This is a genomic window from Weizmannia sp. CD-2023, assembly GCF_036225245.1.
Classification (GTDB): domain Bacteria; phylum Bacillota; class Bacilli; order Bacillales; family Bacillaceae_C; genus Weizmannia; species Weizmannia faecalis.
Genome location: NZ_JARTJQ010000018.1, coordinates 1 through 54,499, shown reverse-complemented (window position 1 = coordinate 54,499; position 54,499 = coordinate 1). Strand labels below are relative to the sequence as shown.

Here is a 54,499-nt window from a genome sequence, read left to right as displayed (position 1 = left end):
TCATCCGGGCGGCCAAAGAAAGCGGGGCGGAAGCGGTCCATCCGGGTTACGGGCTTTTGTCCGAGAATGCGCCTTTTGCCCGGAAATGCATTGAGGCGGGGATCATTTTTATCGGGCCTTCTCCTGCAATCATTGCTGCGATGGGCAGCAAAATTGAAGCGCGCCGCACGATGAAAGCAGCAGGCGTGCCGGTGATTGAAGGCGTGGATGATCCGCTTGAAGATGAAGAAGCGGCGGTCCGGGCGGCTGAAAAAATCGGTTATCCCGCAATGCTGAAGGCTTCGGCAGGCGGCGGCGGAATCGGGATGCAGGTGGTCCAAAGCGAAAAAGAGCTGCGCAAAGCGTTTGCCGGCAACAAAAAACGGGCGGAAATGTTTTTCGGGGACGGCGCGATGTTCATTGAAAAATATATTGAAGAACCGCATCATGTAGAAATCCAGATTCTGGCAGACCAATATGGAAACGTTGTGCCGCTTATGGAGAGGGAATGTTCGATCCAGCGCCGCCACCAGAAAGTTGTCGAAGAAGCGCCATCGCCTTTTATCAGCGAAGCGACCCGGCAAAAGATGCTGGATGCGGCAGTGAAAGCAGCAACATCTATCGGCTATATAAATGCCGGCACGATAGAAATGATCGTGGACCGGGACCAGCATTTCTATTTTCTTGAGATGAATACAAGATTGCAAGTGGAACATCCGGTGACGGAAGAAATTACCGGGCTGGACATTGTGGAAGAGCAGTTGAAAGTCGCTTCAGGCGAACGCCTCACGATCACGAGGGAGACGCTCAAGCGAAACGGCCACGCGATTGAAGTGCGGATTTATGCCGAAGATCCGAAGACATTTCTGCCATCGCCGGGTAAAATTACGGCTTTCCGACTGCCGGAAGGTGAAGGCATCCGCAATGAGACGGCCGTGGAAGCAGGTTCTGAAGTGACTCCTTTTTACGACCCGATGATTGCAAAACTGATTGCCTGGGGCAGCTCGCGCGAAGAAGCTTGCAAAAGGATCAGGGATGCACTTTTAAACTATCAAGTGGAAGGGATTAAAACGAATATTTCAATGCTGATTGACACCGTCAGCCACGAACAATTTTTAAAAGGATATACTACCACGCATTTTGTCAATGACTTTTTAAAACAAGCGGAGTCCCGCAAGTAGGCGGATTCGAAAAGGGGGAGAATCCGAAAGAAAGTAGGGCCTGCCACCGGTTAAAGGAGGCAGGAAGACGATCCCGCCGTCATCTATTTTTAATAGGGACACAAAGATTTAAACCAAGCAGAGCTCTGGGAGTAAGATGACCAGATGGAGGAAGGGATCCGTCGGGTTCAAAGGTGAAAGGCGGGGAGCACCCGGGAGAACATACAAAAAGAACCCAACCATGTTCCAATTGTCAGTGACTTTTTAAACAGGAGGAAAAGCAGATGGAAATTACAGCAAGTATGGCAGGAAGTGTTTGGAAAGTGCTCGTAAAGGAAGGCGACCAGGTGAAGGAAGGCGACGATGTGGTCGTCCTTGAATCCATGAAAATGGAAATTCCGATTGCCGCCGAGGAAGACGGCACAGTCGTAAAAGTTCATGCTCGGGAAGGCGAGTTTGTCAACGAATCCGATGTGCTGGTGGAACTGGAGTAGCGCAATTTGAAGGAGGCGGGGATGTGAAGCTGCCTGAAAAAGTGACCGTGAAAGAAGTCGGACCGCGCGACGGGCTGCAAAATGAAAAGGCGGTCGTGGCGACAGAAGAAAAAATTGCATGGATCAACGCATTGTCAGATACGGGTCTGACGTACATCGAAGCAGGATCATTCGTCCGGCCGGAATGGATACCGCAGCTTGCCGATACCGGAGCGGTGCTGGAAAAAATCAGACGGAAGCCGGGCGTGACCTATGCCGCGCTTGTCCCGAACGTGAGGGGGCTTGAGCGGGCCTTAAATGCAGGTGTGGATGAAGTGAGCGTCTTCATGTCGGCAAGCGAAGGACATAACCTCCGCAACATTAATAAAACGATTGCGGAAACCTATCCGGTCTTGGAAAAAGTGGTGAAGGAAGCGAAAAACGCCGGGAAATCGGTAAGGGGATATATTTCGACGGTGATTGCCTGCCCGTATGACGGACCGGTTTCCCCAAAGCAAGTAAAAGAAGTGGCCGGCCGCTTGTTTGCGATGGGCGTGGATGAAATTTCTCTCGGGGATACGATCGGTGCCGGCGTGCCGACGGATGTTGAGCGGTTGCTCGGCGAACTGCTGAAGGATTTTCATGCAAGGCAACTGGCGATGCATTTCCACGATACAAGAGGGACGGCACTTGCGAATGTTGTCAAGTCGCTCGAAATGGGGATTACTGTTTTTGACAGCGCAGCAGGTGGCCTGGGCGGCTGCCCGTATGCGAAAGGGGCAGCCGGTAATGTCGCCACGGAAGATTTGCTGTACCTATTCGCGCAGATGGGCATTGAGACCGGCGTTGATCTTGGCCGCATCATCCAGGCCGCACAGCAGATTGAAAAAACGATCGGAAGGCCGCTTGCAAGCCACCAGATGGAAATTTACAGGATGGCAGGAGGAGCATAACGGGAACGTTTTGCCGGAAAAAGCAAAAGGCACTGGCGTGGTGATCCAGAACAGCCCGGAACCGCAAAACAGATTGCAAAGCCGATCGGAAGGGCGCTTGCAGGCAAACAGGCAGGAGGGGAAAAAGAACATGACAGGAACAGTTTTATTGGAAAAACAAGATGGCATCACCGTGATGACGTTGAACCGGCCGGAAGCTGCAAATGCATTATCCAAAGAAATGCTTTCGGATATGCATGAAGCTTTATCGGAAGTAAAAAAAGACCAGAGCACGCGCGTTGTGATCCTGACCGGCGCCGGGGAAAAAGTGTTTTGCGCCGGAGCGGATTTAAAAGAGCGGAAAGGCATGAACGAGGAAGAGGTGCTGCAGGCCGTACGGAAGATCGGTGCGGTTGTAAATGAAACGGCCGCGCTGCCCCAACCGGTAATTGCGGCGCTAAACGGGTCGGCATTCGGCGGTGGGCTGGAGCTGGCGCTGGCATGTGATCTTCGCATTGGCGCCCGCGAAGCAAAATATGGGCTTACCGAAACGTCGCTCGCGATCATCCCGGGAGCGGGCGGCACACAGCGGTTGCCAAGACTGATCGGGATTGGCAAAGCGAAAGAACTGATCTACACGGCGCGACGGCTGACTGCTGAAGAAGCAGCGGCAATCGGCCTGCTCGAATACGCTGTGCCGCGTGCAGCAGTAATCGAAAAAGCGTTTGAACTGGCGGGGGAAATGAAAAAAAACGGCCCCATTGCACTCAGGCAGGCAAAAACGGCCATCGACCACGGGACAGAAACCGGCCTTTTAGCAGGGCTGAAAATCGAAGAACTCGCCTACAACGCGCTCATTCCGACCGAAGACAGGCTCGAGGGCTTGCGGGCATTCGCGGAAAAGCGCGCCCCGGTATATAGAGGGAGGTAATGCAATGGACTACGAAAGCAAAAAAGCAGAGATTTTAAAGGGCGGAAAGGAAAAATACCACCAAAAAAACCGAGAACAGGGCAAATGGTTTGTCCGCGAACGCCTGCAAATGCTGCTGGATGACGGGCTCAAGGCCGAAGACGGGCTGTTTGCCAATGCCCTTGCGGGGGACCTGCCGGCAGACGGAGTTGTCACCGGGCTCGGAAAAATTGGCGGCCGCACCGTTTGCGTTATGGCCAACGATTCGACCGTAAAAGCCGGTTCATGGGGCTGGCGGACGGTCGAAAAAATCATCCGCATCCAGGAGACAGCCGCGAAACTCAACTGCCCCATTTTGTATCTCGTCGATTCCGCCGGGGCGCGGATTACCGATCAGATCGAGATGTTTCCGGGCAGAAGAGGGGCAGGGCGGATTTTTTACAACGAGGTGCATTTGTCCGGGAAAGTGCCGCAAATTTGCCTCTTGTTCGGGCCGTCTGCTGCCGGCGGAGCGTATATTCCCGCATTTTGCGATATTGTCGTAATGGTCGAGGGCAATGCGTCCATGTACTTAGGCTCGCCGCGGATGGCCGAGATGGTGATCGGTGAAAAAGTGACGCTCGAGCAGATGGGCGGCGCAAAAATGCACTGCACCGTTTCAGGTTGCGGCGATGTGCTTGTGAAAACGGAAGAAGAAGCGATCCGTTATGTGCAAAAATACTTAACCTATTTTCCGGACAATTTTTCCGAAAAGCCGGCAAGAACAGAAGCAAAAGCGCCGGCTGCGTTTGAAAAAACGATTGAGGAACTGATCCCGAAAAATGAAAATGCCCCGTTTGACATGTACCAGCTGATCGAGCGGATTGTGGATGAAGATTCAATCTGCGAGATTAAAAAGAAGTTTGCGCCCGAACTGATTACATGCCTCGCACGGATTGGCGGCCGGCCTGTCGGAATGATAGCAAATCAGCCGCGGGTGAAAGGCGGCGTGCTTTTCCACGACAGCGCCGATAAAGCGGCAAAATTTATCCATCTTTGTGATGCGTTCCATATTCCGCTTTTGTTTCTCGCGGATGTGCCCGGTTTCATGATCGGGACGCAGGTGGAGCGGGCCGGCATTATCCGCCACGGGGCCAAAATGATTTTTGCGATGAGCGAAGCAACCGTTCCGAAACTGTCCGTCATTGTCCGGAAAGCGTACGGTGCCGGCTTATACGCAATGGCGGGCCCGGCGTTTGAACCGGACTGCTGCATTGCGCTTCCGTCTGCATCGATTGCGGTCATGGGCCCGGAAGCCGCGGTCAATGCCGTATACGCCAATAAAATCGCCGCACTCCCGGAAGAAGAACGGCCGGCATTTTTCGCGGAAAAACGGGCGGAGTACGTGAAAGACATTGACATTTACCGGCTTGCTTCCGAACTGGTTGTGGACGCCGTCGTACCGGGCAACGAACTGCGGGAAGAACTCGAACGCCGGCTTGAAATGTACAGCGGGAAGAAGGAAGACTTTTCAAAACCAAAGCACCCGGTATACCCGGTTTGACCCAAAAAGCAGCTGCAGGCACGCAGCTGCTTTTCGATGTGGCTCCCGGAAAACAAAAATGGCAACGAAAAGAAACCGCATTGTGCGCTTTTCTTCCTTAAAACGGGGTATGAATGTATTATCAAATGCCAACGAGGAGGCGCATCTATGGAATTTCGGAAAGCCCATCTGGATGATCTTCACCATTTAATAGAGCTTAGAAAGCAGCAGCAAGTTGCCCAAGGCATCGAACCGAAGACGGACATTGATGCCGATTTGGAAAAGTTTTTTCAAAAGAAATTAAAAGAAGGCTCCATGGTCCAATGGCTTGCGGAAGTCGGAGGAGAAATCGTTGCCTGTGGGGCCGTCATTTTTTACGAATTTCCGCCGAGTTATGTGAATAAAAGCGGGAAGAAAGCCTATATTACAAATGTTTATACAAAAGAAGAATACCGCGGCCAGGGGATCGCGAAAGAATTGATGGAAAAACTGGTTGATGAGGTGAAAAAGGCTGGCATCTCCAACATCTGGCTTGGCGCTTCGGAAATGGGCAAGCCATTGTATAAAAAATTCGGTTTCCAGGAAGTGGATGAATGGATGGAACTGCATTTATGATGACATGAGAAAATGAGAAAAACCGGTAATCCGATTCCCAATTCTATTTTTCCTTTTCATTTTATTGTGAAGATTATATAATATTTTAAAGGAGTCGGAAAAAATGTCTGATTTTGTTCACGATACAACTTCCAATGTTTATTCAGATGGAAGTCATGAATATTTAAAAAATCAATTCCTAAATATTAAAAATAAATTTCAGTTAAAAGATCAACAATTAGCTACTCTATTTGGGATTTCCGATGAGAAAACTACAAAAATTCTCTCTGGAAAGCCATCTACTTTGATGAAGGAGAGTTAAAAAGAATCCATTATTGTTTACCGTTTTTAAGTACAGGATTCTCTTTTATAGACTCAAAAGAGAGAGTGAGAGCGATAATAGAGGCTAATTTGATAGGAGATTATAATCTTTCCTATGAAACATTAGGTAAGTATGCCAATGTGCCTTGTGATGTGCTTAAAGCTTTTTTTGAAGGAAATGATCATATTGATGTTGATCATTTGATGAATATTTGTGTGAATTTGTTAATGCTATCTTTTGTTTTAAGACCCGAACTTTAATTCATTGTTTACCGATCAAGTTCTATCCTTGGCTTCTTCTGAGGACAATTTGGTTATCCCTGACTTTGATTCGATTTGTCCAAAGGAACGCTTAGAAAATAAGGCCTTACATTTCCGTGCCTTCCAAAGTGTATTTTTTGAACTTCCCCATTTGCCGGTCTATACTTAAAATAGTAAGGAGGAATGTACGATGTATGAAATTGCCATTATTGGAGCTGGTCCGGCCGGGGCAAGTGCCGCCATTTTTACGGCCAAAGCCGGGAAAAGCACAGTGCTTTTTGATGGTGGCACGAGCGCTACCAAGCGGGCTTTGCTGAAAAATCACTACGGCGTAACAGAAATAACCGGACCAGACCTGGTCGAAACCGGTAAAAAACAGGCAGCGCAATTCGGGGCCGAACTGGTCGACGAAAAAGTCGAATCAATTGAAAAAACGGAAAATGGTTTTACCATTAAAACAGAACAAGGGTCGTACGAAAGCAAATACGTTATTCTTGCAACCGGCATGATTGCAAGCCTCGGGGAAGCCCTTGGCGTCAAAACCAAACCGGCAACAGAACCACGCGTAAAAACCGTTTTTGCAGTGGATGCGCAAGGAAAAACGAATGTCCCGAATGTATGGGCATGCGGCACGGTTGCCGGCGTCTCCATGCACACCATTATCACAGCAGGCGACGGCGCTAAAGTGGCTGTCAACCTCATCAGTGAAATCGACGGCAAACGCTGGGTCGACCACGATGTTTTAGGAAAATAAGCCGTTGTAAACGAACCGGGCAAAATTCCGCCCGGTTTTCGTTTGCTTTTTTTCAATGTGGGCTGGAACTGAAAAGAATTCGTCGCAGATCAAGCATTCTGACATGCTTATTGTTTTTCCAAAATCAAACCACCCCCTGCAAAGCCGGGCACTGGGGATGCAGCCGGTACACGCGGGATTCAGGCAATCATCAAACCTTTTTTGCGTAAAGCCGTCTTTCCTATTCCATGGGAGGATTGTTAAAAATGGAATTTATGATTACAATAGATAAAAATATCCAAAAAAATAAACCGAATTTTTAAAAAACGGGGAGTTGAGGTTCATGTATCGAATTTTTCAATATGGATTTGTGATGGCGTTTACAGGACTATGTATGATGTTTTTGGTTCATCTTGTTGATGGTTATTCAACTGTAGAGCTCGGAAACTCGCTGATTAGTCAAATATTATTGATTCCAAGATTTTTTTTGATTTTTGGTATATTATTATTGATTCTCTCTTTCATTATTTGGTTTAGAAATTGGGCGAAATCTAAGGCAAAAAAAATTTCATGAGTTTTAAAGTAGAGTAGGCTTAGTTGGGCCTGCTTTTTTTGCGGCGAGCATCTGTATTCTGAATAAGTGAGGATGTTATTGCGATAAACACGGCTCCCGAAACCAGGAAAACAATCGGGTCAAATTATAATTCCAAAAAACGGTATTAGCCAACAATAGGTATGTTATTTGTAAAATGATTTAGAAAGAATCTGCCAAAATGTACCACTATCTTTTCTGTTGAACTTATAGTAAAATAAACTGTTAGCACATAGAAAGGAGGCAAACGTCATGGCAAAGAAATCGATGATTGTCAAACAAAAACGTGAGCCGAAATTTAAAGTTCAGGCTTACACACGCTGCGAGCGGTGCGGGCGTCCTCATTCGGTATACCGCAAATTCAAACTTTGCCGCATCTGTTTCCGGGAACTTGCGTATAAAGGCGAGATTCCGGGCGTAAAGAAATCCAGCTGGTAAGCCTTCCCCGCTCCCCTTTTTCGGGGCACGGGATACATATCCCCGTTCTTTCCGCATCTTTGTAAATTCTTTAATCCCTCTTCATCATAATTTAACAAATCGGTGGTACTCTAAAATCAGCGGGGATGGCAAGCGTGGCCATCATCGGTACACCGCGTAGGCGGAGCGGGTACCTTGATTTCCAGTACAGCCGGCATGTTTACTTGGAAATCCAAAAGCTTTCCCTTCTAATTTTTTTAAAAGGAATTTCGGCATGCGTGCAGAAATTTTTCTTTTATAGAAAATGAAAAAAGGGGGAGGACATATGAAAATGTCGTCATAGGCAAAACCTTTTATGACGAGGTATGTGTCAAGTTTTTCTCGATTGTGAGATGTTGAAGGCAGCCTTCCAATGCGATTGAGAAAATTTTTATACATATGAGACAGTTGTCAAAACTGAATGGTTAGATTTTATGCCAACGCTCCATTCCAATATGCTACTATTAAACCAAAGCATTTGGAACGGAGCAATGGCAATGGACACGAAACAAGACTTTTTCACCCGTAAAAAAGAGGAGTCCGGAATTGTGCTGAATGCAGTGCAGCAAGAGGCCGTAAAGCAAACGGAAGGTCCGCTTTTGCTTTTGGCTTCCCCCGGCTCCGGAAAAACGACGACAATCATCATGCGGATCGGCTATTTAATTGAAGAAAAAGGGGTGGCGCCTGCACGGATTAAAGCCATTACGTTCAGCCGGGCCGCTGCCGCTGACATGAAAGACCGGTTCCAAAAGCTTTTTCCGAATCTTCCGCCCGTTGATTTTTCAACGATCCACAGCCTTGCTTTTGAACTCGTCCGCGTATTTTTCAGACGGACCAATGTCCCTTTCTTGCTGATTGAAGGCGAGGCGGGACCGTACCAGAAGAAAAAAATTTTGCGGAATGTGTACAAGGCCATTCATGGAGAGAAGATCACGGAAGACCAGCTGGAGGAACTGCAGACGTATATCAGCTACATCAAAAACAAGATGATCCCGCCTAAAAAATGGGGGAAGGTTGCGACGAGTGTGCCGGAAGCTGCCCGGATTTTAAAGGAGTATGAGACGTTTAAAAAGCAGGGCACCGGACAGCTGCTTCTTGATTTTGATGATATGCTGATATATGCGAATGAAATATTAAGGCGTGATCCGGATCTTCTCCGTATGTATCAGGGGCGTTATGACTATGTGCTGACGGATGAGAGCCAGGATACGTCCATGGTACAGCATGCCATTGTTGAAAAGCTTGTGCGGCGGCATCGCAATTTGTGCGTTGTCGCCGATGATGACCAGTCGATATACAGCTGGCGGGGTGCGGAGCCGTCCTACTTGCTGAATTTTAAAAAAGTGTATCCGGATGCGAAAATTTTATTTATGGAACAAAATTACCGGTCATCTCAAGAGGTTGTTACGGCTGCCAACCAGTTTATCAAGCGCAACAAGCACCGCTATGACAAAAACATGTTCACGGAAAACCCGCCTGCCGGGCCGATCCGGTTTGTGCGTCTCCCGGATTATAAATACCAGGCAAAATATTTGGCCCAGAACATTGTCGTTTCCGAAAATTTTTCAGAAATTGCCGTGCCGCAGAACCCGAATGCCATTAAGGACGCATCCGCTTTTGTGGCCGGTAAAAAAATCCAGCACCGTGTGTTTGGTCATGGTGAAATTGTTGATATTGATGGTGACACCCTTGCCATCCGGTTTGAAAAACGGACGATAAAACTGTCTGCCCTCACCTGCATCGAAAAAGGGCTGCTCGAGGAAGCCGATCTGTAATCGTGTGTGGAAAAACGGAAGCGGATATAAAAAATGCCGGGAATTTCCCGGCATTTTTTATATCCCTGACCGCCGCAACAGAGGCAAGAGATAATTCAGCGATCACGTCCTGTGCCTCTTTTCACTGAATTGGAACGCCCCAGGCCATTTGGATGACTGCAACAAAGGTGCCAACCGGCGGGATCCCGTGCAAATCGGAGCAGGAAATTCTTTGCTGTTTGGCAGCATTCCCAATTTTTACTGCTCGCGGATGCTGTTTTCTTGCAGTTTTCTTTTTTTCCTCCAAATCAGCAGCTGTTCTGTCAAAATGCCGACCACAGATCCAAGGATTAAGCCGTTGTTTAAAAAAGTAGCGATCATCATTGGCAAATGTTCGGTCGCATGAGCCGGCAAAAACATCGCCCCGATTCCGACCAGGAAGGAGATGCCTGCTGTTGTGTGGGCAATCTCTTTGTCCGGGCTTTTTTCAAGATCATTTAAGGCAAGGCCAACCAATTGTGTGAAGACCACAAAGGTAACGGCATAACCAACCGGCGCGGGAATCGCAGACATGATATGCACGAGCGGTGGCAGCAGAGCAATGATGGAAACGAAACAAGCACCATACAAAAATGGTTTCAGCACTTTTATACCGGTTTGTGCAACATAGCCTGCCGCTGCTGCAATCGGAACCGCACCGACAGCGGAAAAGATGCCGGCAAGCAGCTGGTTGATGCCGGATATGAACAGACTGCTCCGCACCCGCTCTTGGCGGACTCCCGTCACATTTCCCATGACGCGCACAGACGTAATCATATTCGCAGTTAACAAAAGCCCGATGAATACACCGGTTGTGACGGCACCGGAATCAAAACGCGGTTTTCCAAAATCAAACACAGCGGGAAGAGAGAACCAGCTTTCCCCAAATGTAATAGCCGGTGCTTCACCGAAAAGCACGAACAAAATCCAGCCGCAAATCAAGCCGAGCATGATCGAATATTGCTTGACCCACGGTTTCTTTACATGGCCAAAATAGAATGTAAGCAATACGGTGACAAGGCTCAAAACAGCAACAAGCGGCCGGACTTCCTGATGGGCACCCGTAATGCCGAGCATCCCTTTCATAAAAGAGCCGCTCAACTGCAGCACCAACAACAGCAAATAAATAAATGTCACTACCGGCGTAAACAGTTTATTTAATTGGTCCACAAGTCCGGTAAAAGCGAGCAGGAAGAAAAAGATGCCGGTTACAATCAGTGCGCCTGCCAAATATTGCAGAGATTCAGTGCTTGAACTATACAAGCTGCCGACAAGCCCTGCATAAATGGCAAACACGCTCCACCACAACCCGGCCGGCCCTTCATTGATGGGCATTCTGTGGCCGAAAATTCCTTGCAAAAGGCCGCCGATCCCGAGTACAAAAAGCGTCCGCTGCACAAACAGGGCAGTCTCACCTGCACTGAAATGGAAAGCATCCGCAATGGCAATCGGGGCCGCGATCGACCCGGCGATCATAAATGCCATCCATTGCAGCGACGAAATCAATGTTTTCATAGACACACCGTTCTTTCCGTTCAAAAAATGGAAAATACCAGTAAATATAATTATAGCAAAACAGGTTTTACATTTTAAACATAATACACTTTGCGGACGAGGGAGGGATAGCGGGCATGGCGGATAGCGGCATAAACAGGGGTTGCAAACCGGACGGGGCGCGGGTTAAGCCATGTTTTTTGCCTCTATTTAAATGATATATATGTGGCAGGGGCTAAGCTATGTTTGGATCCGCAAAAAATTTCTGGGCGATCTTCATGCAGAACGCTTTTTGTTTGTCACTAAAAGAGTTGCGGCTGCCTTTACTTAGGCATGCTATCTCGAAAAAAATTATGATGGATAATTTTTGCTGGTGCTACGTGGTAGCGGCATGGCCGGTTATGTTGAGGAAGCGAGGTCAAAAGGTGTTGTTTCTTAACATAGAGCGCGTCTACGTTAAGAAAGCGAGCGAAAATAGCTTTGTTTCTTAACATAGAGGTCGGCTACGTTAAGGAAGCGAGCGAAAATTGCGTTGTTCCTTAACATAGAGTACGTCTACGTGAAGAAAGCGAGAAAAAAAGGTGTTGTTTCTTAACATAGAGGCTGTCTACGTAAAGGAAGCGAGGTAAAAAGACATTGTTCCTTAACATAGTGCACGTCTACATTAAGGAAGCGAGCAAAAAAAGTGTTGTTTCTTAACATAGAGCCCGTCTACGTTAAGAAAGCGAGCAAAAAAGACGTTGTTCCTTAACATAGAGTCCGTCTACGTTAAGGAAGCGAGGTCAAAAGGCGTTGTTCCTTAACATAGAGCCCGTCTACGTAAAGGAAGCGAGCGAAAAAGGTGCTGTTTCTTAACATAGAGCCCGTCTACGTTAAGGAAGCAAGCAAAAAAGACGTTGTTTCTTAACATAGAGTGCGTCTACATTAAGGAAGCGAGGTAAAAAGACATTGTTCCTTAACATAGAGCATGTCTACATTAAGGAAGCGAGAAAAAATTATATTGTTCCTTAACATAGAGGCCGTCTACGTTAAGAAAGTTCGGTAAAAAGATGTTGTTTCTTAACATAGAGGTCGTCTACGTAAAGGAAGCGCGGTAAAAAGACGTTGTTTCTTAACATAGAGCGCCTCTACATTAAGGAAGCGAGCAAAAAAGGCACTGTTCCTTCAAATAGAAGCGTCTATGTTCATTCTTTGCCAAAATTTGTTTGGGTAAAAACAATCCGGGCAATGGATCCCTTGCCCGAAAACATTCCTTATTCTGTGACGCTTACGCTGGCGCTGGCAACTGCCCGTTTGTGTCTTCTGATTGTATAGAAAATGAGGATGGCCCATATTGCCGCAATGGCTGTATAGGTAACGCCGTACCAGCCGCTACCGGCGCCCGCCATTTTTAATAAAGTTTGCACGTTGCTGAACACAATCATGCCGCTGACAATGACAGCCAGCAAATGAGCCGGTAAAATTTTAACCAGATAGGCTGCAATCGGCGCGGCGATCAGGCCGCCAAGCATGAGGGCGATCGTCCAAATCCAGTTAATTTGCATAGCGCCGAGGGATAAGAGGAAACCGATGCTTGATGCCAAGGATACAGCAAATTCACTAGTATCCACCGAGCCGATCACTTTCCGCGGTTCGATGTCATTTCTGGACAGCAAAGCCGGTGTGGCGATAGGGCCCCAGCCGCCGCCCCCCGTTGCATCAAAAAATCCTGCGACAAAGCCAAGTGGGATAAAAAATATGTTTGACCTGGTTTGCTTTTTGACTTTCGACGCCCCGCGCGTATTGAACAGAAACCGGGTAAGAATATAGAGGCCAAGGGCGATCAGAAAAATAGAAATGTACGGTTTTAATGTGCTTGCAGGAAGATGGCTAAGCACGGTTGCCCCGAGAAAGGCGCCGACAGCTCCAGGTACAACCAGTTTCCAAATGATCCCTTTATCGACATTCCCAAATTTCATATGTGAAACTCCGGAAGCCGCCGTTGTAAAAACTTCCGCCAAATGCACAGAAGCTGACGCGACAGCCGGCGCAATCCCGAAAGCTAGCAAAAGTGAGGTTGAAGTCACCCCGTAACCCATTCCAAGAGATCCATCCACCAATTGCGCGGCAAGGCCGACAAGTGCTAAGACAATTAATTTTTGCATGTTCAAGTTCCTCGCTTTCTTCATTCATAAATTTAATTCATCCTGATGTAGAGGAATTATACGCATCAGGGCCTATCCTGGTTCAAACGGCCGGCCTTGCAGAAATAAAAAACTTTCCGCCATTTTTACGGAAAGACAGCGAGTAAAGGATAAGCGCTTATCTTTCAAAATGGTACCCATTTTGCTGGAATTGGCACCTTGCTGCTCGCTGCAGGTTGCCGGACTTCATCGGGCCAGATCCCTCCGTCGCTCTTGATAAGTTATTTGTTGTTTAAAATTTTATCAGAAAATAAATGGAAGTCAATATAATTATTGCAAGTTTTTTTATCGGATTTATCCGAATGGAGGGATAAAGAAAAAAACTCCCTATCAGATCACGCTCTGTCGGGAGTTTTTTTTCTTTACGCTGATTGGTTTTTTTAAAGCAGGTTCAGAACCAGGCGGGGCATCATGGCCGCTTTCATTTGCTTCACAAAACGAAAAAGAGTCCAAACGGGTTGGCGTGCCGCCCATTCTGGCAGTTTGACACGCCGTGCACACCGTGTCTGTCCTCTCACCGCCAAGGGAACCGGTTTTATCAACACCGCTTGTTTGTGCTCGCTTATCGCGCAGTTGTATTTCTGTCCTCTCCCTGCCCAAAAGACCGGTTTTATCAACACAGCCGGCTGGAGCCTATTCCTTTCCTTTGATTCTCAGTGACAGGACGACGAGCACGATTAAAATAGCAAGGCAGACGCTTATTCCAATCGGGTTTCCGCCGCCCAGCAAAAAGGACAGGAAAATGCCTGCCAGTGCAAGCAGCGCAATCCAGACCATGAAAGGATACCCTTTTACACGGAAGGAAGGCAATTTTGCATACGACTTCCGGAGCCGCAGTTCGGCTGCGCAGATGGCGATCCAAACAAGGACGACGGTAAATCCCGGGATGGTCATCAAATAGCTGATGACCTCATTCGGCGTAAGATAGGCCAGAATCACGCCGGCTAAAATAAACAGTGAGGTCAGCAAAATACTAATGAGCGGGACGCCTTTCCGGGAAATTTTTAAAAAGGCGTGCGGCGCTTCTCCGGACTGTGCCATGTTAAACAGTGTGCGTGAAGTGGCATAAATGCCGGAATTGGCGGCAGAAAGAACGGCCGTCAAGAGCACAAAATTCATCACATGGGCGGCAGCGGGGATCCCTGTGCGGCTGAATACCTGTACAAACGGGCTTTCCACGGAAGAAACCTGATTCCACGGGACAATGCCACAAATGACCAGGATTGGCAAAATATAAAAAAGCATGACACGAATAACGGTCTGTTTAATCACACGCGGCAACACTTTCTCGCTGTCTTTTGTTTCCGAAACGGTAACGCCGATCAGTTCCGCCCCGCCGTATGAAAACATAACGATCAGAAAAGCATTGAACGTACCGTGAAGCCCGTTCGGAAAAAAGCCGCCGTGCGCGGTATAGTTGGACAGCGTGGAAGATGTCCCGGGGAATAAACCGAATAAAATCAGCGCACCAAGCAGGATAAAAACGATCAACGTGATAATTTTAATGCCGGCAATCCAAAATTCAAATTCGCCGTAGTACTTCACTTCAATTAAATTGATGCCGACCATGAAAGCAGCACAGAGCAAACTGAGCAGCCACAATGGCGCGTGGGGAATCCAGAATTGCAGGAAGCTCCCGGCTGCAAGCAGTTCCACAACTGTCACAATGACCCAGTTGATCCAGTACAGCCAGCCAATAATGAAAGAAACCCGGCTGCCGAACGCTTTGTGGATCAGATTTTGGACGTTGAGGCCGGGGTGGACGAGCGCCATTTCCCCAAGCGCTGACATGACAATGAATAAAAGTACGCCGCCGATCAGGTAAGAAACGGCAACACTTGGGCCGGCAAGGCTGACGGTATCGGAGCTGCCTTTAAAAATGCCGGTTCCGATCATCCCGGCCAATGCGATGAACTGGACATGCCTTGGTGATAAGCCTTTTTGCAAATGATGTTGGTTTTTTTCCATTTCTATCAATCTCACTTTTCTGTTTTAGATAAACGCTTTTCAGTGCTAAAGCATTTATTCTATTTTAGCAGAAAAAAAGGAATATTGATATACAAAAAAATGGAATCGCCGGATGACAGATCCACCCTCATTTCACACCAAAGCAAAATGCAAAAAACGGCGGGACACCACTCATCGTAGTATCTCGCCGTTCTGTTTAATATGTGTCCCGGGATGGTTGCCGAAGCGCTGAATATCCATATTTGAACATGTCGTTCTATTTAACTTGTGCTCCGCGATGGGCCGAAAGAAGAGGAAAATGCGCGGACGGATCCCCTATTCAGCTTACTTTTTATCAAACCCTTGTCGTTCTACAAATTCCTTCATAAAAACGCGCGACGGTTCTTTAAAAAATTGTGCCATTTGGCCTGTCCAGGTATCGTTCCTTTTTCCGTTTGTGCGTTTTGTATAATATTGCGAAACCGTTTCATTGTATTCCTTCAGATCGCGCAAAAGACGTTCATCATCCGGATATTCATCTTCAAAATAAACATGCTCAGCCGCCATGCGTGGTTTTTTCGCAGACGGATCGGCCGGATAGCCGATTGTCATTGCAAATAGCGGAAGGACATATTGCGGGATTTTCAAAAGTTCGGCCACTTCTGGCAGCCTGTTGCGCAAGCCTCCGACATAACAAATGCCAAGCCCCATCGATTCCGCAGCGAGCGCGGCATTTTGCGCAGCCAGTGCAGTGTCGATGAGCGCGACCATAAATTTTTCCGTTGTCTCAAGTGTATCTTGCGCCTCTACGCCTTCCATTTGTGCCGCAAGTTCATGTTTATGGAGATCGGCACAGAAAATGAGCAGATGGCCGCATGTTCCGACATGTCGGTTCCCGGTCAGTTCTGCTAGCTTTTGCTTCCGCCCGGGATCCTGAATGCCGAGAATCGTATAGGCCTGGACAAAATGAGAAGTGGCGGCTGCCTGCGCGGATTCCACAATCAGGCGGATTTGTTCATCAGATAGCGGCCGGTCTTCATAATGGCGGATCGACCGGTGATTGAGAATCGTTTCAATGATGGTATTCATTCCTTTACACTCCTGTCTTTGGTGAGTCCACTGTATGTTCAAATATAGCACAGAAAAAAACGGCCGGCATGAAAGGTGCTTGTTGTCCAGCATGGCCACAATGATCTGCCAAAAAATATTTTGATTAAGGCTAAATTAACCTATTTTCGCTTTGGTATACCCAAATTGAACTTCGAGTATGTTCATGCGGAGGGCGGAAGAACATTTTACCCTTCTCCATTATTTATATATCCGCCTTTATGATGCCAGGGGGGGCGAAGTCAGTGAAGGCGTTCGATTTCATTTTGCACAAACGTAATTGTCGCATGCTGCTATATCGCGCCGGCCGAACCTCTGAAGTCCCGGAATTTCCGTCCGATGAAAAAAACACTGCAACCCTGATCCGGAGGGCTGCAGTGTTTTTTGCTATTCGAAATTAAGCTGATAGTCTTCCGATTTGATCATCTTTAATTTTTTTGAAAAAACATAAATGAATCCGACATTTAAGATAAACGGCAGCACAAAGAAAGTGCTCAGCATAATGGCAATATTTTTCGCAGTCCAGCCGCCTTCAGCAAGATGCATGAAATTGAGCGGGCCGACTAAGCCCGACAACCCGAATCCTGCACTGTAAGGCGTGCCCTGAATATGAAAGACGCCGGCGAGCGCACCGAGAACGGCAGCAGTGATGAGCATCGGGAAAGCAATTTTCGGTTTCATAAAGAAGTTTCGCATCTGAATTTTCGGCGAGCCAAGTACATGGGCAAGGGCGGTACCGAGCGAGTTGGCTTTATAGCTGGCGATGGCAAGCCCGACCCCGGCGGCACAAATGCCAAGATTTGCCGCCCCTGAACTGACACCTGAAAGCATAATAACGGTTGCTACGCCGACTGTTGAAATCGGCGATAAAATAATCAGGCAAAAAATGACGGCAATAATGGCGCCCATTACGACAGGCTGCATGCTTGTCACATGTGCCACCCCGACGCCGACCAGCCCGGTAGCCGCTTTAATAAATGGCAAAATTGTAAGTCCGATCATGCCCGGTATTAAAATACTCAATGTCGGGACCAGGAGGATGGAATAAGCCTTTAACCTTGTTCCGACCCACTTGACGAATAAAACCGCCAATGCCGCTGTAATCCCTGTATTGATGACAATCCCGATCCCGTTTAAAGCAAATGCACCGGCAGCCGTTTTCTGGATCGCGCCGCTCCCAACCATTGCGGCAATGCCGACACTTGCAATTTGGATCGGTGTCAATTGAAAGGTAATGCCGACCATAACGCCAATCAATACAGGCAGCATGCTCATGATGATAACGGTTGCATCAACAACATGCTGCAAATAAGGCGCATGCGGGATAATCAGTTTCAATATCTCCCCGAGTAAGGCGTTTGGGATCAGAGAAACGACAATGCCTATGCTCATTCCGTTTAACAGTTTGCTAAAGAAATCTTTCATTATTGGAAGCCCCCATTTTGTTTTGACCTCGCTGCTGACGCTGCCGGATAAGCGCCGATGCTTGTCTGTTTGCGTATGATTATATAAAACATTCAGATTATAGTCAACAAAAATTTTTAATACTTTACCGCGTGTGTGCACATATGCATAAAAGTGCTAAAAACCATATAATATGAACTTAAGTTTTTCGTGCCAAAATCAATTACGATCGGGATAGACATTGCTTTTGGCAACACATAAAGAAGTAATAATGTTTAGTTCAGCTTATATATAGGGCTTGCTAAATAAGCAAAATTCCTAAATTTGGCAAGAATGCTGACAGCTTTGGCAAAAATTTAAATGCAAGGGTTTTATAAAAAATCCAGGGAAAAGCTTGCACTTGAAAGCTGAATCAATGTATAGAGAAGGCAGAATCACGCATTTTCAAAAATGGCTTCTTCTAGAGCCTACTGACAATTTGGGTGCAAACTCAGAATTGGATTCGTTCAACAAGCCCTATATAAAAAAGTGATCGAAAACAATCTCAGATATGATTGAAACAATTGACATCCGTGATTGCTGGCATGGCATGAAAAATGATTTTTTTTCACGATGGAAGCGGTATAATAAAAGTGGTGTTTTAGAAGGTGTTATGCCGGGCAAAAAAGAACATAAGGATGCGGAGGGATACGCCATGAAGAAAATTATAAACGACCCTGGAAAAGTCGTCGATGAGATGCTGGATGGATTTGTGTATGCCCATGAAGGAACAGTAAAACGTTTGGAAGAGACAGGCGTCATTTATCGTACTTTCCGGGATGAAGGAAAAGTAGCGCTCATTAGCGGCGGCGGCAGCGGGCATGAACCGAGCCATGCCGGTTTTGTCGGGGAAGGGATGCTGTCTGCGGCGGTTTGCGGTGAAGTGTTTACCTCGCCGACGCCGGACCAGATTTTTGAAGCGATCAAAAAAGCCGACCAGGGAGCCGGTGTGTTTATGATTGTGAAAAATTATACAGGGGATGTTATGAATTTTGACATGGCCCAGGAATTAGCTGAAATGGAAGATATTCAGGTGGATAAGATCGTGGTTGACGATGACATCGCGGTAGAAGATAGCACGTATACAGCAGGAAAGCGCGGTGTTGCCGGTACCGTCCTTGTTCATAAAATTCTGGGCGCGGCAGCAGCAGAAGGGCAGCCGCTTCAGGAAATCAAGGCGTTGGCTGAACGGCTTGTACCCAATGTGAAGACAATCGGCGTCGCGATTTCGCCGGCAACGGTTCCAGAAGTCGGAAAGCCGGGTTTTGTCCTTCAAGAAGATGAAATGGAATACGGTGTCGGCATTCACGGGGAACCGGGTTACCGGCGGGAAAAAATCAAGTCGTCAAAAGCGATCGCGGAAGAACTCGTTACCCGGCTGAAAAATGCGTTCAACTGGAAAGAAGGGGACCGGTTTGCGCTCCTTGTCAATGGGCTTGGGGCTACACCGCTTATGGAACAGTATATTTTTACCAAGGATGTGCATGCCCTGCTTGACCGGGAAGGCCTTACCGTTCCGTTTAGAAAAGTGGGCAATTTGATGACGTCCATTGATATGGCCGGCCTTTCCCTCACGCTTGTAAAACTGGAAGATGAGGCGTGGCTTAAATTTTTAAAACGGCCGGTGTCCGTCCCGGCATGGGTGTAAAGGAGGAGGAAACATGTTAACAGCAGAAACAGCAACAGACTGGCTGCATCGTTTTGCAGAAAAAATCAATAAAAACAAAGCCTATTTGAGCGAACTGGACAGTGCGATCGGAGATGGCGACCACGGTTCGAACATGGCGCGCGGGGTGGCGGCTATGGAAGAAAAACTAGCAGCTGGCGGTTTTGCTACGGTCCAGGACGTCCTGAAAACAGCGGCGATGGCGTTGCTTGGAAAAGTCGGGGGTGCCTCGGGGCCGCTGTATGGCTCGGCGCTGATTGCGATGGCAAAACAGGCAGGGGAAAATGAACAAGATGTTGCGGCAATTGTAAAAGCTGGGCTTGAAGGCATCCAAAAACGCGGCAAAGCGGAAAAAGGCGAGAAAACGATGGTCGATGTCTGGATGCCGGCCTGCGAAGCACTCGCGTCCGGGTCGTTGACAAAAGAGGTCATTCAATCTGCCGTGGAGGCGACAAAAGAGATGAAAGCGACAAAAGGGCGCGCATCTTATCTTGGTGAGCGTTCCATCGGCCATCTTGATCCAGGAGCGGTGTCGAGCAGCTATTTGTTTGAAGCTTTGTTGGAAGGCGGGATTCTGGATGAGTAAAAAACCAGTCGGTATTGTTATTGTTTCTCATATACCTGAAATCGCAGCCGGCCTTGCCACATTGTTAAAGGAAGCGGCCAAAGACGTTTCCATTACGTATGCGGGCGGGACCGATGACGGCGGTGTTGGCACGAGCTTTGACAAAATTAATGCCGCCATAGCCGAAAATAAAGCGGATGATGTATTGGCTTTTTATGACCTCGGCAGCGCCAAAATGAATTTGGAAATGGCAATGGAAATGTCGGATAAGTACATCCGACTGATGGACACCGCCTTTGTCGAAAGTGCCTATACAGCTGCCGCGCTGATCCAGGCAGATGCAGAACTGGAAGAAATTTTAAAACAGCTGGAACCATTAAAGGTAAAATAAAAAATAGCCCGGGCCGGTATGAACGGTCCGGGCATTGCTTTTTTGTGGAAAAACATAGGAACTAGGCGGCTGCCCCAATGGCCATGAAACGTGGGGCAGCCTTCATCAAGTTTTCACGAAAAAACGGATGCCTTAAAAGCCTGTTCTAAAAAATGGCCATCAAGAAAAAAACGAACCTCGCACTGTATGCATGTCAGAGATTCACGAAAAACCGGCCACTTGTCTCCCATTTTAAAGTCTATTTTGCACGCCCACGCTGTATGGATGTCAGAGATTTACGAAAAAACCGGGCGCCACTTTCAATGTCATAATAAAGTGACTTCTTCCTCTACGCTTGCGGCAGCGGCAATGGACTGTTTTAAAATATCCAGGCCTTCCTGCAGCTGGTCGTCTGTAATGACAATGGGCATTAGAATGCGGATGACATTGCCGAAAATCCCGGCATCCAAAAGAAGCAGCCCCCGCTTGTTGGCTTCTTTCACAATCCGCTTTGTCAATGCTTTATCCGGTTCTTTTGTCGTTTTGTCTTTTACGACTTCAAATGCACACATGGCGCCAAGTCCGCGCACATCCCCGATAAAGGTAAACTCCTTCTGCCAGCTGCGGAACGTATCAAGCACATGTCTCCCGATTTTTTCCGCCCGTTCGTTTAATTTTTCAGATTCAATGATGTCCAGTACGGCAAGGGAGGCTGCGCATCCAAGCGGGCTTCCGGCATAGGTCCCGCCAAGTTCACCCGGATTTGCCGCATCCATTATGTCGCTCCGTCCGATTACACCGCTTAACGGGACGCCTGCTGCAAGAGATTTCGAGATGGTAATCAAATCTGGCACAACATCAAAATGCTCAATGGCAAAATAGCGCCCGGTCCGACTGAATCCTGCCTGTATTTCGTCCGATACGAACAAAATGCCGTTTTCCTGGCAGAAGTCATAAACCGCTTTTACAAATTTTTTGCCTGGCACAATGAATCCGCCTTCTCCCTGTACTGGTTCCATGACCACAGCCGCAACCGTTTCAGCGGCAACATCGTTTTGAAAGAAATTCCGGAACTCTTGGATCATATATTCTTCATATTCTTCATCGGTCAAATTGCCGGGTTTCCGGTAAGCATAAGGGTAAGGCGCCTTATAAACTTCAGAAGCGAACGGGCCGAATTCGTATTTATACGGCTTCACTTTGCTTGTCATCGACATCGTCATTAACGTTCTGCCGTGAAAGCCGCGGGTAAAGCTGATAATGGCCGGCCGCTTCGTATATTTTCGGGCAATTTTAACGGCATTTTCGACGGCTTCTGCCCCGCTGTTTAAAAGGATGACCTTTTTCTCCGCATTCCCTGGAGCGAGCGCTGCCAATTTTTCAGCCAGTTCAATATAAGGTTCATACATCATGACGTTAAAGCCGGTATGGATAAAACGTTCAAGCTGTTCTTTGACAGCTGCGACAACTTTCGGGTGGTTATGCCCGACATTCAGCGTGCCGATTGCGCCGGCAAAATCAATATACGTATTGCCGTCCACATCTGTAACAAGCGCGCCTTTTGCTTCTTTTGCAAAAGCCGGAATGCCGTTGCTGACACCGCGGGGAACAGCTTTTTCCCTTCTTTCCAGCAGTTCTTTCGAAAGCGGCCCCGGTAGAGAAGAGTATACATTTGCATTTGTCATTTTAACGCTTCCTTTTTATTAGTTGATGATATAGATGTAACCGATCTGTCATTATGGTGCCTTTTACAAGATTATGATATTACAAATATTGCAAAAAAACAAACGCATTTTAAGGAAAATTTATTGTTTTTTGATTCATCTTTTTGGATAGCGGGTAAACAGCGAATAAAACCGCCATGATCCCTCCTGATATACATAAGGCGGGCAATGCAATTCTTTGACAAAACCCCCATCCTGCCTTTAAGATGGGGGTAACGGATTTGCATTGCAAATTTGAAGGAGAGACAAAAATGGAAGTTGCCATCCCGATAGATTTTGAGCAGATGAAAGAAGTCAAAACAGAGTTGACGCGGTTTATGATGTCGTATAAATTCGCGCTCCATGAAGTGATGACAAAAATTGATATTTTAAAAGAAGAATTTCAGTACGTCCATGACTATAATCCGATTGAGCATGTAAAATCACGCCTAAAGTCACCGGAAAGTATTCTGAATAAAGCGTACCGGAAAGGCTGTGCGTTATCGCTTGATTCAATCCGTGAAAACATCCGCGATATTGCCGGCATTCGGATTACATGTTCGTTTATTTCAGACATATATGAGATCAGCAAAATGATCCAGCAACAAAAAGATGTAAAGTTAATTGAGTGCAAGGATTACATTCAAAATCCGAAACCGAACGGCTACCAAAGCCTCCATATGATCATCAAAATTCCGGTTTTCATGTCGGACAGGTCGGAAGAAGTGTATGTTGAGATTCAGATCCGGACAATCGCCATGGACTTTTGGGCAAGCCTGGAGCATAAAATATACTATAAATACGATGAGGATGTGCCGCAACATTTGAAGGAAGAACTGAAAGAAGCAGCACTGCAGGCAGCACAACTCGATGTAAAAATGGAGAATATCCAAAAAGAAATGAAGGAAGTCAAAAAACGAAACAGTGAAAACAGCGTGCACCAACTGATTGTAGATACTGAAAAGCTTCGAATCCCTGAAGATTTTTTAAAAGCGGCCTTAAATGAAACGGATGGGAAGGGATCCATTTGATCATTAATTTGAACGAAATGCCGGGATTTGTCCGGTTTGAAATGGAGAAATTAGGGGAAATGATCGCCCCGAAACTGAAAAAAGCCAACCAGTATGCATTTTGGTCCAAACCGCTGATCTTTGTAGCAGCGCTCAATTTGTTTTTGTTGCTTCTCGTGATGCCGGCGGAGGACCGCTCGATTCCGCTCCTCCTTTTCTGTGCGGTTGCTGGGGCGTTCGGCATGGCGCTGTCGCAGGAAGCGCGCGTTTTGAGAAAAGAAATTACGAAGCTCAGTTTTTCCTATATGAAAAAACGGATTGAAAAAAGCAGTATTGTCCCGGACCCGGTGAAAAAACGCTATGCGGCACTAATTGAAAAAGAACCGACGAATATTTTTCTCCACTTTATCCACTTTTTGGAAGAAGAGCAAAACAGAAAAAAAGAGCTTTGGTAAAATCCGCACGGCCCGTTGATGGCGTGCGGATTCTTTGAATTTTTATGGACGGATGGGAAAATCCAACACTCCTGCGGCATTTTTACGCTCGTTTGTCTGGATGCGTGCGGATTTTTGCCCGCTCGATAGGCCGGGCGTTTCCATGCAAGTTTTTCTCGCCATGCGGCTTCTTGGTGAGAATAGCCGGAAAACGGGCGAAACCGAAACACTTTGCATGCTGCTAACAATATAGCGGGCTGCCCCTTTTTCATACATTAGCGCTTTCAAATTTTTAAAAGCACCCTAAAAAAGCTATTCTCTTTCCGGTTCGTGCCCGATTGTGATTAAGCGCGTCTCCACGTTGATGTCCAAATTCACATCGTATCCGCAGTTTGACACCTGAACGGATGCATCACGAACAGAGAAAGCAACCACCGTATCCAGTTCGCCATCCAGCACGGCAAAGGCATACTGGTCTTCCTGATTTGTGTACAAATGGTATGATTCGTGAATGACAACGGTCCATCGGTATGGCAGGAATAATGTTTTTGTGCCCATGTCTGTCTCTCCCTGAAAAAATGTAGTTATCTAAACTATATTCGTTCCCTGCCGCCAGAATTCCTGCTTTCGCTGCGGCCCATTTTGCAACATCTGCCTGTGGAAATCGGCGGCAAATTCGATTACAATAGGAATTATGCGAAAAACGCCAGAAAAGAGGGGTAGAATGGAAAAGAAATCCATTTTTGGATTGACGATAGATCAATTGACCGGCTGGATGCTTGAACACGGACAGAAAAAATTCCGCGCCCAACAAGTGTGGGAATGGTTGTACCAAAAAAGAGTGAAAAGCTTTGCAGAGATGACGAATGTCAATAAAGACTGCCTTGCGTTACTCGAAGAACATTTCCATATTCACACGTTAAAACAAGTGGTGAAACAGGAATCAAAGGACGGCACGGTAAAATTTTTGTTCCAGCTGAAGGACGGCAATTTAATTGAAACGGTTTTGATGCGCCAGCATTATGGTTTGTCGGTTTGCGTGACGACCCAGGTTGGCTGCAATATCGGCTGTTCCTTCTGTGCGAGCGGCCTGCTCCGCAAAAACCGCGATCTTGAAAGCGGGGAAATTGTCGAGCAGATTATGTACGTTCAAAAACATTTTGATGAAGCCGGAAAGGGCGAACGGGTCAGCCATGTTGTTGTCATGGGGATCGGAGAACCGTTCGATAACTTTGAGAATGTGGTGAACTTCCTTAAAATTATCAATGCGCCAAAGGGACTGGCGATCGGTGCGCGCCATATCACCGTTTCCACAAGCGGCCTTGCACCGAAAATTTATGCGTTCGCTGATCTTGACCTACAGGTGAATTTGGCCATTTCCCTGCATGCGCCGAATAATGAACTGCGGTCGCGCATCATGAAAATTAACCGCGCGTACCCACTTGAAAAACTGATGCCTGCCATCGATTATTATTTAGAAAAAACAAATCGCAGAATCACGTTCGAATATATTTTGCTGAAAGATGTCAACGACCATAAGGAAGAAGCGCTGCAGCTTGCAAAACTGCTGCAGGACAAGCGTCATCTTGCCTATGTCAATCTCATTCCGTACAACCCTGTTAATGAGCACGGTTATCAAAGAAGCGAAAAAGAATCGATTATGACATTTTACGATACGCTCAAAAAAAATGGCATCAACTGCGTTGTGCGCCAGGAACACGGCACAGACATCGATGCTGCATGCGGCCAGCTCCGCAGTAAACAGATCAAAAAAGCAAACAGAACGGCGTAACAGCGAGCTCGCCCGTATTTTGGATTTTATCCAAAGCGGAGCGGGTTTTTTTACGTTTAAAAAAACGAACAAACAGGGTAGGTATAGGGTACAGCAATTATATGCTGAAAAAGTATTTTAACAATATATGAAGATCACAAGATAGGAAAGGAATGAGCGTAATGAGAGGAAAAGATGATGGAGACGAGGGCAGGCGTGTTTCAGTCCGTACCGAAGAAGCGGGAACAAGAAAAAAATCATTTTCCAAAAAAACTTTTCTACGTCTGATTACAATTATCTCTACGTTTGGCGGTTTACTATACGGCTATGATACTGGCGTTGTCAACGGGGCACTGCCATTCATGTCAAGGGCCGATCAACTTGATTTAACGCCGTTTACACAAGGGCTTGTCACAAGTACTTTGCTTTTAGGGGCAGCATTCGGCGCCGTGTTCGGCGGAAGACTTTCTGACCGGAAAGGGCGCCGGAAAACGATCTTAAGCGTCGCTTTTATTTTCGTCATCGCCACGCTTGGCTGTTCGATGGCGCCGAATGTGGCCACTATGGTTACTTTCCGGATGATTTTGGGCCTTGCCGTTGGCGCGACATCCGTCACAGTCCCGGCCTTTTTGGCAGAATTGTCACCTGCTGAACACCGCGGACGGATCGTTACACAAAATGAACTGATGATTGTCACCGGACAATTATTTGCTTATATTTTTAATGCAATACTGGCCAACACGTTCGGGGAAGCCGGAAACATTTGGAGATACATGTTGGCAATCGCAACATTGCCGGCTGTCGTTTTATGGCTCGGCATGCTAATTGTGCCGGAAAGCCCACGCTGGCTCGCGGCAAAAGGCAAATTTGCGATCGCGCTTGATGTTTTGCGGAAAATACGCAAGGAAAAACGGGCGCAAATGGAGTTGAATGAGATCCGCCAAACGGTCGAAGAAGATGCCAAAATGAAAAAGGCAACTTTGAAAGATTTAAAACTTCCATTTGTCCGCCGCATCATTTTGATCGGTGTCGGCATCGCAATGATCCAGCAGCTGACTGGCGTGAACTCCATTATGTATTACGGGACGGAAATTTTAAAGAAATCCGGGTTTTCGACAGGCGCAGCCCTGATTGGAAATATTGCCAACGGTTTGATTTCCGTTCTTGCAACTTTTGCAGGTATTGCACTTTTGGACAGAGTCGGCAGAAGAAAAATGCTGATCACAGGGCTTGCAGGGACAAGCACCGCGTTGCTTTTGATCGGAATTTTTTCCATCACGTTAAAAAACAGTCCGGCCCTGCCGTTTATCATTTTAAGCCTGACCGTCCTGTTTCTCGCTTCCCAGCAAGGCGGCGTGTCTCCGGTAACATGGCTCATGCAGTCGGAAATTTACCCGATCCATTTAAGAGGACTTGCGATGGGGATTTCGATTTTCTGTCTATTTATGACGAATTTCCTTGTCGGTCTGTTGTTTCCGGTTTTGTTAAACGCAATCGGCTTGTCGGCAACATTCTTCATTTTTACCGGGTTTGGCATCCTCTCCATCCTGTTTGTAAAAAAATTCGTACCAGAAACGAAAGGGCGGTCGCTTGAAGAAATTGAACAAAGTTTCCATGCACGGAAGGAGCGTTACTTTGCACGCAAAAGAAAATCAACCTTTAACCGGAGCAACCAGCCGCAGCACTTACATCATAGCGGCATGGACCGGTAAAAAATTTTTCGAAAAGGGTCCGGCGCGGGCCCTTTTCGCTTGTCCGAACATATAATAGAATAAGAAGTTTTTCCAAAAAGATGTAAAGTTTCCTGACGCCGAACAAGACAGTGTTCGAAAATAGGTGTATAATAGAAGTGAAAAATACAGATTTTACTGACTAAAGGAGGTGTTGCGAGATGTTCAACTGGCTGAAAAGAAAAAATTCGAAAGTGGTTACACTTGTCTCCCCGATAGCCGGCAATATGATTCCGTGCAAAGATACGGGCCAGCCAGGTAAGGGCATTGCCATCCAGCCGCTTGAAGGGAGGGTGCATTCGCCCGCAACAGGAAGAATTACGCATATTTCTCCGGAAGATAACGCCATCAGTATATTGACAGACCAGGGGCTTGAAATTACAATTCGCCTCAATACAGAAGAAGCCGCTATGGAAAGTGAAGAATTTGTGATCATGGTCAAAGAAGGCGATCACATTACCGCCGGAACTCCGCTCATGGAATTTTCCTTTCAATTGACAGATGCCAAAACAGAAAATCTTTACTCCTCTGTCTCCGTTGCCAATATGGATCAAGTCGAAAGCATGGAAGTCCCGCCGGCTCAGACAATCGGCCTCGATGACTGGGTGATGCGGGTAAAAATGAAATCAGGGAACCGGGAATAATCTTTTTTAAAGAAGGTGGCTCCCATTTTTTACCGTTTGTTAAAAGGGACATAGAAATGCCGTAAAGGCTTTTGTTCTTTACGGTATTTTTGTGTGCATTGTAGAAAAATCGTTAAAATTGCTTTCCCGTGGCTGTGGTATGGTGAAAACAGGAGGTCGATCGCCATGCCAAAAAGGGAGTTAAACAACGGGCCGGTCATCCAAAAAGAAAAGGAAACTGTGTCACAAATGATTGCCATTTATTGCCGGAAAAAACACCACCGCAAGACGCTTTGTGAAGAATGCCTCGATTTACAAAACTACTGCTTAAAAAGGCTTTCCTACTGCCGGTTTGGCGAGGAAAAAAGCGCGTGTTCCAACTGCAAGGTCCATTGCTACCGGAAAGACTACCGTGAAAAAATCAGGGCGGTCATGCGTTTTTCCGGCCCGTGGATGCTTTTGTACCATCCCGTTTTTTCCATCCGGCATTTATTAAAAAAATAAGTTTGGGTGATGCATGATTTGTAAATGATTTTACATAAATGGATTTATCCGGCTGAATATATTATGATAAAACCGTATGAAATTCTTTCATCACCAAGGAGCAGAAAAATATGTATAAATTGATTGCCATTGATATGGACGGAACGCTTTTAAACGACCAGCATGAAGTCACTCCGGAAGTCCGGGAAGCTTTACATAAAGCGAAAAAGAGAGGCGTCAAAATCGTACTGTGCACAGGGCGGCCGATCGGGGGCGTCCGCCGTTTTCTTGAAGATTTATTGCTGAACGAAGAGGATGATTATGTCATTGCCTATAACGGTGCGCTTGTGCAAAATACGCATACGAACGGGGTTGTCGCGGAACGGTCGATTGGTTACGGGGATTTGGTGCGTCTGTACGGGCTCAGCCTCGAACTGAAAACGCCGATGCATTTTTTTGATCCGGAACATTTGTATACACCGAACCGGGATCTCAGTCCTTATACAGTTGTGGAATCTTATTTGACACAGATGCCGGTGCATTACCGGACATTGGAAGAGCTGCCGCGGGATATGGTAATTCCAAAAGTGATGTTTATTGACGAGCCGGAGAAACTGAGCCGGACAATTGAAGCGATTCCGGACTGGGTGCAGGAGAAATACACGATGGTCAGAAGCATGCCATTTTATTATGAAATTTTGCATAAAGAGGCGAGCAAAGGCAATGCTGTGAAACTCCTTGCCGGCCATCTCGGTATCCGTCGTGAGGAAGTGGTCTGTATCGGAGATAATGAAAATGACCTGACCATGATTGAATATGCCGGCTGTGGGGTGGCGATGGGCAATGCTGTCCCGAAAGTAAAGGCGATTGCCGATTTCGAAACGCGCACGAACAACGAACACGGCGTCGCATACGCAATTGAGAAGCTGGTGTTGTCGTAAAAAAGAAGGGTGCCCGCCGGCGGAAGGCAGGCACCTTTCTTTAAATTGGATTCGGGCCGGGCTGCTCCAGTGCTTCAGCGAGTTCACCGCAATCCGGGCAACAAATATAGGTGTCATACAAATGATACCCGACATAGCCGTGCGTCATCTCCTGCATATCCCAAATCGTTTCCCATTCCATATCGAAAGTCTTGTTGCAATGCTTACAGTAAAACATCACACGCCCAAAATCTTCATGTTCCCTTTCCTGCTTCTTTTTCTTCAATTGGATCAAACCCCATTCTAAAAAAGTTTTAACTGTTCGGCTTTTGGTTTTTTGTGATGTATCTTACAGACAGGTTGTCCTTCTTAAAAATAATATTCAGTCTTTTCCTATCTTTTTTCTTCTCTGTATTGAGAGTACTTTCATAAGGTAAAAAGTTCAACTCCCCCTGTTTGGGCGACCCTAAACGGTATCTTCCAAATAGGACAAATTTGCAAACTATGATCTGCATCACGCCATTTTTACGCCGTCTTGTTTAAAATAAAGGATATGACAAAGAAAGAGGGAATCCACATGGAAATGCTGCATTGTGCCATGGTCGGCGGCGCGAGTGATGTTGCATTGTGCGCAGGCCTCAACCAGTTGAAAAATGAGCATGGGCACTTGAATGAACGAAAACGCGCATTGTATGAAACGGCAGGGCAGATAATAAACGGTGAACTCGAAAATAAGCGAGAAGCCCTTGACGCACTCCGGAAAGGGACTGAATCCTTTTCCGCGCAGTTGAAACATCATGCCGAACGGGAAGAAAACGTGCTATTTACCATGATGGCCCGTTACATTGGACGCGAAAACGGGCCGATCGCCATGATGGAATACGAGCATGATGAAGCAGAAAAATATATTGAGATTTTCTTAAATGGCACGAAAATAATGGATGAAGACCAGGCCGAAGTGCTCGCTTCCTATATCGTACAAATGTATGAGTTGCTCACAAACCATTTTTTCAAAGAAGAAAATGTCCTGTTTCCAATGGCTGAAAAGCTGCTATCAGCGGCTGAAAAAGACGAGTTGGAAGAAAAAGTCTGTACAACTGGATTACAGTGAAAATGGGCAAAAAGGGCTGCCCCGGAACCGGGAGCAGCCCCTTTTTACTGTCATGCCCATTTTTCCTTATAATACCGCCCGACGGAATCTGCGGTAACGATTGCTGCGTACACAAGGTCAGGCGTGACTTCAAACGGCATGTTATAAATCGTTTCGCCTTCCGCACAGGAAAGTTCAGCCACTTTCCGGAGCTTTTCCTCATTCAGTTCTTTCACGCCCAAATCCCCGAGCGTGACGGGAAGTCCGACACTCAGGCAGAAGGAGACCACCTCTTCAATTTCCGCTTTCGGCGCATCTTCCAAAATCAGCTGGGCGAGGGTACCGAATGCCACTTTTTCGCCGTGGTACATATGATGGGTTTCTTCGAGCACGGTAAGCCCATTATGGATCGCATGTGCCGCAGCAAGGCCGCCGCTTTCAAAACCGATTCCGCTCAGATAAGTATTCGCTTCAATGATTTTTTCCACTGCTTCCGTAACAAGATGTTTTTCCGCTGCCAGTTTTGCTTTTAAACCTTCCGAAATTTGCGTGTCATAACAAAGTTTTGCAAGCGCAATCGCCGCTTCCGTAACATGACCGCCTGCCATCGTCGTTTTATTTGCCCGCTTAGTGGCGCGCGCTTCAAAATACGTCGCAAGCGCATCTCCCATGCCGGAAACGAGCAGGCGGGCAGGGGCAGAGGCAATCACTTTCGTATCCATAATGACAAAAGTCGGGTTCAGCGGCAACATCAAGTATTCTTCAAACTCGCCGTTCTCTTTGTAAATAACAGACAGGGCGCTTGTCGGGGCATCGGTGGAAGCGATGGTCGGCGCGACAATCACCGGAATGTTATTGTAATACCCGACTGCTTTTGCGGTATCCAATGTTTTTCCGCCACCGATCCCGACCATGACATCGGCTTCTTGCGCTTTGCAGGCATCACAAAGCCGTTTGATTTCCGGTTTAGAACACTCGCCACCGAATAATGCCATTTGATACCCCGTTTCTTTGCCGGCATAGCTTTCTTCGACCGTTTTGCCGACAAGGCCGGTGACAAATTCATCCGCAATTATAAATGCTTTTTTGCCAAGCCTTTCCGTATACGCCGAAAGCCTGGACAATTCATCGGGGCCTTGTATAAACTTGCTTGGAGAGGTAATGATTTTCGTCATAGAAATGCCTCCTCTTTTTGTGAAAAATATAACAAGCACAATTCCATCATAACTTATTTTTGCAAATAAGAAAACCCTTTCATCCTATCATCCATACTTTTTCAAAAACGTTCAATTTTCGGGGAATAACAAGTAAAATAGAGCTGTATCGACAAAATGTGACAGAAATATGATGTGTTTTGAAGAAAAATGATATTTTTTGATTGAAAACGGTTGATTATGAATAACTATGTGATAAAATATCATCAGACGGAGGAATGAAGGATGTTAGCAGAAGAACGCTATCAAATCATTTTGCGGCATTTGCAAGAAAAGCATATCGTAAAAGTGCAGGAGCTGGTTAACCTGCTTAATGCTTCAGAATCGACGGTCAGGCGTGATCTTCAGGACCTGGAAGCAATGAATCTGCTCAGGCGCATCCACGGCGGCGCATCGCTTTTGCAACGCAGAAGTGAAGAACCGGATATGGATACGAAAACGCTCAAAAACGTTCAACAGAAAAGAATCATCGCCCAATTGGCGGCAAAAATGATCAATGACAATGACTGCATTTACCTGGACGCCGGAACGACCACGCTTGAAATGATCCCTTATATAGAAGGGAATAATGTAATCGTTGTCACGAACGGGCTCCCGCATGTGGAAGCACTTGTCGAGAAAAAAATCAAGTCTTACCTTCTCGGCGGGATGATGAAACGGACGACAAGGGCGGTGATCGGCAGCGTTGCCATGCAGACGTTAAACAGCTTCCGGTTTGACAAAGCGTTTCTTGGCGCAAACGGCGTTGACCCTGAAATGGGCTTTACCACGCCGGACCCGGAAGAAGCATTGATCAAGCGGCGGGCAAAAGAACTTTCCGAACAGTGTTATGTGCTTGCAGACAGTAGCAAATTTCAGGAAGTAGCTTTTTGCAAAATGTTTGACATTTCGGAGGCTTCTATTATCACGGATGAATTACCGGATTCCTTAAAATCTTCCATTTTAAGTAAAACGAAGGTGGTATGTGAGCAAAGCGGCGCATAAAAAAAGTTTTTCCTCCGCCATGATAAAAGCCCGCAGTTGAAACAAAATAACAAATGGCTGTCTCAGGCATCCGGTTTGGATGTCATGATAAGAGGTATTGTTTTTCTGTACTGGAAAAAGGAGTGAAATAAAATGAAAATAACCGATTTATTGGTCCAGGAGACCATGGTTATGGATATGCAGGCGACGAAAAAAGAAGAAGCGATTGATGAATTGATTGCAAGCCTGTCAAAAAGCGGCCGCATCAATGACCCGGTTCTTTTTAAAGAAATGATTTTAAAACGCGAGCAGGAGTCGAGTACAGGAATCGGCGACGGAATCGCCATGCCGCACGCAAAAACAAAAGCGGTCAATAAAGCAACTGTCGTATTCGGGCGCAGTAAAAAAGGCGTTGATTACGAGGCGCTGGATGGCCAGCCGTCATACTTATTCTTTATGATCGCAGCGCCTGAAGACGCAGCAGATACGCATTTGCAAACATTGGCGGCATTGTCGAGGCTTTTGATTGACCAGGAGTTTGTACAGCAATTAAAACAAGCCGAAACACCGGCTGAAGTGGCAAGGCTGTTCGATGAAAAACAAGCGGAAAAAGAAGGAAAAGAAGCAGCGGAGACCGGTGCCGGCAATGGTTCGGATGACAAATTGATCATTGCTGTTACCGCCTGTCCGACCGGGATCGCCCATACGTATATGGCAGAAGATTCGTTGAAGAAAAAAGCGGAAGAAATGGGCATTCCGATCCGGGTGGAAACAAACGGCTCGGAAGGTGTTAAGCACGAACTGACAAAAGATGAAATCAACCGTGCTGTCGGGGTCATTGTCGCAGCCGATAAGAAAGTTGAAATGGCGCGCTTTAACGGCAAACGCGTGCTGCAAACGCCTGTCAGCGATGCCATCCGCAAGCCGGAAGATTTGATCAACCGGGTACTGGAACAGCATGCGCCTGTTTACCATGCAGACAGCACGGACCGCAGCAATGACGATGAGCCGGCAGAGAAAAAGTCGGTATGGGGAACCATTTACAAAGATTTGATGAACGGGATTTCGCACATGCTGCCATTCGTTGTTGGCGGCGGGATTTTGCTTGCGATTTCGTTCCTGATTGAAAGAACAGCTGGTGAACATAACACGATTTTTAAAATGCTGAGTGCGATTGCAGGCGGCGATACAGGGGCATTCCACTTCTTGATTGCGATTCTTGCCGGGTTTATCGCATCGAGCATTGGTGACCGCCCAGCACTCATGCCTGGTATGGTCGGCGGCTATCTTGCGTCTAGCTCGAATGCCGGTTTCCTCGGTGGTCTCGCAGCTGGTTTCCTTGCTGGGTATATTATCGTCTTTTTGAAAAAAGTATTTGCAGGGCTGCCACAGGCGCTGAATGGATTAAAGCCGATTTTGATTTTCCCGGTTTTAGGCCTCCTGATTACCGGCGGATTGATGTACTATATTTTTGACCCGATTTTCAAATGGATCAACACCGGTCTAATCGGTGGTTTGAATAACCTTGGCACGGGCAATGCTGTCCTGCTTGGTATCGTTCTGGGCGGCATGATGGCCATCGATATGGGCGGCCCGTTCAACAAAGCGGCTTACACGTTTGCGATCGGGGTATTTACTTCGAGCGGCAACACGAACGGCCTGATGATGGCTGCTGTAATGGCCGGTGGGATGGTTCCACCGCTTGCGATTGCGCTTGCCACCACGTTCTTCAGAAATAAATTTACGGATCAGGAAAAAGAAGCAGGCATTACAAACTATGTGCTCGGGCTGTCCTTTATTACAGAAGGGGCGATCCCGTTTGCGGCATCCGATCCGCTCCGTGTCCTTGGTTCAAGCATTGTTGGTTCGGCGATAGCCGGCGGGCTGACGCAATTCTGGCATATTAACATACCGGCTCCGCACGGCGGGATTTTCGTTGTGTTCCTTGCCAACCATGCAATCTTGTTCCTTGTCTCCATTATTATTGGTGCCATTGTTTCCGGCCTGATTCTCGGGATATGGAAACGGCCTGTTACACAGAAAAACGGTTAATGCAGTGAAAGATATTTTGGATATAAAGTTAATTGGAAAGCGAAAAAAGACCGGTATTTCTGACCGGTCTTTTTTAAATTTCTGACATTTTTTAACAGGTCCGGCCAAATCGCTTGTACTGGTGCTGACTTCCGTTGCGAAAACGGGTTCATCCATTGTTTCGTCCATTTTCTGCTTCAGCAGGGTAAAAGATTGAAGCAACGGCCGGTCCGCGTTAACATAAAATCATCAAGATATTGCCATCTTCGCCAAAAAATTTCGGTACAGCTCGTTTTTTTACACGCTTTTTACGGATATTTGGGTATAGTTGTATTAGTGGATTTATTAGACATAAGACAAAGAGAATAAGGGGAAATTATTCCATATGAACATGTTTCTGATTTTATTGATCTTACTTTTACTTGTTGGCATCTCCGACATTTTAAATCATTTTATCCCATTTATTCCGGTGCCGCTTATTCAAATTGCACTCGGGCTTGCGTTCGCAGCCGTGCCGGTCGGGGCGCATGTTCCGCTTCAACCGGAATTGTTTTTCGTGTTATTTATTGCGCCACTGTTGTTTCATGATGGAAGAAATGTATCCCGCGAAGCGATGTGGAGACTGCGAAATCCGATTTTGCTGCTTGCGCTCGGGCTTGTTTTTGTGACGGTGTTTGCGGTCGGGTATATTACCCATCTGATGATTCCCTCACTCCCGCTTGCGGCCGCATTTGCCCTGGCCGCCATTCTATCCCCGACCGATGTTGTAGCGGTCAGCGCCATCTCCGAGCGGGTAAAAATTTCGCGCGTGATCATGAACCTGCTGCAGGGAGAAGGGCTGTTAAATGATGCATCCAGCCTTGTTGCATTTAAATTTGCGATTGCGGCAGCGGTCACCGGGTCGTTTTCGCTTGCTGAAGCCAGTGGCAGTTTTTTGCTCATCTCGATCGGCGGCTTTTTAGGCGGGGCATTGCTGGCATTTTTCATTATCCGCTTCAGGGTGCTGATTCGCCGCCTCGGGATGGAAGATGTCACGGTCCATATGCTCATCCAAATTTTAACTCCGTTTTTCATTTACCTTACTGCGGAACATTTTCATTTATCCGGCATTTTGGCGGTTGTCGCCGGCGGAATGGTCCATGCTGTTGAGCGTGAACGGGAACAGTCGCCGAATTTTTCCTACCAGATCGTTTCGCGCAGCACGTGGACGGTTTTAGCCTATATTTTAAACGGCCTTGTCTTCGTCCTTTTGGGCCAGCAAATGCCGGCTGTACTCGGCGAAATTTGGACAAGCTCGGCTTTTAATAACGGCACGGTGATTTTGTATATCATTGTGGTCACGGCCGCCCTTTTGCTGCTCCGGTTTCTCTGGGTGTACGCCGTGTGGTGGGCCGGATGGAAATCAAAAAAACAGCGCTTTGCAAAGCCTTCCCTAAAGCATACGGCGATTACAACGATATCTGGCGTCCGGGGGGCGGTCACGCTGGCCGGCGCATTCTCTATTCCGTACACCATTGCAAGCGGAGCGCCTTTTCCAGAACGTTCTTTGCTGATTTTTATTGCGGCCGGTGTCATCCTGCTGACGCTTGTGATCGCAAGTGTGTTCCTGCCGCTTTTGGCGAGGCGGGAAGGAAATGAGGCGGACCGTTCAGAACGGAAAGCGGAAAAAAATGCTTCAATCTTTATCGGGGAAGCGGCAATCCAGTCTGTGCGTGAGGAAGTGAATGACGAGAACCGGGAAGCGGCAGCGGCTGTGATTGACAACTATCAAAATATGCTGCATCAATTGAAAGCGGAAGAAAGTGAAATAGATTCACTTGAATTCAAACGGATTGAAACGGAGACCAGGATGAAGGCACTGGAGGCAGAAACAGAATATATTAATGCTTTGATGAAATCAAAACGCATTGACCAAGAGATGGCTTTTTTGTTCCTTGAATATATTCACCGGATGGAAATTGCCGTTACCGATAAAATGAAGTTCAGGTTTTTGAATTTATGGACCCTTTTCCGGAAAGGCGCCCCCAGGTTTCTTTTCCTCTTTTACCCGAATAAGGAAAAACGCCGCAAACAGCGGATTAACCGCTATGCGAAAATCAGACAAATTAAAATTGAAATGGCGGAAGCGGCGATCCGGGCCATTAAATCTGGGATGACAGAGGAAAACAGGGAAATTTCGTTTCTAGTCATTAGCGAATACCGGAAGTTTATCAGAATTTTGAGCAGGCCGAAAAATATGGAGGCATCCCTGAAGTATACCCAGATGGAAAGGGAGCTGCAGGAAAAGGCTTTTCAGGCCGAACGAAACGCTGTACAGGCGCTGTTTGAACGGGGGAAAATTTCAAGGGAGACGGCCCGCAAACTCCGCAGGCAAATCAATATCCGGGAAGTGTATTGGATGGAAGAACATCAACTCCATGCATGATATAATCATCTTAGAAGCCTGTGCCGGAACGATTGCGGCATCCGGGATCCTTTCAGGACTGACCTTTGTACCGCTTTTTCCGCACACGGGCTGGTATAAAATGGCGTAATCTGGCCGCTTCTATTGTTAACCCGGCGTCATTTTGTATAGTGAACATGATCCGGGATTGAAAGCCTCGTTGTATTTTCCGTATTTCAAAAAAAGATGAATCGGGGTGCCTGCAATGTATTTAACCATTCAGGAAACAGCGGAATATCTGTCTTTGCCGGAACCGGTGATTGAAAAATTGATCTTGCAAAGACGCATACGCGCCGTGCATGATGGAGAACAGTATTTGATTAACCGGGATCAGTTTGATATCTATTTGCAACAGCTCGAAAAATACAGGCAACTTGTGGAAGAATGGCTGAATGAACCGCTTCCGGAAGATCCGGACATCAAAGACGAGGACTAAACGGATATTGGAGGATTTGGAATGTTTGACAAGGTAAAAGGAAAGCTGATTGTGTCATGCCAGGCGCTGGAGGATGAACCTTTGCACAGTCCGTTCATCATGTCGAAAATGGCGCTTGCAGCAAAAGAAGGCGGAGCGGCCGGCATTCGGGCAAACAGCGCTGAAGATATCCGGGCCATCAAAGCGGAAACAGGGCTGCCTGTTATCGGCATTGTCAAAAGGGATTATGAAGGTTCGGAAGTGTATATTACTCCAACAAAAAAAGAAATTGACGAACTGCTTGCCGTAAAACCGGATATGATCGCGCTTGACGCGACCGGCCGGAAACGCCCGGGCGGCGAAACGCTTTCCGGTTTAATCGGATATATCCATGAAGCCGGTCTCCCGGTGATGGCCGATATTTCCACAGAGGAAGAAGGATTGCAGGCAGCAAGGCTCGGTGCGGATTGCGTTTCCACGACGCTTTCCGGCTACACCTCCTATTCTCCGAAACAGGGAGAGCCCGATTTTGCGTTGCTCAAGAAGCTTGTGGACGCTTTAACGATTCCCGTTTTTGCAGAAGGGCATATTGATACGCCGGCTGAAGCGAAAAAAGCGCTCGAATTCGGGGCGTTTGCAGTTGTGGTGGGTTCAGCCATTACAAGGCCGCAGCTGATTACAAAAAAATTCGCAGAGGCGATGAGGTCATAAAAAGCTTAATGAAAATGCTGGGTAAGCAGCAGAAGCGGCTTCTATAAGGAATGTAAACCGATACAGGAAGATATGGCTCTCATACGAAAGGTGAAGTGAAAAATGGAAGAATCATCTATATCAAAGCGGAAAGCGGAACATATCCGCGTTGTGCTTGAGGAAAATGTTGCCGGGAAAGACACCACAACCGGCTTTGAAAAATATCGTTTTGAGCATCAGGCGCTGCCTGAACTAGATTTTGAAGAAATCTCGACGGAAACGACTTTTCTCGGTAAGCCGTTGAAAGCCCCGTTTTTGATCAGCTCCATGACCGGTGGCACTGCTCAGGCCCGCACCATTAACCGGAACCTGGCGCAGGCGGCGGAGAAAAGAGGCTGGGCGTTTGCGTTAGGGTCAACACGGGCTGCGTTAGAAAGCCCGGAACAGGCGTATACGTTTCAAGTGCGGGATGTCGCGCCGCATATTCCGGTTTTGGCCAACCTCGGTGCCGTCCAGTTGAATTATGGCTACGGAATTGACGAGTGCCGCCGGATCGTGGAACTGACCGGGGCGGATGCTTTAATCCTGCATTTCAACTCCTTACAGGAAGTCTTTCAAAAAGGCGGCAATACGAATTTTAAAGATCTGCTTGTGAAAATTGAAGACCTTTGCAGCCGCCTAGAAGTGCCGGTCGGCTGCAAGGAAGTCGGGTGGGGCATCAACGGCCGCCTCGCCGAAAAGCTTTATTCCGTTGGCGTTTCTTTTGTCGATGTTGCCGGCTCAGGCGGGACATCATGGAGCCAGGTGGAAAAATATTTAACGTCCGATCCGTTGAAAAAAGCGGCAGCAGAGGCATTTTCCGGCTGGGGAAACCCGACGGCGGCGTGCATCACCCAAGCCCGCAACCTTGGCCTTCAAGGTACTTTGGTCGCAAGCGGCGGCTTGAAAAACGGAGTGGATGCCGCCAAAGCTATCGCCCTCGGAGCTGACTTGGCGGGATTTGGAAGAAAGCTGTTGCATGATGCCGTCCATTCAGTGGATGCACTGCTTTCTACTTATGAACAAACAGAGCTTGAGCTGAAGATTGCAATGTTCGGAATCGGGGCAAAAGACTTGTCCGCTTTGAAACAAACACCGCTTTTGAAAAAAATGTAAATAATGGCCTGGTTTGGACGCGTGCCGGTTTGGATTGATAAGCTTGACGAAACAAATAGATGGGCTAGAAAAATCTATCAAGACAACCCCGCTGCTTAGAAATTTGAAGCCGGCTGGCCCGGAAGTTTCGGGCGGAAAAATATTTGTTTAGAAATTTTAACCGTTTTCGCCAAATGTAAACGCCGGTTATTTAAGCCGGGGCCGCGGTGAAATAATCATAAAAATATTTGTTTGGAAATTGTAATCGATTTTGACAAATGTATGCGCCGGCTGGAGACGAGAATTCACCCGGGTAAAATGGCCATCAAAATAATTTGATTAGAAATTTTACCTGTCTTTTCCAGTTGAAAGCGCCAGATGTTTTAGACCTGTGGAGACATGAGTATAAAAAACACGGTCCGGAAATTTTACCGCGGTGAAATGATCATAAAATTATTTGTTTGGAAACTCGAACCAGCTTTGTAGATGTAAACGCGGGATATTTTAAGCCGGCGGGAGACGAGAATTTCACCTGGTTTTGGAAATTTTAACCGCCTTTGGCAGATGTAAACGTTGTATGTTTTAGACCGGTGGAGACACGAGTATAAAAGTCCCGGTCAGGAATGTGAACCGGCTGCATAAAAAACCCCGGCTCCCGTTTTTGGGAGGCCGGGATTTTTTATTTTTTCGCGCCTGCAAAATTTGACAGTTGGTTCATCAGTTTGCTGCGTGATCTTTTATTCCGCAACAAGTAGGCAGCACCTAAAGCGACTGCTGTCATGGCCATCGATTTTTTCATGATCCACCACATCCCTTCTTTTTTCGTATGTTTGTACTTTTCCCCTTGCATGCGGAATTAAACAGTTTAAAGCCAAAATGAAAAAGCAAACCCGCAAAAGGTTTGCTTTAATATGAACCGGTTAATGGGCAGGACGTGGTTTATGGGCCCGGTTTTGGAAATAATTTTTTATTGCCGGGATGGCGATACGGTCAAGTCCCCAGTAGTAAGATGCACTGCCTGTAAACAGCAGAATGATGGCGACGGTGTAAAGGACCGGGTTGGTGCTCGTTGTGCCGGCAAGCATAAAGTTCAGGTTCATAAACGCGCCTGCAATTAAAGCCGGGATGGTTGCCAGCCCGATGATCAGGCCGAGGCCAACTAGTACTTCCCCATAAGGGATCAGCACATTAAAAACATGGACATTCGGTATGGCAAAATGGGTGAGGAACGCTGCGTACCAGCCTTGAACTTCGGCATTTTCGCCAGCCGTTTTTGCCAGTGCCCCCTTTAAAAATCCAGCAGCATCAAACCCTCCCGTCAATTTATGCAAACCTGCTTCAAGCCATTGAATGCCGAGCCAAATACGGATGATTGCCCAGATAATGCTGACTTTGGAATCATGATACCATTTCATTTTTAACATCTCCCTTAGGATAAATGATGATAACATGTGAAATTCTTCACATATCTTACATTTTTAGAATACAGCGTTTGCAACGGAATTACAATGGATTCCGGACAGTTGTCAAGAATTTGTGATATATTTCACATTTGTGAACAAAACATTAAAAAAGCGGCAAGCCATGCTTACCGCTTTGATTCGTTTCCTTCCCTTTCCATTCGCAAACCGCTTACCCAAGGTCCGTTGCCGTTTTGATCATGCTCCGGTTCCTTATTTTACCGGATTTCCAAAACTTCCTTCGAAAACCGATTCTTTCACAGGCCTGCGTGCAGAAGGCGTCTCTCTTTCCTGCAGGGAAGGAGGCAGCGCCTCTTTTTCACCCCGGTATCCGATGGCAATAAGGGCATCAATTGCATAATCAGCCGGGATGTTCAATACTTCACGTGCTTTTTCAAAATCAAAGCCTGTCATCGGATGCGTAGCGAGCCCTTTTCTGACGGCTTCAAGGGAGAGGTATCCCCACGCGGCCCCTGCATCAAAAGCATGCGAACGGATCGGGCCGGTTTCATTTTCTGTTTTCGAGAGAATAAGCGCAAAAACGGGGACGTTCTTGCACCACATCCGGTTGTATTCCCCGAGAAACGACAGAACTTTTTCCCTGTCTTCCTTTGTACGTGCAAGAATAAAGCGCCAAGGCTGATGGTTATAAGCGGACGGCGCCCAGCGTGCTGCTTCAAACAGGCTCAAAAGCACCTCTTCCGGTACTTCTTTTTCCAAAAAAGAACGCGGTGACCATCTTTCCAAATAGACCGGATCGATATCATATTGCGCTTCCCGCGGCGATAATGTTTTTACCATGGGGACTCCTCCTTATTGATGTCGTATCTTTTTTATATTAAAATACTTCAACTCGATCTACAAACGATTCAACTCGGACGAAAAATGTATTTGTGCACCTATATATTGTATAATAGACCTAGGAGAAAATACGAACAGGATGATCTGAATTGGTTGATTATTTGCTTTTCGAAGAAGATGTCGAGATGATGTATTCCCCTGCTATTTTCCATCGGGGAATGAGTTATTATATGCAGGGCCGGGTCAAAAAATTGATTTTTAATAAAGACTCCACCTGGACGGCAATCGTAAAAGGGTCCAAAACCTATTACGTCACTATTTACTATGACGAAGAATTCGGGGAATTTTCAAACGTATGTACATGCCCGGCACATGAACAATACGGCGAGTGCAAGCATGAAGTAGCGGCCATGCTTGCGATTGCAAATGGGGAGGAAGAGGCGGCAGAACCGAATATTGGCGATGTTTCGGAGACGCACCAGCATATGAAAACTTTACAATTGATGAATATTTTTTCCGGCCTTCAACAAAGCATGATGGAAACAAAACACAATGCCGCGAGAAAGCCACTCCGTCTTGAATATTTTTTAAAAGCTACGAACGTTTCCGGCTTTGGCTCTGACCACTTTTTAACCATTGAAATTAAAATCGGGCCCGGCCGGACATATGTGGTCCGCGACATAAAAGATTTCCTCGGCAATGTCAGCCGCGGGAACCCGCATGCATTTACAAAAAACTTCATTTATGATCCGGATGAACATGCGTTCGAAGAAGAAGATAAGGAAATTGTGGAGATGCTGCTTTATATGCTGTCCACCCAGCAATTGTACGAGGCTTCCATGGATCGTTGGTACAGATTTGCATTGGAGCGGGAACTGGTCATTCCGCCGTTTATCGCAAGGCCACTTATAAAGAAACTGGCAAACCGCAAATGCAAATTCAAATATGAACGTTACGCGGCAGATTCGATTGTCTTGCATCAGGAAGAAGAACTACCGCTTTCTTTCCGGCTTGACGGCAACAGCCAGGGTGGCCCGGGCTTTTTACTGCAGCTGAAGAGCTTAAGGGACCTGCTTTTATTTGAACAATACGGGCTTGCATTTTACAAAGGGGGTTTTTATGAGCTGTCCACGGACCAGCTTGCTCTTTTAACGGCACTTGAAGATTTTTACAAGAAAAGTGGCGATGAAGTAGAGATCCAGCAAGAGCAGATGAGCCCGTTCCTTTCCAATGTGTTGCCAGGCCTGAAGCGGATCGGAAAAGTAAAGCTGACAAAAGACATTAAAGGGAAAATCGTCCAGCCAAAACTACAAACGAAAATTTTTATGGACAACGAAGACGAAAAGATTACGCTGCGGATTGAACATCATTACGGCTCCCGTGTCATTGATCCGTTTATGGACGAAGAAACGCCGGATGATGATAAGATTTTGCTGCGTGATGTGGAAAAAGAGCAGAAAATCATGACGATGATCGAACAGTCGCCGCTCAAATACAACGGCAAACAGCTGTATTTGGAAAACGATGAAGAAGCGTTGTACGAATTTATTTTTACGATTCTTCCGCAGCTTGAAGAGGAAGCGGAAGTGTATATTGCAGGCGCCATCAAATCGTATTTCCAGACGAGCCACTACACGCCGCTTACATCGGTGGATATGGATACGAGCGGAAATTTTCTGGAAGTCAATTTCGACATGGACGGCATTGATGAAGAAGAGATCCGCAATGTGCTCCGGTCCGTGATCGAGAAAAAACGGTATTACCGGCTGCCGGACGGGGCTTTTGTCTCCCTCGAAAGCGATGAATTCGAACATATCGGGCAGCTCCTTGGCGAACTGCATGTCTCGAAGAAAGAGCTTGAAGACACCCGCCTGAAAGTTCCGGTTTACCGCGGGCTCCAGGTGGAAGAGCTGATGAAGACGCGTGATAAATACGCCGTCAAATTTGGCAAAGCGTTCCGGAAGCTCGTCCAGCAGCTGAAAAACCCGGAAGATACGGATTTCGAACTGCCAAAAGGGCTTGAGGCAAAGATGCGTGATTATCAGGTGACCGGGTTTCAATGGTTCAAGTCGCTCGCCTTTTACCGTCTTGGCGGGATTCTGGCTGATGACATGGGGCTCGGGAAAACATTGCAGAGCATCTCTTACATGTTATCAGAAAAAGAAGCAAATCCGGATATCAAGCCGTTTTTGGTTGTGGCGCCGGCATCCCTTATTTACAATTGGAAAAGCGAGATTAAAAAATTTGCACCGGGGCTCTCGTCGATGGTTATTGCCGGCACGCCTTCCGAGCGGAAAGCCTTTTTTAAAGCGGGCGAGCTGCCGGATGTGTTGATCACCTCGTACCCGACGCTGCGCCAGGATATCGAGGAGTACGAAAAGATTGAATTCGATACTTTGATTTTGGATGAGGCCCAGGCGATTAAAAACTATGCGACAAAAACAGCCGCCGCCGTCCGGAATGTGCAGGCGGGGAGAAGATTTGCGTTGAGCGGCACGCCAATTGAAAATTCCATTGATGAGCTATGGTCGATTTTTCAGGCGGTTCTCCCGGGCTTTTTCCCGCCGCTGCCTGAATTCCGGAAAATGGAGCAGGAAAAAATTTCGCGGATGGTGCGGCCGTTTATTCTGCGACGCGTCAAAAAAGATGTATTGAAGGAGCTGCCGGATAAAATTGAAACCAATCATTTGTCCGAGCTGACGAAACCGCAAAAAGAGCTTTATCTGGCGTATTTGGACAGAATCCGGCATGAAACAGCCCAAACGCTGGCTGAAGGGGATTTTAACCGGAACCGGATTAAGATCCTGGCGGGGCTTACCCGTCTGCGCCAATTGTGCTGCCATCCGTCGCTGTTTGTGGAAAATTACCGGGGCGACTCCGGGAAACTTGAGCAGCTCGTTGAATTGGCGCATACGGCGATTGAAAACGGGAAGCGGCTGCTGATTTTTTCGCAGTTTTCCAGCATGCTCCAGATGATCCGGACGCGGCTTTCTGACGAGGGCATCGATTCTTTTTATCTTGATGGCCAGACGCCGTCACGGGAGCGGGTCGAAATGGCAGACCGGTTTAACAGCGGCGAGAAAAATGTCTTTTTGATTTCGCTCAAGGCCGGTGGTACCGGCTTAAACCTGACCGGCGCCGATACTGTTGTGCTGTATGATTTGTGGTGGAACCCGGCTGTTGAAGAACAGGCAGCCGGCCGCGCCCACCGCATCGGCCAGAAAAACGTCGTTCAGGTCATCCGCCTGATCGCCCACGGCACCATCGAGGAAAAAATATACGAACTCCAGCAGAAAAAGAAAGAACTGATCGAACAAGTCATCCAGCCGGGCGAAACCATGCTGAACAGCCTGAATGAAGAGGAAATTAAAGAACTGCTAGGCATGTAAAGAAAATGCTGATGCGTTTGCATTTACGGCCTGGTGGGGACCGGTATGTAAGGAGGCTTTGAACATTCAAAGATCGGCATTTTTGAAAATTAAAAGCAGCTGGCCGAGAATTGAAACTTCGGGACTTTCAGCAAGGATAGCAAGGATGCTTCAGGTTTCCCGATTACGGGAAGCCTTTGCTGACGCCCTAAACAAAGTTTTCGCAGCTTTCAGCAAGGATGCTTCAGGCCTCCCGATTGCGAGGCTTTCCCTTCCCCGGGAGATGGCCGGGTATATAAAAGAGAATTACCTGGTTGGAACTTTCCCAGCCTGATGGAAAAACCCCCGCAGTTATTTGGCTGCGGGGGTTTTTGGGATGGGGGAGAACTATTCTTGGAGTGAAATGCAATTTTTTAAGCTACCTGTTGTTACGAGCGGCTTCCATACACAACGTGTTAAAGTTCAACAATATTGTTAGTTAATAAAAAAAATACTGTTTAAATACATAAAAGGTTATGGTTCAAGACGATAACATTATTCTACTGGATAGCGGCATGAAAGTAAATGTCAAGTATTCACAAACCTTTATCAAGTATATTTTTTATTAAATAATCCCTTTACAATTTTTTTGAAGTGGTTTAAAATACCATTATAGTTCATTGAAAATTGGAAAGGTGGTGAGAAAATGAATTATACTGAATACATTATTACTACCCTGCTAAAAAGGAATATTCGTGCTGTTGAATTGCAAGAAACACTTGGGAAATTTATCAATCAAAGCATGCTTTTAGAAGAAGGATTAAAGAAATTTCATGAGGAGAGAAGGCCGAAACTATATGTCTTTTCAGGCCTTTATCCTGTTGAAACGCAGTCAAAATTATATAAAGCGGGAAAGGTCTATGTTTTCCGTATCCGCTCATTGGATGAAAAAATGATTACTTCGCTGATTTCTTGCATGAAGGAAGTTAGCAGCGAAACGTTCCAAGTGCTTGCGACAGAAAAGAAACGAGTGGCATATAAGCCGATAACAGAATTGGTTACAATTACACCATTTATTGCCACGATTGACAACAAACCATGGATGCCAAATCAACACAGTATTGGATTATTAGTGGAAAGAATGCATATGAATGCAGAAAAAAAATATAAAACGTTTTACAAAGAAGAGCTCAATTGCTCCCAGTTTGTACAAAGGGTGAAAATTACAAACCGTAAACCGATTGCGATGACTTATAAAAACATCCGATTGCTTGGACATAAAGCAAGGATTTTTGTTAATTCAGATGAGGCATCTCAAAAACTGGCTTTTACTGTTTTGGGGGCAGGTTTGCTAGAGAAAGGAAGTTCTCTCGGTACTTCGTTTTGCTTTGCGAATTTTTTAAAATTAAACTGAGGACAACGACGAGACAAGGCGTGCTTTTTGCCATGAATTATCCGATTGACTTCAGAAACTGATGGGTTAGCCTGCTTTGCTTCCATAGCTGAAGCAATAATCATAGCAATCTAACATTTTTAATCGTGAGAAGGTTATGGAAAGGGGGAGAATAATGCTAAAAGATCTTGTACCCAAATTTTTTGAGGAGTTAAATGAGCACCCAGGCCTAATTTTGGACAACTATGATCTAAAAGAAGGAGCCTATTTTCGCCTTTTTTTAGATCGGACGCTGGAAGAAAATCTTGCAAATCTTGAATATGTTATCATTCGAAAGAAAGAAGAAGTTGGAGCCGCAAAAAAAGATATTGTAAAGTGGTTTAAGATTAGGGATTATTACAGCTCTCTGCTGTATGATAGCACCAATAAAGCTGTGGATAACCAAAAAAAGTTTCATAATACCAATGGCTTAACCTTGTTTGTAAAGTCAAATATTATTATGGACAAGGAAGCAAAATTTCCGGTTTCGGAAATATACCCGCATTTGGAAAAGTTTTATACAGATTATTTACCTAAAGCAGGGGAAAAACTATTTGATTTGTATCCGCTGCAATCAAAAAGTAAAAATAAGAAATCTGTTGAATTAGCGGAGAGACAGGATTTTTTTAAAAAGGAATACGGTAAATTAGTTGAATATCTGCACTCCGAAACTCGTAAACAACTTTACCAGAAAGTCCAAGACTTTTGGAGACAATATTTCGATCAATTTTTATTAATCATTCAAGAGATTATCCGTGAAAATAAGATTGATAACTATATCAAAATTTTTTTTGATGCTGATGAGGATATTTATCGGAAAGAATACCAAATATATGTACTTCCAAGAATCTTTAATGTAAATGATTATAATCAGCTTAATCACGGAAAAATCTTGGGTTTGCCAGCGTATGACGTAAATATGAATGCAAAAAAACCTTTTTTAGAACTTAAGTCGATGAAAGCAAAGGTGCCGACCCGTGTGACAGTCGAGGAGGCACTTGTGATTAAAGATCTTTCTAAATGGTTGGAGCAACAAGGGAAATTTAAAGAATATATACTGCCGGGCAGTAATCCTTTTGCAATTGACAGGGAGAGGTGGCTTCGGCGAGATCCTGGAAGCATTCATATGCGTTTGGATAAAAATGGAAGCATTGAATATTTTGAACAAGTGCCATTTAAAAGCAGGGAAAAACTGTTAATTGAAATTGAAAATTTTTTGCAAATTGAAGAAAAAGATAACGCCCAAAAATATGTTAAATATTATGACCCAATTCAATCAACAGGACAAATGTACCACCAGATCAATGAGTTGTTTTTTAATAATTATTTAAAATACGGATTTTTTAATTCGGACATCCCGAAAGTAAAAGAAAATGAATTTCCGGGGGAAATGCAGACGATTTATGTCATGGCAAGGCAAGCATTGTATGACTTTATCTTTAAAGGAACAAATCAAACAATCAAGCCGTTTATAAAAAAGTTTTCACGGCAGCTTATAGAAATACAAATATGCAAAACGAGTAAAGGGCTTAATTTCAAAAAAACGGCCGAAGCCTTTTTGTTGCGGACAGCTTTAATGAAATTCATTGGATATGAGGAGGGGAGCATTTTGGCTGCAACTACAAAAGCGTTATATGAAAAATTAAGTATAAAACTAAAAGATAAAGAAACATTTGTAGAATGCGAAAGTGATCCGGAATTTTATTTTCTTGCCGGGCAACTGGGGTATTATTTGCTTTTCCAATCCGAGGCGAAAGACAAAAACTTCGGGATGGCTGAACCGATCATGCAGATAAAATATGCCAATCAATTAAAACGACATTTAAGAGATTTATTTGAAACATACAGCCATGCAATTAAATTTAATTATATGACTGTTAAAAATGCAATGTCTATGGTGCTTGGCTATTTAACTTCTAGAGAAAGGATAGACGAGACGAACAAGAACTATTTGCTCGCGGGATTAATTGGGAAAAATTTGCTACTGCAATCAAATAAAAAAGAGGAGGACAAACAAGATGGCGAAGCTAAATAAAAGAATTTATGGGATTGCCGGAATTGGCGCATATATGTCGAACTGGAATGCAGATTTTACAGGTCGGCCCAAGACAACCAGTACAGGAATTGTGTTTGGCAGTGACAAGGCACTGAAATATAGTATTAAACGGTACTGGGTGAATCAAGGTGACAAGGTGCTTTATTATAAATCTTATATTGTTCAGGATAAAGGTGGGGACAAAGCAAAACTGCAGCCAAAAGATTTGACAGAGCGGTATCAGGAAGTATTCCAAACTGAGTTGACTGACAAAACACCTTCTAAAGAAGTGCTGAAAAATCTTTTTTCCGCTGTTGATGTAATGAATTTCGGAGCTACTTTCGCCGTTAAAAAACAAAATATTGGTCTGACCGGTGCGGTTCAGATTGGACAGGGCCTAAATAAATACGAAGACACAAATGTGGAAATTCAGGATATTTTATCACCTTTCCGTAACGCGAATAAGTCTGATGCGGATGCCTCTTCTCTCGGTAAAAAAATTGTCAGTAATGAAGCCCATTACGTCTATCCGTTTAGCGTAAATTATAATCATTATGATGAGTATATTTCCCTTCTCGATGGATTTGAGGGCTATACTATCGAAGCATACGAAAAATTAAAGGAAGGACTTCTGCGCGGTGCGACAGCGTTAAACACAAACAGTAAAGCAGGCTGTGAAAACGAACTGGCCCTTTTTGTGACTTGCCGTGAGGGTAGTGAACTGTTTTTGCCGCAGTTGGACAGTTATGTGGAAGTTTGGAAGGAAGGCAGCCAAATCATTTATAATTTGGTGGCCTTAGAACAATTTCTCTCCCAATTTGGTGACGACATAGAATTGATTGAAGTATTTTATAATCCTGTAAGAATTGCTGTGAAAAAAGAAACAAATTTATTTGCAGAAAAAAACATCTATACCTTTGAGCAGTTGTAAAGGATGTGGGAATATTGAGAGCGCTCGCATTTGAATTGAGGGGGAGAACTGCCTTTTTTAAAAAACCCGACGTGAATGCCAATATTTATTTTACTTACAGCCACATTCACAAGATCGCTCTTCTAGGAATGCTTGGGGCGATTCTCGGGCTTAAAGGTTATGAAGCACAAAGCCGTGATATAAAAGCGAATGGCGATAATGAGGCAAACCGGTATCCTGAGTTTTATGAAAAACTGAAGGATTTAAAAGTAAGCATAGTACCACATGGAGACCGGGGTTATTTCTCTAAAAAAATCCAGGTTTTTAATAATAGTGTTGGATATGCCAGTTTTGAACAGGGGCAGAACCTTATTATAAAAGAGCAATGGCTAGAAAATCCACATTGGACTGTTTATTTGCTGGATGACGGAACTGAGATTTGCATGGAACTTTTTAACCGCTTAAAATCCCATCAATCAGTATATCTACCTTATTTGGGAAAAAATGATCATCCGGCTTCTATTACTAAAGTACGTGAAGTTGAACTGGAAAACGCATGGGCACCGGGTTCATGTATCGATTCTTTATTTTGTTCTAAGGGGGTAGACCTTGGAAGAAGCAGAACGGGGCCTTATCTATATCAGGAGTTTTTGCCTATTAAAATGGATGATATATTAAATAGTTATGTTTTTGAACAAATGTTTTTTACAAATCAAGTTGTAAATAAGATACAAAATAGCAATGTAATTTATTGTGCCGAAGAAAAAAATTTATTTTTCTTTTAATCGAGGAGGGGAGCGGCATTGCGTCGTATTAGAGAATATATAGATGCTGCTCCTCCAATATTGGCCCATATTGGAGGAGCAAAACCTGAAACATTGGAAGAGCATTCCAAGCTGGTGATGGATTTTGTGCATTTGTTGGAAGAAGAAAACGGATTGAAGGAGGCTGTAGAAAGGTGTATTAATGCTTTGCGTTTTAAAGGTGAGTCTTTGCCAGAAACACTGCAATCTTTGGTCACGGAATGGTTTTATCAAGGAATTTATCTGCATGACCTTGGAAAAATTAATCCGGCATTTCAAAGTAAGAAAATGAAAAATGAGCAAGTTGATATTCAAAAAAAAGAAATGGATTCAAAACATTCGTTGCTTTCTTCGTTACTGTTTTTAGATATTTTTTATTCAGAAATAGAAGAAAAGGTTCCAAGAAATTACCAAGCCTTTATGGCACATGTATTGTATTGCTTTACCTATATGATATCAAGACACCATACTTATCTAGAAAATGTAAGCGATGATAAATATTTTGATGCACTGGAGGAACTTTGCAGCCGTGTCCAACGACATCCGTACTATATTCAATTTTATCGGGAGGCAAAAAAATTTGCCGAATTTGATCTTACTGGTGTAGAGGACTACCAAAGAGAACAGGACAGCCACGAACCTTTTTCATTCTATATCTTAATGAAATTGTTTTACTCTGCACTTGTAGCATGCGACTTTTATGCAACTTATACGTATAATGTCGGAGGCCAGAAACCCGGCTTTCGTTTTTTGACAGAGCATCACATTAAGGACTTAAGAAAAACATATGAAGATACGGAAGTATTAAAAGGTATTCGGCGCTTTCAACAAGATCCTTCCAGCTTTGATAATATCCCCATCAATTCGCTCAGGTCCCAAATTTTTTTGGAAGCTGAAACACAACTGCTTAATCGACTGGATAAAAATATTTTCTATCTTGAGAGCCCGACCGGCAGCGGGAAAACAAATATGTCAATTAACCTTGCTTTAGTGTTACTGGAAAGTGGCCAGTCGCTGAATAAAATAATTTATGTATTTCCGTTTAATACTTTAGTAGAGCAGACAAAGGCCAGTTTAGACCAGATTTTTCCGGACGACTTTCAGACAAAAGTCCCCATAAAAGTGGTAAATTCAGTAACACCCATTATTACAAAAGAAGACAAGCGGAATCATGGAGAAAAACCAATAGATTTAAAAGAAGAAGTGCTTATGCGGCAGATGTTGCAGTATCCGATCACGGTCACTTCCCATGTTAATTTTTTTAATTATCTTTTCGGACAGGGGCGTGAATCCAATTTGCCATTTGTCCATCTTTGTAATAGTGTTGTCATTTTAGATGAAATTCAGTCTTACCGGAATGATCGGTGGATAGAAATTATTCATTTCCTGGAGTCTTTAAGTGAACTGTTAAATATGAAAATCATTATTATGTCAGCCACTTTGCCAAAGCTAGACCGGTTGCTCCTGCATGGAAAAGAAGTAGCAGCTGAACTTTTGCCAAATGCCAGAAAATATTATGAAAATCCCATTTTTAAGGATCGGGTTCACGTTCATTTCGAACTTTTAGAGAAAGGAACGATGGATTTAGATGAATTGGAAGAGTTCCTCGACCAATTGATTATTGAAAAAGGGCCGAAACGAATCCTTTTTGAATTTGTAACAAAACGGTCCGCTCGTGAATTTCATCGCCGGATTCTTGAAAAATATGAAAAGAAGCGGCCTGTCATACTGTTGACCGGGGACGACCATAGCTATTACAGAAAAAAAGTAATTGAAGCGATAAATAAAAAAGAAGAAGGAGTATTTCAATTACAGGATGTGATTTTAATTGCGACCCAGGTAGTAGAGGCCGGGGTGGATATTGATATGGATATCGGGTTTAAAAACATTTCAACATTGGATAGTGATGAGCAGATGCTCGGAAGAATCAACAGATCCTGCCTGAGGGAGGATTGCCATGCCTACTTCTTTTTATTGGATGATGTCTCAAAAAAATTGAAAAGCAGTAATGACTACCGTCTTGAAAAAGATTTGCGGGATCGTGAATATCAAAATGACTTGATCAATAAAGATTTTCATCGCTTTTATCAAAATGTCTTTCGCAGATTGATAGAAACAAGCCAGGAAAGGAATAATCATAACATCGAACATTTTCTCTATATGGTTCAAAGCCTAAATTTTGGCGGGGTAGCAGATCAAATGAAACTTATCGAACAACAGACCAATACATTATTTATTGCATATTTGCTGGAGCTTGATAATCAGAAGAAAGTAGACGGAAGAGAAATATGGAACCAATACAAAAGTGTTTTAAAAGACAGTCAACTGGACTATGCTGAACGCCAAGTAAAATTATCCGAACTGCGGCAAATCATGGATTACTTTACATTTAATATTTTTGGTGAACCTGTTATAAATGATGACCAACTTGGCAATCTTTATTTTGTTGAAAAAGGGGAATTGTATATGGAAATTGATCCTTTTACACACATGCAGCGGTTTAACCCGCAAAAATATCAAAAGACGAGTGAGGATATTTTCATATGAATATTACGGGAACAATGGTCAACTATTATTTCCATTGCAAACGTCAGTGCTGGTTATTTGCAAACAGGGTGAACATGGAGGACAACAGTGAGAACGTCCGTATCGGAAAAGTACTTCATGAACTTAAACTTCAGGAAAAAAGAAATACCGAAGTGCTTATCGAGAATATTAAAGTGGATAAGATTACAGATAAGTATCTCGTGGAAATGAAGAAATCCGATGCAGATGTGGAAGCAGTGAGATGGCAGGTTCTCTATTATCTTAAAGTATTAAAAGATAAGGGGATTGAGAAGCAAGGGAAGATTACTTTTGAAGAAAAAAATAAACAAAACCACAAAGTGATTTATGTTGAACTGAATGAAGAGATGGAGACACAACTAGAAAAAATTTTAAAGGATATGAATACGTATCTCGAGCAAGAATATCCAATAGCTCCCCTCAATGACAAAAAGTGCAAGAAATGTGCATATTTTGAGTACTGTTATGTGTAGACTTGTTCAATAAGTAGGGCTTGCTGAATAAGTAAAATGCCTGGATTTAGAAAGGTTGCTGTCAGCTTTGGCACCATTTAAATACTAGGATTTTACAACATATCCAGTGAAAAGCTTGCACTCGAAAGTCAATTCGTCGTATGGAGAAGATAAAATCAACAATTTTCGCAAAAAAATCTGCTATATTTTGAGACAGAGTTTGCAGACAAACTCAAAATCGGATTCGTTCAGCAAGCCCTAAATAATTGTCCTAAATCTTGCGGAATTATAAGTGGGCATTTACAGCTATTTTTAGGAAGCGAAGGAAATCTTTCTTTCAAAATCTGTTTCCATCAGTGTATAGAAGAGAGTCAATTATTCTGCTATTTGAAACGAATGACGGACAAGTTAAAATCTGATTTGTAAGCAAGTCTGCTTTAAGGAGACGAGGGAGAAATGAGAAAATCCACAAAATATTTACTTAGCATGGGAGAGCTTAAAAAGAAAGATAACTCACTTGTTTTTAAAAATGAACGGGGCCATACCTATATTCCTATTGAAAGTGTAAGAGAAATCTATTGTTTAAATGAAATATCTTTGAATAGCAAACTATTTCATTTTTTATCTAACGCTGGTGTCATTGTTCATTTTTTTAATTATTATCAACAGTATTCCGGCACTTTTTATCCGAAAGAGCAGCTCGTAAGTGGGAAATTAACAGTAATGCAGGCAAAGTTATTTGAGACGAAAAGATTGGATGTTGCTAAGTCAATTGTAAACGGGATAGCGAAAAATATCCATTATGTTTTGTATCATTATTATAAGCATGGAAAAAAGGATTTGAAGCCTTACCTTGATTGGCTTAAAAAAGAAGTACCAAAGTTACTAAAAAAAGAAATTTCAATCAAACAAATATTATTTATTGAAGGAGAAATTTGGCGGAATTTTTATGGTACTTTTCACCTGTTTTTACCTGAAAGTTTTGTAATGAATAAGCGTGTACGAAGGCCTCCGGATAATCCGATAAATGCCTTAATTTCTTTTGGAAATACTATTTTATATAGTAAAACATTGTCACAGATATACCGTACGCATTTAAACCAAACCATCAGTTATTTGCATGAACCTGGGGAGAGCAGATTTTCTTTGTCACTTGATTTATGTGAGGTGTTTAAGCCAATTATTGTTTTTAAAACAATTTTTGAAACTGTAAATAACCGGAAGTTACAGGTCGGGAAGCATTTTGACAAAGATTTGAACTATGCGTTATTAAATGAAGCCGGAAGAAAAGTGTTTATTGAAGCATTGGAAGAAAGGTTATCGAGTGTAATTCTTCATCCGCGCCTTAAAAGAAAAGTAACATTAGAGACAGCAATACGGTTGGATGCCTATAAATTAATTAAATATATTTTGGAGGATCAACCCTTTATCCCTTTTAATGCAAAGGAGATGGTATAGTGGGGGCAAAAAAGTCGCTTAATTTTAACTATGTATTTTTATTTTATCCTGAATCCGTGACGAAATTTTCACTTAACGTTA

At 45.1% G+C, this 54,499-nt stretch carries 46 protein-coding genes, 1 pseudogene and 1 riboswitch; of the genes and pseudogenes, 36 read left to right on the top strand and 11 right to left on the bottom strand.

What is annotated here, in order from left to right; genetic code table 11:
- The 11 genes and pseudogenes from P9687_RS02250 to P9687_RS02205 all read left to right on the top strand — a co-directional run.
- Positions 1 to 1,160: acetyl-CoA carboxylase biotin carboxylase subunit (locus P9687_RS02250; protein ID WP_328228857.1), on the top strand; the 1,160-nt coding region annotated here is incomplete at its 5' end.
- Positions 1,161 to 1,423: 263 nt separating this feature from the next.
- Complete coding sequence (locus P9687_RS02245; RefSeq protein ID WP_071452114.1) at positions 1,424 to 1,633, top strand: acetyl-CoA carboxylase biotin carboxyl carrier protein subunit; 210 nt, start codon at positions 1,424 to 1,426, stop codon at positions 1,631 to 1,633.
- 23 nt (positions 1,634 to 1,656) lie between these two features.
- Complete coding sequence (locus tag P9687_RS02240) at positions 1,657 to 2,565, top strand: hydroxymethylglutaryl-CoA lyase (RefSeq protein WP_328228496.1); 909 nt, start codon at positions 1,657 to 1,659, stop codon at positions 2,563 to 2,565.
- Positions 2,566 to 2,695: 130 nt separating this feature from the next.
- A complete protein-coding gene (locus tag P9687_RS02235; protein WP_328228179.1) occupies positions 2,696 to 3,475 on the top strand; it encodes an enoyl-CoA hydratase in 780 nt (259 codons plus the stop codon).
- A gap of 4 nt (positions 3,476 to 3,479) precedes the next feature.
- A complete protein-coding gene (locus P9687_RS02230; protein ID WP_017551845.1) occupies positions 3,480 to 4,997 on the top strand; it encodes an acyl-CoA carboxylase subunit beta in 1,518 nt (505 codons plus the stop codon).
- A 147-nt stretch (positions 4,998 to 5,144) separates the two neighbouring features.
- Entirely contained in the window at positions 5,145 to 5,591 is a 447-nt protein-coding gene (locus P9687_RS02225; RefSeq protein WP_035188632.1) for a GNAT family N-acetyltransferase, read from the top strand.
- Positions 5,592 to 5,694: 103 nt separating this feature from the next.
- Positions 5,695 to 5,892, top strand: a complete 198-nt coding sequence (locus P9687_RS02220) for a hypothetical protein (RefSeq protein ID WP_328228497.1) — start codon at positions 5,695 to 5,697, stop codon at positions 5,890 to 5,892.
- A complete protein-coding gene (locus P9687_RS17285; RefSeq protein ID WP_428832241.1) occupies positions 5,868 to 6,152 on the top strand; it encodes an HTH domain-containing protein in 285 nt (94 codons plus the stop codon). The genes P9687_RS02220 and P9687_RS17285 overlap by 25 nt, the downstream gene beginning before the upstream one ends.
- A gap of 190 nt (positions 6,153 to 6,342) precedes the next feature.
- Complete coding sequence (locus P9687_RS02215; protein WP_035188636.1) at positions 6,343 to 6,906, top strand: FAD-dependent oxidoreductase; 564 nt, start codon at positions 6,343 to 6,345, stop codon at positions 6,904 to 6,906.
- 823 nt (positions 6,907 to 7,729) lie between these two features.
- On the top strand, positions 7,730 to 7,915 hold the full coding sequence (locus tag P9687_RS02210) for a type Z 30S ribosomal protein S14 (protein ID WP_013860453.1): 186 nt from the start codon (positions 7,730 to 7,732) through the stop codon (positions 7,913 to 7,915).
- A gap of 515 nt (positions 7,916 to 8,430) precedes the next feature.
- Positions 8,431 to 9,520 (top strand): annotated as a pseudogene (locus P9687_RS02205) (ATP-dependent helicase); the annotation flags it as partial.
- A 425-nt stretch (positions 9,521 to 9,945) separates the two neighbouring features.
- Here P9687_RS02205 and P9687_RS02200 read toward each other — a convergent pair.
- From P9687_RS02200 to P9687_RS02180, 5 genes are all read right to left on the bottom strand, one after another.
- Positions 9,946 to 11,241, bottom strand: a complete 1,296-nt coding sequence (locus tag P9687_RS02200) for a purine/pyrimidine permease (RefSeq protein WP_328228498.1) — start codon at positions 11,239 to 11,241, stop codon at positions 9,946 to 9,948.
- Between the two features lie 1,232 nt (positions 11,242 to 12,473).
- On the bottom strand, positions 12,474 to 13,388 hold the full coding sequence (locus P9687_RS02195; protein WP_429892655.1) for a sulfite exporter TauE/SafE family protein: 915 nt from the start codon (positions 13,386 to 13,388) through the stop codon (positions 12,474 to 12,476).
- A gap of 130 nt (positions 13,389 to 13,518) precedes the next feature.
- Positions 13,519 to 13,626, bottom strand: a riboswitch (SAM riboswitch).
- A 410-nt stretch (positions 13,627 to 14,036) separates the two neighbouring features.
- Positions 14,037 to 15,371, bottom strand: a complete 1,335-nt coding sequence (locus tag P9687_RS02190) for an amino acid permease (protein ID WP_061577449.1) — start codon at positions 15,369 to 15,371, stop codon at positions 14,037 to 14,039.
- Positions 15,372 to 15,695: 324 nt separating this feature from the next.
- Positions 15,696 to 16,439 carry an oxygen-insensitive NADPH nitroreductase gene (nfsA, locus tag P9687_RS02185; protein ID WP_061577450.1) on the bottom strand — a complete coding sequence of 248 codons (744 nt, stop codon included), beginning with the start codon at positions 16,437 to 16,439 and terminating at the stop codon, positions 15,696 to 15,698.
- 405 nt (positions 16,440 to 16,844) lie between these two features.
- Positions 16,845 to 17,882: a PTS transporter subunit IIC gene (locus P9687_RS02180; protein ID WP_035183640.1), complete on the bottom strand. Its 1,038-nt coding sequence runs from the start codon at positions 17,880 to 17,882 to the stop codon at positions 16,845 to 16,847.
- 673 nt (positions 17,883 to 18,555) lie between these two features.
- Between P9687_RS02180 and dhaK the strand changes: the two genes are divergently transcribed.
- The 3 genes from dhaK to dhaM are packed head-to-tail and all read left to right on the top strand — an operon-like array spanning position 18,556 to position 20,522.
- Positions 18,556 to 19,548 (top strand): dihydroxyacetone kinase subunit DhaK, encoded by a 993-nt coding sequence (gene dhaK, locus P9687_RS02175; RefSeq protein ID WP_061577468.1) that lies wholly within the window; start codon positions 18,556 to 18,558, stop codon positions 19,546 to 19,548.
- 13 nt (positions 19,549 to 19,561) lie between these two features.
- Positions 19,562 to 20,152 (top strand): dihydroxyacetone kinase subunit DhaL, encoded by a 591-nt coding sequence (gene dhaL, locus P9687_RS02170; RefSeq protein WP_061577451.1) that lies wholly within the window; start codon positions 19,562 to 19,564, stop codon positions 20,150 to 20,152.
- A complete protein-coding gene (gene dhaM, locus P9687_RS02165) occupies positions 20,145 to 20,522 on the top strand; it encodes a dihydroxyacetone kinase phosphoryl donor subunit DhaM (protein ID WP_061577452.1) in 378 nt (125 codons plus the stop codon). Before dhaL ends, dhaM begins: the two co-directional genes overlap by 8 nt.
- Positions 20,523 to 20,827: 305 nt before the next feature.
- Here the strand turns inward: dhaM and gabT are convergent, their stop codons facing one another.
- Complete coding sequence (gene gabT / locus P9687_RS02160) at positions 20,828 to 22,186, bottom strand: 4-aminobutyrate--2-oxoglutarate transaminase (protein WP_061577453.1); 1,359 nt, start codon at positions 22,184 to 22,186, stop codon at positions 20,828 to 20,830.
- Between the two features lie 290 nt (positions 22,187 to 22,476).
- On the opposite strand from gabT, the gene P9687_RS02155 reads away from it, so the two are divergent.
- Together P9687_RS02155 and P9687_RS02150 are read left to right on the top strand one after the other, a co-directional pair.
- Positions 22,477 to 23,235, top strand: coding sequence for a GTP pyrophosphokinase (locus P9687_RS02155; RefSeq protein ID WP_014097176.1), 759 nt, complete (start codon positions 22,477 to 22,479; stop codon positions 23,233 to 23,235).
- The gene (locus P9687_RS02150) at positions 23,232 to 23,669 is read left to right on the top strand and encodes a YwnF family protein (RefSeq protein WP_026684845.1); all 438 of its coding nucleotides are present in this window, start codon (positions 23,232 to 23,234) and stop codon (positions 23,667 to 23,669) included. Before P9687_RS02155 ends, P9687_RS02150 begins: the two co-directional genes overlap by 4 nt.
- 291 nt (positions 23,670 to 23,960) lie before the next feature.
- Here the strand turns inward: P9687_RS02150 and P9687_RS02145 are convergent, their stop codons facing one another.
- Positions 23,961 to 24,206 carry a hypothetical protein gene (locus P9687_RS02145; RefSeq protein WP_014097178.1) on the bottom strand — a complete coding sequence of 82 codons (246 nt, stop codon included), beginning with the start codon at positions 24,204 to 24,206 and terminating at the stop codon, positions 23,961 to 23,963.
- Positions 24,207 to 24,372: 166 nt separating this feature from the next.
- Here P9687_RS02145 and rlmN point away from each other — a divergent pair, with 166 nt between their 5' ends.
- From rlmN to yidA, 5 genes are all read left to right on the top strand, one after another.
- A complete protein-coding gene (rlmN, locus tag P9687_RS02140; protein WP_014097179.1) occupies positions 24,373 to 25,440 on the top strand; it encodes a 23S rRNA (adenine(2503)-C(2))-methyltransferase RlmN in 1,068 nt (355 codons plus the stop codon).
- A gap of 161 nt (positions 25,441 to 25,601) precedes the next feature.
- A complete protein-coding gene (locus tag P9687_RS02135; protein WP_328228499.1) occupies positions 25,602 to 27,131 on the top strand; it encodes a sugar porter family MFS transporter in 1,530 nt (509 codons plus the stop codon).
- Between the two features lie 179 nt (positions 27,132 to 27,310).
- Positions 27,311 to 27,793, top strand: coding sequence for a PTS glucose transporter subunit IIA (locus tag P9687_RS02130; RefSeq protein WP_061577456.1), 483 nt, complete (start codon positions 27,311 to 27,313; stop codon positions 27,791 to 27,793).
- Between the two features lie 165 nt (positions 27,794 to 27,958).
- Positions 27,959 to 28,276, top strand: coding sequence for a nitrous oxide-stimulated promoter family protein (locus P9687_RS02125; RefSeq protein ID WP_013860417.1), 318 nt, complete (start codon positions 27,959 to 27,961; stop codon positions 28,274 to 28,276).
- 110 nt (positions 28,277 to 28,386) lie between these two features.
- The gene (gene yidA, locus P9687_RS02120) at positions 28,387 to 29,196 is read left to right on the top strand and encodes a sugar-phosphatase (protein WP_035183649.1); all 810 of its coding nucleotides are present in this window, start codon (positions 28,387 to 28,389) and stop codon (positions 29,194 to 29,196) included.
- Positions 29,197 to 29,236: 40 nt separating this feature from the next.
- On the opposite strand, the gene P9687_RS02115 is transcribed toward yidA, so the two are convergent.
- On the bottom strand, positions 29,237 to 29,461 hold the full coding sequence (locus P9687_RS02115; protein WP_017552111.1) for a hypothetical protein: 225 nt from the start codon (positions 29,459 to 29,461) through the stop codon (positions 29,237 to 29,239).
- A gap of 291 nt (positions 29,462 to 29,752) precedes the next feature.
- On the opposite strand from P9687_RS02115, the gene P9687_RS02110 reads away from it, so the two are divergent.
- Complete coding sequence (locus tag P9687_RS02110) at positions 29,753 to 30,286, top strand: hemerythrin domain-containing protein (protein WP_328228222.1); 534 nt, start codon at positions 29,753 to 29,755, stop codon at positions 30,284 to 30,286.
- A 50-nt stretch (positions 30,287 to 30,336) separates the two neighbouring features.
- Here the strand turns inward: P9687_RS02110 and P9687_RS02105 are convergent, their stop codons facing one another.
- Complete coding sequence (locus P9687_RS02105; RefSeq protein WP_035183652.1) at positions 30,337 to 31,440, bottom strand: glycerol dehydrogenase; 1,104 nt, start codon at positions 31,438 to 31,440, stop codon at positions 30,337 to 30,339.
- 264 nt (positions 31,441 to 31,704) lie between these two features.
- Here P9687_RS02105 and P9687_RS02100 point away from each other — a divergent pair, with 264 nt between their 5' ends.
- The 6 genes from P9687_RS02100 (at position 31,705) to fni (ending at position 39,176) form a co-directional block, all read left to right on the top strand.
- Positions 31,705 to 32,463, top strand: coding sequence for a DeoR/GlpR family DNA-binding transcription regulator (locus P9687_RS02100; protein ID WP_046720934.1), 759 nt, complete (start codon positions 31,705 to 31,707; stop codon positions 32,461 to 32,463).
- 132 nt (positions 32,464 to 32,595) lie between these two features.
- Entirely contained in the window at positions 32,596 to 34,494 is a 1,899-nt protein-coding gene (locus tag P9687_RS02095) for a PTS fructose transporter subunit IIABC (protein WP_328228500.1), read from the top strand.
- A gap of 364 nt (positions 34,495 to 34,858) precedes the next feature.
- Positions 34,859 to 36,898, top strand: coding sequence for a Na+/H+ antiporter (locus P9687_RS02090; protein ID WP_328228501.1), 2,040 nt, complete (start codon positions 34,859 to 34,861; stop codon positions 36,896 to 36,898).
- Between the two features lie 223 nt (positions 36,899 to 37,121).
- On the top strand, positions 37,122 to 37,352 hold the full coding sequence (locus tag P9687_RS02085) for an excisionase family DNA-binding protein (RefSeq protein WP_013860408.1): 231 nt from the start codon (positions 37,122 to 37,124) through the stop codon (positions 37,350 to 37,352).
- A 21-nt stretch (positions 37,353 to 37,373) separates the two neighbouring features.
- Positions 37,374 to 38,042 carry an N-acetylmannosamine-6-phosphate 2-epimerase gene (locus tag P9687_RS02080; protein WP_026684584.1) on the top strand — a complete coding sequence of 223 codons (669 nt, stop codon included), beginning with the start codon at positions 37,374 to 37,376 and terminating at the stop codon, positions 38,040 to 38,042.
- Between the two features lie 102 nt (positions 38,043 to 38,144).
- Positions 38,145 to 39,176 carry a type 2 isopentenyl-diphosphate Delta-isomerase gene (fni, locus tag P9687_RS02075; protein WP_017552104.1) on the top strand — a complete coding sequence of 344 codons (1,032 nt, stop codon included), beginning with the start codon at positions 38,145 to 38,147 and terminating at the stop codon, positions 39,174 to 39,176.
- 899 nt (positions 39,177 to 40,075) lie between these two features.
- Here fni and P9687_RS02070 read toward each other — a convergent pair.
- Positions 40,076 to 40,570 carry a DoxX family protein gene (locus P9687_RS02070; protein WP_026684585.1) on the bottom strand — a complete coding sequence of 165 codons (495 nt, stop codon included), beginning with the start codon at positions 40,568 to 40,570 and terminating at the stop codon, positions 40,076 to 40,078.
- A 258-nt stretch (positions 40,571 to 40,828) separates the two neighbouring features.
- On the bottom strand, positions 40,829 to 41,416 hold the full coding sequence (locus tag P9687_RS02065; protein WP_061086396.1) for a nitroreductase family protein: 588 nt from the start codon (positions 41,414 to 41,416) through the stop codon (positions 40,829 to 40,831).
- A gap of 149 nt (positions 41,417 to 41,565) precedes the next feature.
- On the opposite strand from P9687_RS02065, the gene P9687_RS02060 reads away from it, so the two are divergent.
- The 8 genes from P9687_RS02060 to cas1b all read left to right on the top strand — a co-directional run bounded on the left by P9687_RS02060 (position 41,566) and on the right by cas1b (position 54,418).
- The gene (locus P9687_RS02060) at positions 41,566 to 44,805 is read left to right on the top strand and encodes a DEAD/DEAH box helicase (protein ID WP_168985571.1); all 3,240 of its coding nucleotides are present in this window, start codon (positions 41,566 to 41,568) and stop codon (positions 44,803 to 44,805) included.
- Between the two features lie 664 nt (positions 44,806 to 45,469).
- Positions 45,470 to 46,177, top strand: coding sequence for a CRISPR-associated protein Cas6 (locus P9687_RS02055; RefSeq protein WP_035188656.1), 708 nt, complete (start codon positions 45,470 to 45,472; stop codon positions 46,175 to 46,177).
- A 154-nt stretch (positions 46,178 to 46,331) separates the two neighbouring features.
- A complete protein-coding gene (locus tag P9687_RS02050; protein WP_168985570.1) occupies positions 46,332 to 48,230 on the top strand; it encodes a hypothetical protein in 1,899 nt (632 codons plus the stop codon).
- Complete coding sequence (locus tag P9687_RS02045; protein WP_013860399.1) at positions 48,214 to 49,161, top strand: type I CRISPR-associated protein Cas7; 948 nt, start codon at positions 48,214 to 48,216, stop codon at positions 49,159 to 49,161. Before P9687_RS02050 ends, P9687_RS02045 begins: the two co-directional genes overlap by 17 nt.
- 14 nt (positions 49,162 to 49,175) lie before the next feature.
- Positions 49,176 to 49,925: a type I-B CRISPR-associated protein Cas5b gene (cas5b, locus tag P9687_RS02040; protein WP_118497896.1), complete on the top strand. Its 750-nt coding sequence runs from the start codon at positions 49,176 to 49,178 to the stop codon at positions 49,923 to 49,925.
- Between the two features lie 18 nt (positions 49,926 to 49,943).
- A complete protein-coding gene (gene cas3, locus P9687_RS02035; protein WP_168985569.1) occupies positions 49,944 to 52,490 on the top strand; it encodes a CRISPR-associated helicase Cas3' in 2,547 nt (848 codons plus the stop codon).
- A complete protein-coding gene (cas4, locus tag P9687_RS02030; RefSeq protein WP_017554267.1) occupies positions 52,487 to 52,981 on the top strand; it encodes a CRISPR-associated protein Cas4 in 495 nt (164 codons plus the stop codon). The genes cas3 and cas4 overlap by 4 nt, the downstream gene beginning before the upstream one ends.
- A 435-nt stretch (positions 52,982 to 53,416) precedes the next feature.
- Positions 53,417 to 54,418, top strand: a complete 1,002-nt coding sequence (cas1b, locus tag P9687_RS02025) for a type I-B CRISPR-associated endonuclease Cas1b (RefSeq protein WP_168985568.1) — start codon at positions 53,417 to 53,419, stop codon at positions 54,416 to 54,418.
- Positions 54,419 to 54,499 lie beyond the last annotated feature (81 nt).

Bases quoted from the DNA above. Each gene is read 5' to 3' on its own strand.
- P9687_RS02225 (WP_035188632.1), top strand. From the start codon at position 5,145: ATGGAATTTCGGAAAGCCCATCTGGATGATCTTCACCATTTAATAGAG.
- P9687_RS02055 (WP_035188656.1), top strand. From the start codon at position 45,470: ATGAATTATACTGAATACATTATTACTACCCTGCTAAAAAGGAATATT.
- P9687_RS02095 (WP_328228500.1), top strand. From the start codon at position 32,596: ATGAAAATAACCGATTTATTGGTCCAGGAGACCATGGTTATGGATATG.
- P9687_RS02105 (WP_035183652.1), bottom strand. From the start codon at position 31,440: ATGACGAAAATCATTACCTCTCCAAGCAAGTTTATACAAGGCCCCGAT.
- P9687_RS02245 (WP_071452114.1), top strand. From the start codon at position 1,424: ATGGAAATTACAGCAAGTATGGCAGGAAGTGTTTGGAAAGTGCTCGTA.
- P9687_RS02200 (WP_328228498.1), bottom strand. From the start codon at position 11,241: ATGAAAACATTGATTTCGTCGCTGCAATGGATGGCATTTATGATCGCC.
- nfsA (WP_061577450.1), bottom strand. From the start codon at position 16,439: ATGAATACCATCATTGAAACGATTCTCAATCACCGGTCGATCCGCCAT.
- P9687_RS02065 (WP_061086396.1), bottom strand. From the start codon at position 41,416: ATGGTAAAAACATTATCGCCGCGGGAAGCGCAATATGATATCGATCCG.
- cas1b (WP_168985568.1), top strand. From the start codon at position 53,417: ATGAGAAAATCCACAAAATATTTACTTAGCATGGGAGAGCTTAAAAAG.
- P9687_RS02235 (WP_328228179.1), top strand. From the start codon at position 2,696: ATGACAGGAACAGTTTTATTGGAAAAACAAGATGGCATCACCGTGATG.
- P9687_RS02145 (WP_014097178.1), bottom strand. From the start codon at position 24,206: ATGGGCACAAAAACATTATTCCTGCCATACCGATGGACCGTTGTCATT.
- P9687_RS02135 (WP_328228499.1), top strand. From the start codon at position 25,602: ATGAGAGGAAAAGATGATGGAGACGAGGGCAGGCGTGTTTCAGTCCGT.
- P9687_RS02130 (WP_061577456.1), top strand. From the start codon at position 27,311: ATGTTCAACTGGCTGAAAAGAAAAAATTCGAAAGTGGTTACACTTGTC.
- yidA (WP_035183649.1), top strand. From the start codon at position 28,387: ATGTATAAATTGATTGCCATTGATATGGACGGAACGCTTTTAAACGAC.
- rlmN (WP_014097179.1), top strand. From the start codon at position 24,373: ATGGAAAAGAAATCCATTTTTGGATTGACGATAGATCAATTGACCGGC.
- P9687_RS02110 (WP_328228222.1), top strand. From the start codon at position 29,753: ATGGAAATGCTGCATTGTGCCATGGTCGGCGGCGCGAGTGATGTTGCA.
- P9687_RS02190 (WP_061577449.1), bottom strand. From the start codon at position 15,371: ATGGAAAAAAACCAACATCATTTGCAAAAAGGCTTATCACCAAGGCAT.
- P9687_RS02125 (WP_013860417.1), top strand. From the start codon at position 27,959: ATGCCAAAAAGGGAGTTAAACAACGGGCCGGTCATCCAAAAAGAAAAG.
- P9687_RS02090 (WP_328228501.1), top strand. From the start codon at position 34,859: ATGAACATGTTTCTGATTTTATTGATCTTACTTTTACTTGTTGGCATC.
- P9687_RS02230 (WP_017551845.1), top strand. From the start codon at position 3,480: ATGGACTACGAAAGCAAAAAAGCAGAGATTTTAAAGGGCGGAAAGGAA.
- P9687_RS02085 (WP_013860408.1), top strand. From the start codon at position 37,122: ATGTATTTAACCATTCAGGAAACAGCGGAATATCTGTCTTTGCCGGAA.
- dhaL (WP_061577451.1), top strand. From the start codon at position 19,562: ATGTTAACAGCAGAAACAGCAACAGACTGGCTGCATCGTTTTGCAGAA.
- P9687_RS02050 (WP_168985570.1), top strand. From the start codon at position 46,332: ATGCTAAAAGATCTTGTACCCAAATTTTTTGAGGAGTTAAATGAGCAC.
- dhaM (WP_061577452.1), top strand. From the start codon at position 20,145: ATGAGTAAAAAACCAGTCGGTATTGTTATTGTTTCTCATATACCTGAA.
- cas4 (WP_017554267.1), top strand. From the start codon at position 52,487: ATGAATATTACGGGAACAATGGTCAACTATTATTTCCATTGCAAACGT.
- P9687_RS02210 (WP_013860453.1), top strand. From the start codon at position 7,730: ATGGCAAAGAAATCGATGATTGTCAAACAAAAACGTGAGCCGAAATTT.
- dhaK (WP_061577468.1), top strand. From the start codon at position 18,556: ATGAAGAAAATTATAAACGACCCTGGAAAAGTCGTCGATGAGATGCTG.
- P9687_RS02080 (WP_026684584.1), top strand. From the start codon at position 37,374: ATGTTTGACAAGGTAAAAGGAAAGCTGATTGTGTCATGCCAGGCGCTG.
- P9687_RS02100 (WP_046720934.1), top strand. From the start codon at position 31,705: ATGTTAGCAGAAGAACGCTATCAAATCATTTTGCGGCATTTGCAAGAA.
- P9687_RS02215 (WP_035188636.1), top strand. From the start codon at position 6,343: ATGTATGAAATTGCCATTATTGGAGCTGGTCCGGCCGGGGCAAGTGCC.
- gabT (WP_061577453.1), bottom strand. From the start codon at position 22,186: ATGACAAATGCAAATGTATACTCTTCTCTACCGGGGCCGCTTTCGAAA.
- P9687_RS02220 (WP_328228497.1), top strand. From the start codon at position 5,695: ATGTCTGATTTTGTTCACGATACAACTTCCAATGTTTATTCAGATGGA.
- P9687_RS02195 (WP_429892655.1), bottom strand. From the start codon at position 13,388: ATGAAGAAAGCGAGGAACTTGAACATGCAAAAATTAATTGTCTTAGCA.
- P9687_RS02070 (WP_026684585.1), bottom strand. From the start codon at position 40,570: ATGAAATGGTATCATGATTCCAAAGTCAGCATTATCTGGGCAATCATC.
- P9687_RS02155 (WP_014097176.1), top strand. From the start codon at position 22,477: ATGGAAGTTGCCATCCCGATAGATTTTGAGCAGATGAAAGAAGTCAAA.
- P9687_RS02045 (WP_013860399.1), top strand. From the start codon at position 48,214: ATGGCGAAGCTAAATAAAAGAATTTATGGGATTGCCGGAATTGGCGCA.
- P9687_RS02180 (WP_035183640.1), bottom strand. From the start codon at position 17,882: ATGAAAGATTTCTTTAGCAAACTGTTAAACGGAATGAGCATAGGCATT.
- fni (WP_017552104.1), top strand. From the start codon at position 38,145: ATGGAAGAATCATCTATATCAAAGCGGAAAGCGGAACATATCCGCGTT.